Raw genomic sequence first — 55,910 nt, forward strand, 5'->3', positions numbered from 1 at the left:
CCTCCGGGCGCCCGTCGGGGGGCGACGGGTGTACGACTACCGGGAGACGGTACCCCGGAACTTCAGGCGCGAGCGGGTGGTCGGCGCCGACACCGTCTCGACGCTCGCGAGCGGCGGCGAGTGGACGATCGACGGCGTCGTCCGACGGGACGGCAGTCAGTACCTCCGAGCGGTCGCCGACGGGGTCGCCGACCCGTCCGTCTTCCGGGACAGCCCGCTGAGTCGGTACTACCTGAAGCCGTTCGAGGTGACACAGGTGCTCGGCGACTGCCTGATCGCCGAGTCCGGGATCGTCCGCCGAATGTCCGCGAGCGTCACCGCCGAGGAGGACGACAGCGACGAGACGGAGACGGAGGAGTTCGGCGTCGAGACCACGGGCGTCGGCGAGACGAGCGTCGCCCGGCCGGGCTGGCTGTCGACGGCGAAGGCGAACGCTCCGGTCCTCACGAGCGCGTTCACCGACGGGAGTCGGGCGGTGGCGATCACGCTGGAGGACGGCGTCGACCTCGTGGGCGACGTGGACATCGGCGCCTACGACGACTCCGGCTACTACGATGGCGAGTTCGACGGGACGTTCGCCGTCGGCGACACGCTGTACCTCTGGAAACGGACGGGCGGCGAGGCGAGAGTAGCCCGCGATCCCCCCTCGGCCGGCGACATCGCCGACGGCTGGGGGCCGGGGACGGCGTTCAACCTCCGCATCGAGCGAATCTCTCTCGCCTCCGGGCAGGAGGTGGGAAGCTCGCGGACGAGGGCCCGCAGTTGGCTCGCCCGGCTGTTAGGGTAGTCGGCCGCTGCCGATTGCCGCCAGCCCCCCGGCGCCGGCTAGGATGAGTCCGCCGGCGACCGCACCGGTGACGGCGTCGGTGATCCCGACAGCGAGCGGAGCAGCCGCCAGGACGGCCGCGACCGGGTGACGCCGGAGTTGGCTCCCGAACGCCCGCAGCTCCCAGACGCCGTCGCGGAGTCGCTCGCCGGCGCCGCCACCACCCGTCGGCGCTGTCGCCGGCTCGAACCCCGCCAGCGACGCGACCGCGACGACCTCCCCGGTGTGGACCCGTCGGCCGTCCGCGTCGCCGACTCGGAGGAGCGTGACGCTCCCGTCGCCGTGGCCGACGACTCGGTAGACACCGGGGGTGTGGGTCGTGTCGGAGGCGTCGTTCCCGCTCGTCTTCTCCGTGACCGCGAAGTGATCGCCGACGGCCGGCGGTCGGTCGTCGGTAGTCGGATCGGTCCCTGACACGCCCGGGCTTGCGGGTCCGCGAGTGTAGTCGTTGTGGCGGTCGGGGGAAGACTTTGATCCGTCCTGGTCGTAGCCACGACCGTGCGACAGGCAGTACGTGCGCTCGCGGCGGTAGCACTGACGTACGGTGGGGTCGGCGGGGGGTTGGTGGTCGGCGCAGTCCTCCTCGTCGCCTCGAACGTGGCGGTGATCGTCACCGGTGGTCTCGGGCTGGCGGCGTTGGTCGTCGGCGTCGCCGGCGGCGTCGACGCCCCGGGCGCCGGGGCACCGGAGACAGAGGTGTCGGCGATGGGATCGCTCCACGGCGACGACGGACCGGTTCCGACCCCGGGGGAGGTCGGTCGGTCGACGGCGCTGGCGGCCGTCGGCGGCGGCACACTCGTCTGGAGTGTCGTCGTGACGCTGCTCGTGGTGTAGCCGAAGCCGTCAAGCCGCTGGGAGCCCTGACTCTGACGATGTCAGACGGGGACTACCCGGTGGAGGGACTGCCGACACCCGCAGCGTCGATGGAGCCGGCGACGGTCGTCGACACACAGTTGTCTGCGCTCTCGACCAACGACGAGCCGTTCGAAGACGCCGGCGTGTTGACGGCGTACAACTTCGCCTCGCCGTCGAACCGCCGTGCGACCGGGCCCCGCGACCGGTTCGTCCGGATGGTTCACGGCCCGCAGTACTCGCCGATGATCGACCACGAGGAGGCCGTCACCGGCCCGGTGGAACGCGAGGAGGGCGTCGCTCGCCAGCGTGTCACCCTCACCGGCCCGACGGGTCGGACGGTCACCTACCGCTTCCGGCTCGTGCGACAGTCGACCGGACAGTTCCGCAACTGCTGGACGACCGCGGGTGTGCTCGTCGACTGACCGGGGCCACGCCGTCCGTCGTGGCGTCGTCCGCGTCGCCGATCACACCACCGAGTCGTTGTCGGGCTGGCTCTCGCCGCCGCCGTCACTGTCGCCGATCGCGTCCCCCTCCAGCGGGAGGTCACTCGCTCCCTCGGGGACGACCCGGCGGACAGTGTAGCCAGCGGCGTCGATCTCCGCGAGCAGCCCCTCTAACGCGGCGTTCCCGGGGGTCGTCACCCGGAACACGAGGTGCGCCTTCCCGACGGGGAGGCCGGCCTCCGAGCGGTCGTGACGGACGCTCCGGATGTTCGTGTCGTAGTCGCCGACGATCTCCGCGATCTCCCCGAGCACACCCGGGCGGTCGTCGATCCGGACGTGTACCGTGACGAACTGGTTGCGGTCGACCAGCGCCCGGGTCAACACGTCCTGGAGCGTCGCGGTGTCGACGTTCCCCCCACACAGCAACGGGACGATCGTCTCCGACGGCGCCGTCTCCAGGGCGCCCGACTGGAGCGCGGCGACGCTGGTCGCGGCCGCCCCCTCGACGAGCTGTTTGGCGCGCTCCAACAGCCACAGCGTCGCCGACGCGATCTCCGCGTCCGAGACGGTCACCACCTCGTCGACGTGTTCGGCGATGACCTCGTACGTCAGCTCCGCGACGCCGCCGGTGGCGATCCCGTCGGCGATGGTGTCGGGGTCGTCCACGTCCACCGGGTGGCCGGCAGAGAGGCTCTGCGGGAGCGTCGCGGCACCCTCGGCCTGGACGCCGACGATCCGGGCGTCGGAGCCACGACCCCGCAGTGCCGTGGCGACGCCGGCGATCAGCCCGCCGCCGCCGACGGGGACGACCACCGTGTCTAGCTCCGGCACCTGCTCCAACAGCTCCAACCCGAGCGTCCCCTGGCCGGCGACGACCGCCGGGTCGTCGTAGGCGTGGACGAACGCCGTCTCCGGGTCGGTCGCCAGCTCGCGAGCGGCCGTCGTCGCGGCCGCGAACGTCTCGCCGATCAGCTCCACCGTCGCGCCGTAGCCCCGAGTGGCGTCTACCTTCGTCTGTGGTGCCGTCTCCGGCATCACGACGGTGGCGTCCAGGCCCAACTCCGTCGCCGCGAACGCGACCCCCTGGGCGTGGTTGCCGGCGCTCGCGGCGACCACCCGCTCCACCTCGCGGTCGCTCGCCACCAGCTCCGCGACGGTGTTGTACGCCCCTCGGGGCTTGAACGACCCCGTCTTCTGGAGGTGTTCGAACTTCAGCCGCACGTCTGCGCCGACTGCCTCGCCGAGGCTGGCGCTCTCGACGACCGGCGTCTCCGACACCTGCGGCACGCCCGCGAGTCGCTCGCGGGCCGCCTCCACGTCGGTCAGTGTGACTGTCACGAGTTGCCCGACTTTGTCCGAACCGTGGTATAAGAGCCGTGGTACGTCGCTCGCGGCGGGTGTGGTCAGTCGTCCCCGACGGGTGTGGTCGGTACCCACCCACGGCGGGACGGCGTCGTGGCCTCCACGACCCCGCCGAGCGTCCGGGAGACACTTCTACCGTCGTCACGTACTGCGGGTGTGAACCTGGAACTCGTCTCCACCGAGGCCGACGAACTGTTCGTCGACCGTACGGCCGGCGACCGCGGGTCGAAGGGAGCGTTCTTCCACGCCTACGACGACCCCGACGGGGAGTCTCGCTGGGGCTTCCTCTGTGCCAACTGCGAGGCGGCCGACAACGCCGTCGACACGATGGGCCGCATCGAGTGCAACGAGTGTGGCAACGTCCGTAAGCCCGACGGCTGGGACGACGCTCACGAGTGACGGACAGAAAGTTTACGTCGTAGTCGGTCGAAGCTTACGGCGTGGCGCGCACGACGGTCGTCGCCGACACAGCCCGCCGGTTGTTGGCCCCCCGTCGGTCGGTGTTGCTCGCCTTCGGCCTGCTCGTCGGGCTGTCGACCGTCTACTACCTCCAACTGCTGGTCGGTGAGCCGTTGCCGGGCGTCGACGCCACGCTCCGGGTCGTCAACCGCCCGGTGGAACTGCTCGCGCGGACGGTCGGCTACGGCGCCGTTCCGGACCCGCTCGGACTGGTCGTGTTCTTGGGGTACTACTACCTCCTGGCCGTCGGGCTCGCGTGGGTCGGACGCCGACTGTCCGGGCTGGTCTGATCGGGAACACAGTGGCCGTGGTGGGGGGCGCGCGGCGCTCGCCTCGCCCGACCGTCCGGAGACCGACAGCCTCGTTCCCCCGGAGTGGGTCTGTCCGGTACCGAATGGTCACGCTGTTGCACCACTCCGACATCGAGAACGTCTACGACGACCACGAACGCGCCGCCCGTCTCGCCGGACTGTTGGCGAGCCACGAGGGGCTGGTCGTCGGCACCGGCGACGACACCGCGCCGGGTGTCCTCCCACTCGTGACCCAGGGGCGACAGTCGATCCCGTTCTTCGAGGGCGCCGGGACGGCCGTCGAGACGTTCGGCAACCACGACTTCGACTTCGGCGTCGCCGCGACCCGCGATCTCGTCGCCGACGCGCCGCCGACGTGGGTGACCGTCAACGTCCGCGACGAGGACGGTCGGCCGTTCGACCACCACGACGGGGTCGAGCCGTGGGTCGTCAGGACGGTCGACGACGCCCGCGTCGGTCTGTTCGGCGTGACCGACCCCGCGACGGACTCGCTGAACCCCGCCGCCGCCGACCTCTCGTTCGACGACCCACTGCCGGCCGCCCGCGAGGCGGTCGACACACTCCGCGACCGGGTCGACTACGTCGTCGCCCTCTCGCACCTCGGCCAGGGTGACGACGATCTCGCTCGCGTCGACGGCGTGGACGCCGTCTTGGGTGGCCACGTCCACAGCCGCCGGGTGGAGACCGTCGGCGACGACGACACGCTCGTCACCCGTCCGGGGGTCAACGGGGAGGCGATCGTCGTCGTCGACCTCTCGCCCGACGGCGCGGCGGGAGAGTTGGTCGAGATCGGTGACGGCGACGCCGCTCGCGACGACAGTGTCACCCCCCGCGACGACGGCGTCGCCGCCGCGCTGGCCGACCGGACGAGCGAGGCCGGGCTGGACGAGGTGGTGGCCGAGGTGGCCGGCCGGCTGGAGCGCACGGAGGCGACGATCCACGGCGGAGAGTCTCGAATCGGCAACCTCGTCGCCGACGCCTACCGGTGGGCCGCCGGCACCGACGTTGGCCTCCAGAACGCCGGCGGCATCCGTCTGGGCGACGCCCTCTCGGGTCCGGTGACGCTCGCGGACTGTATCGGCGTCGTCCCGTTCGAGGAGCCGGTCGTCGTCTGCGAGGTGACCGGGGCCGAACTCCGGGCGCTCGCCCGGGAGATGTCCGCGTCCGTCGTCGACTTCGGTGACCCCGACTGGTGGCACGGCCACGTCTCCGGGCTGGAACTCGTGTTCGACACCGAAAACGAGACCGTCCGGCGGCTCCGGGTCGGGGGTGAGCCCGTCGCCGACGACCGCACCTACACGCTCGCCACCGCCGAGTACCTCCTCCACTCCGACCACGAGTTCCCCACGCTGTCGGAGCGACACCGAGCCGGCGAACACGGGATCCAACACGAGGTGTTGGCCGAGTTCCTCCGAGAACACGGGGCGTCGGAGGTCGAGGGACGGATCTCGCTCGTTTGAGTGGTCCGTGGTGTGTCAGCTCTCTAGGGGAGGTCCAGTGATCCCTGCCGCCGTGTTCGACTCGTGAGTGCGGACGGTCTGAACCCCTACGGGGGAGCGAAGGCCTCCCGGACGGTGGCTCCGCCGCCGTCGACGCCTCCTCCGTTCCCGCCCCGTAGAGAGTCACGACGAGCGTTCGCCGGGGAGACTGTCGACCGACGCTCGTGGGACAGTCGGGGCTCAGTACAGCCCGTTCGCGGCTCACTCCGGTCGGGCGGCTGCACTGCCCGACCCGGCGGGAGCTCCGGCCCCGACTCGCTCGGCTTCGCAACCCCCCCAGCGATCACGGAAGTTCCCCTCCCGCACAGCGGTCACGGAGGCCCGCGGCACGCCTCCCGTGGGCGGTCATCAACCGTATGTCGGTTTAACGAACCGTCTCTGGGCGGGCAGCGCTCGCAGTCTCACGAGTGTAACCACGCGAGAGTCTCGTGAGCGGAGCGAACGAGACTTCGCCGACGGTCGCTCCGACGTGAGACGAGCGGCCCGGCGACCGGGAGGAGCGAGCAACGCAGTCGGCTGGGTGTGGGTGTGCCGGGACGGAGAGGCGACGTGACGTGGACTCTCGGGCCGTTCGGGGCCTCACGCTCGCCAGAGCAGAGGCCCACCACGGGCGGGGACCCGAACTACAGTCGGATCGAAACCCACAACGTCACCCGTCGCCCACGCCGTCGCATGCGCGACCACTTCGAGGTGCGCTCGTGGGACGCGGCCGCCCGGTTGGGCGACCTAGAGGTCCCACGAGCGGGCGTCACCGTGCGGACCCCGGCGTTGATGCCGGTCGTCAACCCGAACCTGGAGACGATCGCTCCCGAGCGACTGGGCGAGGAGTTCGGCGCGGAGATTCTCATCACGAACAGCTACATCGTCCGCACGACGGACGGGTTGCGCGAACGGGCACGCGAGCAGGGGCTCCACGACCTCCTGGGGTTCGACGGGGCTATCGTCACCGACTCCGGCTCCTTCCAGCTCGCGGAGTACGGCGAGATCAGCGTGACGACGGAGGAGATCGTGGAGTTCCAACGGGAGATCGGCTCCGACGTGGCGACCCCGGTGGACGTGCCGACGCCGCCGGACGCGAGCCGCGAACAGGCGACGGCGGATTTAGAGACCACGCGACAGGCGTTAGACGACGCCGCCGCGGTCGACACCGGGGAGATGCTCGTCAACGCACCGGTCCAGGGGTCGACGCACCTGGATCTCCGGGAGCAGTCCGGGCGGGCGGCAGCGGCCACGGACCACGACGTGTTCCCGGTGGGTGCGGCCGTCCCGTTGCTGAACGACTACCGTTACGCGGATCTGGTCGAGGTGATCCTGGCCGCGAAACGGGGGCTGGGCACGGACTGTCCCGTCCACCTGTTCGGCGCCGGCCACCCGATGATGCTGGCGTTGGCGACCGCCGCCGGCTGTGACCTGTTCGACTCGGCGGCGTACGCGCTGTACGCCCGCGACGACCGGTACCTCACGGTCGCCGGCACCCGCGAACTGGACGGAATCGAGGCGTTCCCGTGTTCGTGTGCCGTCTGTACGGACCACACCCCGGCGGATCTCCGCGACCGAGACGGCGAGACCCGCGAGCGGTTGTTGGCCGAGCACAACCTCCACGTCACGTTCGCGGAGATGCGCCGGATCAGGGACGCGATCCGGCGCGGGCGGCTGTTGGAGTTGGTGGAGCGCCGGGCACGGGGCCACCCGGGGCTGTTGGACGGCTACCGGACGCTGTTGGATCACGTCGAGCAGGTCGAGCAGACGGAGCCAGCCTCCGGCGACAGCTTCTTTCACGTCTCGGCGGAGTCGGCGCGGCGGCCGGCGGTGGTGCGTCACCACGAGCGACTGAGTGAGCTGTCTGCCCCCGACCGGCTGCTGTGTTCGGAGTACGACGAGCCGAAGGAGCACGACTACGACGCCGTCTGGCGGGTCGTCCCGCCGTTCGGGCCGTTCCCGCGGGCGCTGTCGTCGACGTACCCGGTGACGGCGACCGTGCCGGAGCGGACGGACCGGGCGGCAGCGCGCGCGGCCGCCGAGGGGGTGGCGGCGCTGGCGTCCGCCAACCCCGAGACGCGGCTCACGCTGGCACACGACGACTGGGCCGAGACGGCGCTCGCGGCGTTGCCCGACGGCGTCGAGACGGAGAACCTCGCCGGCATCGGCGAGGAGTGAGCCGAGGCGTCACAGGAGGTACGCCGGGAGCCCGGCGACGACGAGTCCGGCCGCGAGCCCGGCCAGTCCGGCGATACGCGCGACGGCCAGCGGACGCTCGGTGACGACGCCGTCGCCGGACTGGGTGGACGGGCTCCCCCAGTCGTCCAGCGTCGCCGTCGCCAGGCGGACGAGTCGTCTGGGGGCGAACGCGGCCGGCAGGCCGACGACGGCGACGGTCAGCCCGACGCTCAGTGACTGGGGGGTGGGCGTGCCGAGCAACGGGCCGACGGCGTACACCGTCGGGGCGAGGACGGCCGCCAGCGGCCCCCACCACGCCCCCTCGGTCCGGGCGCCGACGGCGTACAGCGCAGCGCCGGCACCGGCGAGGCCGACGAGTCCGACGGCAGTCGCGGTCGGGTCGTCGGCGAGGGTCGCCGTCCGGCGGGCGGCGACCGCGAGCGCGTCGATCTCGGCGGGCCACGACCGCACTGCGGCGGCCTCGGAGACGGTGACGAGTCGGAACGCCGCCGGCAGCGCGAGCGGGGGGAGCGCCCACGCCGTCCGGCTGCCGACGACACGGACGGAGCCGGCGGCCGCGAAGGCGCCAGTGAACAACAGCCACGCGCCGCCGACGGCCAGGAGCGTTCCGGGCAGCAGTTGCCGGACGGCCGTGGCGGCGTGGCCGGCCCGGTCGACCGTCACCGTCGCCGGCGCAGAACAGGGGTCGAACGCGCCGGGCGTGCCCGAACGGCTCTCACAGACATCTGCGGGCGGCCGGCTCGGGTTGTCGATGGTCGTAGTGCCCGTGACGGCGTCACCGACGGCGTCGGCGGCGACGAGCGTCCCGCCGCCGCAGACGGCCGCCGTCAGGAGGGCGACCGCGAGTGCCGCCCGCGGTCCCGGGCGGGTGGACGCGAGCGAGGCGAACAGCCGGCGGAGTCGGCTCCCGAGTGACACATGCGTCGGTGGCCGGGCGACCGAAAAGTGTCTTGCTCTCTCGGCGTGCAGTCGGGAGACGGCGCGACCGGCCCTCCGCTCGGCGCGCACTCGGAAGGCAGTTCAACTGGGGCCACGGACGGGTGGGCGTGACCGAACACTTCGAGATTCACGAGCGGGACGGCGCCGCTCGACTGGGGGAGCTCAGGCTGACGGAGCCGGTGACGACACCGGGGCTCGTCGCCGGCGCCGACACGGAGCCGCCACACCCGGACACGGCGGCGGTGATCCGCGACGCCGGCAGCCTCTGGACGGACGAGCGCACGGTGCCCGAGGGCGACGACGATGTCGTGACGGTGCTGCCACACCGGGCGTTCCCGTCCGGGACCCGCGACGAGGTGGTCGACTCCTTCGCGCCGGAGTTTCCCGCGGTCGACGGCCCCTCGGCGGCGGTCGTCACGAGCGACGCGCCCGAGGCCGGCGGCGCCGCGGACGCCCCCGTCGACGCGTACGTCCTCTCGGACGCACAGGGGGTCGTCGGCCACGCGAGCGCGTTCGTCGACGCCGTCGTCCGGACCCGGGCGGCGGTGGCGCCGGACACGGCGTTGTACCTCGCGGGCGTCGCCACCCCCCGAAACGTCGCCGGTCTCGTGTACGCGGGTGTCGATCTGGTGGACGCGACGGCCGCCCGGGTCGCCGGGTCGCGGGGCCGTTACCTGACGACGGACGGGGAGCGCTTCCTGGAGGATCTCTCGGAACTGCCGTGTGGCTGTCCGGCCTGTCGAGGGGGTCGCGAGTCGTTCGACCGCCGAGCGTGTGAACGACACAACGTGAACGCGCTGGCGGCGGAGCTCCGGCGGGTCCGCCAGCGGATCCGAGAGGGGCGACTCCGGGACTATCTGGAGGGGCAGGCCAGACACGAGCAGTGGGTGACGGCGACGCTGCGGGAGCTCGACCAGGAGTACACCCACCTGGAGCGTCGGACCCCGGTCGTCCGGGAGGCGGAGATCACGGCCGCGACGGACGACACCCTCCGCCGGCCGGAGATCCAACGGTTCGCCCAACGGGTGACGAACCGCTACCGTTGTCGGTTCGACCGCCCGCTCGTGCTCGTCCCGTGTTCCGCTCGGAAGCCGTACTCCGAGTCGCAGTCACACGCCCAGTTCCACGACGCGATCCAGTACCGGGCACACCTCGCGTCGATGACCTCTCCCATCGGCGTGGTGCCACAGGAACTGGAGCTGACGTACCCGGCACAGCACTACGACACGGTCGTCACCGGCCGGTGGACGGAGACGGAGAAGACGTTCGTCGCGGACGTGCTCCGGGCGTACCTCGACCGGACGGACTACCCCCGAGTGATCGCGCACGTCCCGCCGGAGGGGTACCGCGACATCTGCGAACGGGTGGCCGCGGACGTGGACGTGCCCTTCGAGTTCACGGTGGAGGACCACCCGACGACGACGGCCTCGATCTCCAATCTCATGCAGACGATCGAGGGGGAGTCGAAGTACCGGAAACGGGAACGCGAGCACAACACCGTCCGGGCCATCGCCGACTACCAGTTCGGCGAGGGTGCCGGCGACGCGTTGTTCCCGGAGCTGTCGACGACGAGTCGGCTGCCGAAGCTCCAGGTGCGCGACGACGACGGCACGCAGTTGGCGACGATGGTGCCCAACTACGGCGTGTTGTCGTTCACGCTCGCCGGCGCTCGCGGCTGGGTCGACAGCGACGCGCCGACGAAACGGGTGGAGATCGACAGCTTCGTTCCGCGGGGGAGCGTGCTCGCGCCGGGCGTGGTCGACGCCGACGACGACATCCGGGTGGGCGACGAGGTGGTCGTCGAAGGACCGTCGGCGTTCGCGGTCGGGCGCGCCCAGATGTTCGGCCGCGAGATGCGAGCCTCGACCCGTGGAGTCGCGGTGAAGATTCGACACGTCGAAGAACGGTGACGGCGCGAGGGTGCGTTACGACTCCGAGTCGCCGTCCGTCTCGCGGTCCGTCTCCGTCGCGGCTCTCGGCGCTCGGTCGGAGTGTCGACCCCGCGTGTCGGCGTTCGGCGTGAGTGTCGCGTCCGCGCCGAAGACGAGCCGGCCGTGGCGGTGCCAGACGGCCGCGAGGAGGTACGTCGCCGCGACCCCTCCCAGTTCCAACCCGGTCGACACCGGGCTCCCGGGCGGGGGGGTGACGCCGACCAGGAACGCGCCGGCCGGGACGGTGACGGCGACACACAGCCCGGCGACGGTCAGTCGGAACACGACGGCACCCAACGCCGTCACCGACCGACCGACGTACCAGTAGCCGGCCGCGACAGGGGTGGTGGCGGCGACGGTCGCCGCCCACGACGGCACGACCGGGAACAACAGTCCTCGCAGTTCGACCACCGGAACGACCAACAGAATCGTCCAGCCGACGAACGACAGGACGAACCCCTGGGGGGTGCGGGGGTGAGGGGGCACGACACCTCGTACCGACTCACCCGACGAATAAGTTTCGGTACTCACAAAGAAATGAAATCGATCTACGACGAGTTTTGATCCGAGTCGCCAGCGGAGCGGGCGACGATCGGCCGCCGTCGGAGGCGGTCACCGATCTCGGTCGTCACCGATCTCGGTCGTCGCTGGTTTCACCCGCCGCCGGCCTCAGTCGTCGCCGGTCGGGTCGACGATCTCCACCTCACCGTCGACGACCTCCACGTTGATGAGTGTCTTCACGTCGTAGTCCGTCCCGTCGAGCGCGTTCTCGCCCGCCTTCTTGATCACGGCCACCACGTCGAGCACCTCCGCGCCGATGTCGTCCAAGGCGGTGAGAATCCCCTTCATCGTGCCGCCGGTGGACAGCACGTCGTCCAACACCAACACGTGGTCGCCCTCGTACACGTCGTTGATGTACATCTCTCCCTCGGAGTAGCCCGTCACCTGGGTGAGCGACACCTCGCCGTCGAGCCCGTACGCCCGTTTGCGGATCACGACCAACGGGATGTCAGTCATCAGCGACACCGCCGTCGAGATGTGGATCCCCATCGCCGCCGGCGTGACGATCTTGTCGACGTCTTCGATCTGTGCCTTCCGGATGATCTTGATGACGATCTCTCGGAGGAGCTCCGGCTGGAGCATCGGGACACCGTCGCTGATCGGGTGGACGAAGTAGTTGTAGCCGTCCTTCTCGATGATCGGGGCTTCGAGTAGGGACTGCTGTAACCGATCCATGTCGTGACGTATTGGAGGGTGGGGAAAAGCGTGGTGGATCGAGTGACGCCGCGTCGCACCCTCTCGCGGGCCGTCCGTGGCGTTCGCGGGCGACCACGTGTCGCACGCACTCACGGGTGGTCCCGCGGCGTTCGCTCGCAAGCCACCCTCCGGCGTTCGTCCGACACCCGTCCGCGTCGGTAGCGACGCTAGATCCAGCCTTCCGTCGCCAGCAACTCCCCGTTGAGCAGCGACGCCCCGGCGGCACCCCGGATCGTGTTGTGTGCCAGACAGTTGTACTTCACACCCGTCTCCGTCGCGGTCACGCCGCCGGCCGACACCGTCATCCCGCCGCCACGGTTCCGGTCCATCCGCGGCTGTGGCCGCTCGGGGGCGTCCTCGCCGAACACGTGGACCAGCGTCTCCGGAGACGAGGGGAGGTCGCCGCTCGGGACGTTCGCCATCGCCTCACGCACCTCGGCTGCCGTCGGGTCGTCCGCGAGCGAGACGAACACGTTCTCCAGGTGGCCGTCCAGCGTCGGAATTCGGTTACAGGAGGCCGCCACGTCCGCGTCTAGTCGCGTCAGTTCGCCCCCGTCGAACGACCCCAGCAGCTTCCGGCTCTCCGTCTCCATCTTGTCCTCCTCGCCGCCGATGTGAGGCACCGCGTTGTCGATGATCTCCATCGACGTGACGCCGGAGTAGCCCGCGCCGGAGACGGCCTGGAGGGTGGACACCTGGACGCTCTCGACGCCGAACTGCGTCAGCGCCGAGAGCGTCGGCACCATCGTGATCGTCGAACAGTTGGGGTTCTTCACGAGCGCGCCGTCCCACCCTCGCTCCTCGCGCTGGACCTCGATCAGCCCCAGGTGTTCCGGGTTGATCTCCGGGATGGTCAGCGGTACGTCCGGCGCCAGCCTGTCGTTCGAGGAGTTCGACGAGACCACGTAGCCCGCCTCACACAGCGCCGACTCCACGTTCGCCGCCACCGACGACGGCAGCGACGAGAACAACAGATCCAGGTCGTCCGGCAACGCCTCCGGTGCCGTCTCCCGAACGGTCAGCTCGCCGACCGCCTCGGGAATCTCCGTGTCCAGCCGCCACTTGGCCGCCTCGTGGTAACGCTTCCCCACGCTGTCCGGACTCGCCGTCACCGCACCGATCTCGAAGGCCGGCGTCCGCTCGATCAACTGGACGAACCGCTGGCCGACCGCCCCCGTGGCGCCGAGTACACCCACTGTGTGTGTCATTGCCGGGGGTTGGGCGCTACTGGGGTAAACTGGTTCCGTTTCGGTTCTGTGCGTCGCCCCGGTTCGGGTTCGTGCGTGGCCGGCTCTCCGACCCCGCGAGCGCCCTGCGACGGGTGGTCGATTCGGGAGGCTGTCCACACACACCGCTCGAACGGGGAAACAGACGGATCCCGGGACATCGACCCAGTGAGAACACACGGGACAGGCCGACGAGAGCGCGCGAGTCGAACGGGGGCGAACACGAGCGGAGAACAGCCGAGACAGACGGAGGCGGGCGGAGAGTCGGCAGAACACCGACACACGGACGGCCGAGACGGGCGGAGACGCGCCGAGAGACACCTCTCGCGGGCTCTCCGCCGCCGAGACCGATCCGTGAAGGGGAACCCTTAGGTGGCTCCGGTCGGAAATCCAGTGTACTATGTCGAACGGTAAGTACGCCGCGCGGAAGCTGAAGAAGGACCGCCAGAAGCGGCGGTGGTCCGACTCGGAGTACGCGCGCCGAGAGCGGGGGCTCGACGAGGCCTCCGACCCGTTGGAGGGGGCCCCGCAGGGGCGTGGTATCGTACTGGAGAAGGTCGGGATCGAGGCCAAACAACCCAACTCTGCGATCCGGAAGTGCGTTCGGGTCCAGCTCATCAAGAACGGCAAACAGGTCACGGCGTTCTGTCCGGGCGACGGCGCGATCTCCTTCATCGACGAACACGACGAGGTCACGATCGCCGGTATCGGCGGCGCCAAGGGCCGCGCGATGGGGGACCTCGGCGGTGTGAACTACAAGGTGGAGAAGGTCAACGGTGTGTCGCTGATCGAACTGGTCCGCGGGAACGCAGAGAAGCCGGTGCGCTGATATGTCCGACGCAGAACAACCCGACCCCGACGCCCCCGCCGGCGGCGAGCAGGCCACGGAGAACGCCCTGTTGTTCGGCGAGTGGGACGTGAGCGAGATCGAGTACGACGACCCGAGCACGCGCGACTACATCACCGTCACGCCCATCGCCCACACGATGGGTCGCCACGCCGACAAGCAGTTCCAGAAGTCGGAGCTGTCCGTCGTCGAGCGGCTCATCAACCGGCTGATGCAGACGGACGAGAACACGGGCAAGAAGCAACAGGCGACCCGGATCGTCAAGGACGCGTTCGACGAGATCCACAGTCGGGAAGACGAGAACCCGATCCAGACGCTCGTGACGGCCGTCGAGAACGCGGCGCCGCGCGAGGAGACCGTCCGCCTGAAGTACGGCGGGATCTCGGTGCCGAAGGCGGTCGACGTGGCCCCACAGCGCCGTGTCGACCAGGCACTGAAGTTCATCGCCGACGGCGTCCAGTCCGGCTCCTACAAGACGACGACCGACGTGTCGACCGTGCTCGCCGAGCAGTTGATCGGCGCCGCCAGCAACGACGTCAACACCTACGCGATCAACCAGAAAGAGGAGAACGAGCGCGTCGCCGCCGCCGCGCGGTAACGTCTCTCTGTCTCTGTTCTCGGGGAATCGTCCCCGTATCTCTCACCCGGTGTCGTGTGACGATTGTGTCGAGGATTTACACTTGTGGCGGGAGACAGGTCGCTCGTGAGCGAACGGAACGGGATCGACCTGATCCGGGAGGCAGACGGCTTGTAGTCTGCCGTCGATCAGACGACGGGCGTCGCCAGTCGGGGAGCGACACGAGCGGCCGCGTCGTCGAATCTGGACGAAGCGGTCGCCGTCACACAGGAAGTGCGTGAGGGCGCGACGAGCGAGCAGCGCGATCAGCTAACTCCGGCAGTCCTGTGTGCAGACTACGCGGACAGCGTCACCACACTCCGAGAGTCACTCCTGCCGACGACCCGGACGGACGCGCTCGCGGCGCAGTGCGAGGCGATCCAGACGGCGCTGCAGAGTGAGGGCGCGGCCTCGCCCGCGGCGGTGGCGACCCTGACCAGGGTCGTCGCCGAGGCCGTCGCGGATCTGGCGTCGGCGACGGTGGTGCGAGCAGACGGCGACGTGCCCGCAGAGCGGGCGACGACCGCCGCCGCACCCCGGGAGGCGTACGTCGTCACCGTCGCCGAGCGCGAGGCGTGTCTCGCGGCGCTGTCGGAGTTGCTGTTCACGGCCGTCGAGACGCCCACCGGCGACGCCGACGCGACGGTCGAGGCACGCGCGGACTGAACGCGGTCGCGGTGCAGTGCGGCGACGCCGTTCTTTCGGGTGAGGTCGTCCGGTGTCGACGCCCGTAACTGCTTTTGCTACACAACTTCGACACAGGGGCATGGCAGAGACAGAGAAGACACCAGACAAGAAGACCGTCAACATTCGGATGACCGAGACGTTCCTCGCGGACATCGATGCGACCTGGAAGGAACTCGGCTACAACAGCCGCAGCGAGTTCGTCCGCGACACGCTGCGCGACGCGGTCAAACACCCGGAGTTCGACCGCGCCGACCTGAAGGCGATGCTCGCCGGCGAGGTCGAGATCCAGCAGGGGCGGACCCACACGGCCGAAGAAATCCGCGAAGACCTCGTACCGGAGGAGTAGATGCCCGGAGAGGAGTGGCGGTGGCAGTTCACCGACGGGTGCCGACGTGATCTCGAAGGACTCGACGAGTACGCTCGTGAGCGAATCGTCTCGAAACCGGACGAAATCGTCACGGATCAGTGGCGCGATCCGGGCGACTATCTCGAACCACTCGCCGGGGCAGCACACCGGAAGCTCCGCGTCGGGGCGTTTCGGCTGGGCTGTCGTGTCGATCAGTCACAGCGAATCGTGTACGTCATGCGGATTAGACGGCGCGGCGGCGACGCCTATCGCAGTGACGACGACTGAACCAGACACGGGGGAGATACAGTCTTTTACTCCCGAATCGCCCGAGACTGCCGTATCGGTCGTAGCCAGCGGCGTCGTGATCGGAGCCGGACCCCATCGACGCTGGCACGAAGTCCTCGAACGCGCCGTACTCTTCTCCAGCCCGACGGGAACGAGTCTGTCGTCGTCCACGCGCCATTCGATAACGTTGCCAGGCTCGACGTCGACCCGACGGCGAAGAACGCTGGCGACGGGGACGGCGCTCGTCCAGTCGTCGTCGATTCGAGTCTCCCCCGCCGCCACGGCAAATGATATCGCGCCATGAGGTTTACATCACGAGGGCGGCGGGTCGACACCCCGACACCGCTCGATCGACAGCTGTCGACGCCCGTCGCCGAGTGAGTCGCGCCGCCGACAGTTCGAGCGACGAGACCGACGGGACACGACTCCGAGCAGCCACCCGTTCGACAGGGTCGTACTACGAAACTCCAACTCCGTCATAAGACGGGACTTATCTCCGGGGCGTCGTCACGGTCGGTGTGGTCGTCTCGCAGGAGTCACCGGATCTTCCGCCGGCGAGTGTTCTGAAGTACTACCTGTACAAGTCGACGGAGGCGGTCGAGTTCTACCGCCCGATCATGTACCTCTTCTTCCTGGCACAGGGGCTCAGCTTCACGCAGATCGCGGCGCTGGAGGCCATCTACAATCTGACGACGCTGGTCGGCGAGATCCCCACGGGCTACGTCGGCGACCGTGTCGGACGGCGCAACAGCCTGTTGTTCGGGACGGTGCTCATCTCGGTCACGCTGTTGGGGATCGGGCTGTCCGGATCGTTCTGGGCGTTCGCGGCGCTGTACGCCTGTTGGTCGATGGGGTACAACTTCCGGTCGGGCAGCGAAGACGCCTGGCTGTACGACACACTCACCGACGACCTCTCGGAAGACCAGTTCGCACACGTCCGAGGGCGCGGGGAGTCCGTCGCCTTGGCGGTCGGCGCCAGCGCAGCCGTCGTCGGGGGGTACCTGGGGAGTGTCGACCTGTCGTACCCGTGGTTCGTCGCCGCGGGGGTGACGGCGGTCGGGGTAGCCGTGCTCCTGACCGTCGAGGAGTCCGAGACGTACGAACGGGCCGACACCGCGACGCCGGGGTTCCGTCGCACGCTCTCGATCGTCCGCGAGGCGATCACACGGCACAACGTCCGGGCGTTCGTGTTGTACTACTACGTGCTCTACGCGGCGGCGACGTACCTGGTGTTCGTGTTTCTCCAGCCCATCTTCGAGACGGTCGTCACCGACTTCGGCGTCTCGGAGTCACGGGTACGGTCGCTGCTCGGGTGGTTCTACGCGGCGTACAGTCTCTTCGGAGCCGGGCTGAGCTACTACACCGGCGCGATCCGCGACCGACTGGGACTCCGGCGGTGGTTCCTGTGGCTCCCGTTCGTCGTGGGCGGTGCGTTGGTGGGCGCGTACCTCGTCCCCGTGTTGGCCCTGCCGGCGTTCCTGGTGATCCGTGGACTCTCCGACGTGACACGGTCGTTCGCCGGGCAGTACGTCAACGACCGCGTCGAGACGACGGGCCGTGCGACCGTGCTCAGCGCGATGGCGATGGTCAGCGGACTCGCCGTCGTCCCGTTCCAACTCGGGAGCGGCGTCGTCTCCGACGCCGTCTCGCCGTTGTTCGCGCTCGCGCTCGCGGGAGCCGTGTTGATCGTCGGGTCGGCCGGAGTCCTCCTCTGGGAGGCACCCGTCGCGGAGTAGTAGCACCCACCGTCGGCTCACGGGAGCTACGGGTCGGATCGAAGAAGCGTGAACGTCGGGAGCTCGGCGAGTCGGTGCGGCAGTCGTAGAGGGGGGAGAGTGACCGGACGTGGTCTACATCGCACCGCCCATGCCACCCATGCCGCCCATACCGCCCATGCCGCCACCGGGACCGCCGGGACCTTCGTCGTCGTCACCCTCGGTGGAGAGGTCGTCCGCGGCGATGATGTCGTCGATTTTCAGCACGAGGTTCGCGGCCTCGGCGGCAGACGACAGCGCCTGTTCCTTCGAGTGGGCCGGCTCGACGACGCCGGCCTCCAGCGTGTCTTCGACCTCCGAGCTGAACACGTTCAGCCCGGCGCGTCCGCGGCCGTCGTCGTGAGCGGCCCGCAGGTCGACCAGCGTGTCGATGGAGTCCAGGCCGGCGTTTCCGGCGAGCACCCGCGGGACGAGCTCCAACGAGTCGGCGAACGCCTCGACGGCCAGCTGTTCGCGGCCCTCGACGGAGTCGGCGAAGTCACGCAGCCGGCGGGCGACCTCCACCTCGACGGCACCGCCGCCGGGGAGGACACGCCCGTCGGAGACGGTCGTGGAGACGACGTCGAGCGCGTCCTGGAGCCCGCGCTCAAGTTCGTCGACGACGTGGTCCGTGGAGCCACGCAGGAGGAGGGTGACGCCGTGAGCGGCCTCCGCCTCGGACTCGACGTAGAACATCTCGTCGTCGTCGTCGCGCGTGACGGCGCCGGTGGCGACGTCGCCCTGGGTCACGGAGCCGAGATCGGAGACGATCCCGGTGTCGAGGATGTTGGCCAGGAACTCCAGGTCGGACTTCTTGGCACGCCGGACGGCCAGGATGCCCTCCTTGGCGAGGTAGTGCTGGGCGAGGTCGTCGATCCCCTTCTGACAGAACACGACGTTCGCGCCCGTGTCGACGATCTGTTGGACCTTCTCCTGGAGCTGTTGTTCCTCCTGGTCGAGGAACTGCTCCAGCTGGTCGGGCGACTCGATGTTGACCTGCGTGTCGACGTCGGCCTCCTCGACCTCGATCGGGTCGTTGAGCAGGAGGACCTGGGCGTCCTCGACGCTGCCGGTCATGTCGTCGTGGACCGGGTCCTTGTCGACGACGGCGCCCTCGAGCAGTTCGGACTCGCCGGCGCCGCGGCCGGTCTGGGTCTCGATCTTCACGTTGGCGAGGTCGACGACGTGGGAGCCGTCGTCGGCCTCGACGGTGACGCCCTGGACGGCACGGTAGACGAGGTCCGCGAGCACGTCCTTCTCCAGTTCGGCGCCCTTACCGGTCATCGAAGTCTCGGCGACCTTCCGGATCGTCTCCTCGTCGTCCGGCTCGACCGGCTCCGCGACGGCGTCGACCTCCTCGCGAGCCTGCTCGGACGCGAGCGAGAAGCCTTTGATGACCGCGGACGGGTGGATGTCCTGCTCCAACAGGTCCTCCGCGTTCTTCAGGAGCTCCCCGGCGATGGCGACGGCCGTCGTCGTTCCGTCACCGGCCTCGTCCTCCTGCGTCTCGGCGACCTCGACGATCATCTCGGCCGTCGGGTTGTCGATGTCCATCTCCGTGAGGATGGTGACGCCGTCGTTCGTGATGGTCACGTCACCCATCGAGTCGACGAGCATCTTGTCCATCCCCTTCGGGCCGAGGGTGGAACGTACGGACTCCGCCACCGCACGCGCGGCGGAGATGTTGTACTCCTGAGCGTCCTTGTCCTTGACCCGCTGGGAGTCTTCACCCATGATGATCATGGGCTGACCCTGCATTCGCTGGCTCATACTCAGTCGAAATGTGGTCGTAGTTCTATATAAACCTTTGCTTTCGTCCGCTCGCGGGCCACGCGGCCGTCCCCCCGCAGAGCGAGGAAATCGCCTGCTCGCGGGCGATCGAGCGTGTGTGGCGGGTTCACACGGGGCGACCGTTCCGACCCGTTCACCGGCTCGGAACGTGCGTTTAAGTAGTGTGGTGTGAGGGGAGATCCGCCAGAAGCTTCATATGTGTGTGAGACGTTCACACGGATGCAGATGTCAGACACGAAGCGCGGCCGCGAACGTCAGGGGCGCAAGAAGCGTGAACAGCTCGAGACGCAGCTTGCCCAGCGAGAGGTAGAGGCGCTGGACGAGGAGGGTAATCTCCCCGAGTACCCCCCGGAGAACGTCGACTCCGAGTTCGTCGACCCCGAGGCCGCCGGCACGGACTACAACTGACGCGACCCGGTCACTCTTCTGTCGTCTCGCGCAGCTCGGAGAGCGCCGACTCCAGCCGCGACAGCGCCGCGTCGGCGTCCATGTACCCCTGTTCGTACTCGCCGTACACCGTGTCTGCCTCCGCGAGGAACGTCTCGACCGCCTCGTCAGTCTGTGTCATCGGTCACTCCTTGGCCGCGCCGCTACCTCCGTGTTGTGGTCTGGGTGTCGCGTAGTGCCGGACTGCAGCTCCACCGTACACCGTGGTGTCGGGTCGTCTGCCGTCGCCGTCTCGCGCTCCTCGCGGGTGATCGAGAACCGGTACTGATCCGTCACTGATCCGTCTGGGCGGGTGGAGTGGTGGCGGAGCGAGCCCTCCCGTCGCTCTCCGTAGTCGTCGACGTACCCCCGGATCGGCCGTCGGGGGCGGCTGTCGTCCGCGTGACAGGTGGCGTGGTAGGCGTCCGGGTCGTACCGTTCGAACCACGGCACGTGCCTCGTCGCTCGTTCGCGCCGACCCGGGCTGTCGAACGACCCCCACGGCTCCCAGAGGTCTGTCTCGCCCAGCCGCACCACCACCAGTCGTTCCGTCTCGATTCGCCGCGGAGACAGTCCGGTCACCGGTTCGACCGGGGTCACACGAGTCTGCCGGCCGTCACAGTCTGCGTGAGGAGCCGAGAGAACTTTACCAGACGGCGGCGTCACCTCGGGCGTGCCCTCCAGACGTGACACCGTCGGCACCGTCGCGGCGGGCGTAGTGGTCGCACTCGCCGGCTGTAGCCAACTCCAGACGAGCACAGACGCGACGACGGCCGACGACACGAGCACAGACGCGACGACAGCCGACGAGACGAACCGGACGGCGGAACGGTCGTCGTTCACGCTCGAACTCGTCGGTCCCGAGGAACGACAGACGTTGTTCACCGAGGCCGACACCGCCGACGTCGGCGAGGTGCGCCAGCAGGGAGAGATCTGGATGGTCCCCGTCCGGCTGACGCCGTCGGCGACGACCGCCCTCTCCGAGACGTTCGAGACCGCCGGCGTCGCCGACGACCCCGAGGCGTTCGAGGCCGTCGTCCGGGTCGACGGCGAGACGATCAACCGTTTCGGCTTCGCGCCGTCGCTCGCGTCCGCGGTCGCCTCGGGCGACTACGACGGCTCGTTCGTCGTGACCTTCCCCGAGGAGGACGCTGCCGACCGGGCCAGACGCGCCCTGGCGAGCGACTGACCGCGCCCGTGTGAGGACTCGGAGAACGGCGGCGCCGGCTACTCGGCGGCGGCGTGGGCGTACACGAACGCCCGTAGGAGCTTCCCAGCCAGCGCGGCCGCCTGACCGTCGTCGCGGTCGTTCACCTCCACCGTGTCGAACCCGACACAGTGGGGCGCGACCGCCCGGACGATTCGGTGGACCTCGCGGGGCGTGAGCCCGAACGGCTCCATCGTCCCCGTGCCGGGGGCGAACCCGGGGTCCAAGCCGTCGATGTCGACGGAGAGGTACGCCGGCCCCTCGACGGACGGCTCCCAGTCGGCCGCCTCCGCCGGCGGGACGACGGTCACGTCCATCGCCGCTGCCCGCTCCCACTCCGCCGGCGACCCCGTCCGGGCGCCGATCACGACCACCTCGTCGACGGTCGGGTAGTCGCCGTCCGCGAGCCCGTCCAACGCACGACGGGTGACGCAGGCGTGGCTGAGCGGGTTGCCGTCGTAGTCGTCCCGGAGGTCGAGGTGGGCGTCGACGACGACCAGCGTCGTCGGCTCTGTGGCGCGAACGCCGGCCCACGACACCGTGTGCTCGCCGCCGACGAGCACCGGAACGGCGTCGTCGACGACGGCCGCCCGTAGCTCCGCCGTCAGGTGGTCGAGGTACGCCGCCGTGTCGTCCCAGGCGGACACGTCCCCGGCGTCGTGGACCGCGAGCTCGGAGAAACGAGTGTCGGTGTGGTGGTCGTAGTCGTCGAACGTCTCGGCGAACCGCCGGACGCGGTCGGGGCCGAACCGGGCGCCGGGTTGGAACGTGGTCGTCGCGTCCAAGGGCCCGCCGGTGAGGACGTACGCCGCGTCCGACCGCTCTGCGGTCGCGCCGGGAAACGACATCACCCGACGACCTTACGCTGGCCTTCGTACTCCAGGAACTCGATATTCTGGTCGGCCTCGAACTCCCCGTCGTCCGGGGCGAGCATGGTGAACGTGTCGTACGTCTCCAGGTCCATCACCTGCACCTCGTCGTCGGCGACGGAGACGACCTGCCCCTTCTTCCGTTCGATGATCGGCACCCAGACCTTCGCGTCCACCGGCTGGGACAGCGTCCGTTTCTTCCCGTCGAACACGCCCTTCCCCTCGATGCGAGCCTTGGCGCTGCCGTGTTTGCCCGGCTTGGCCGTGCTGTAGCCGTCGATCTCGCACGGCGAGTCCTCCATCATGAGGTAGCTCCCCTCTTGGAGTTCGCGGACCTCCTTCTGTTCTCGTGGCATTCTATCCCGAGTTTCCGGCGGCGGCAGTATAAACGGTTTGATACCGCCGAAGGCGACCGGACCGCTTTTCTGCCGGCCTCGCCAACGCGAGAGCGTGTTGGCCGCCGAGCTGCACTGTCACTCCGCGCTGTCACACGACGGCCGCGACCCCGTCGAACTCCTGGTAGAACAGGCCGCGGCCGTCGGACTGGACGTGCTCGCCGTCACCGACCACGACGAGATCGACGCCAGCCGCGAAGCCGCCGCACTCGCCGAGGAGTACGGCCTCGTCGGTGTCGTCGGCACCGAGGTCTCCAGTGCGGCCGGGCACGTCCTCGGGCTCGGCGTCCGAGAGGCGATCCCCGCGGGACTCTCCTTCGACGAGACGCTCGACCGTATCCACGACGCCGGCGGCATCGCCGTCGTCCCACACGCCTACCAGAAGTCGCGCCACGGGGTCGCACCCCACATCACGGACGAACAACTCGCCCACGCCGACGCCATCGAGGTGTTCAACTCCAGGCTCCTCACCGGTCGCGGCAACCGGAAGGCCGAGGCGTTCGCCGTCGAACGCGGGCTGCCGGCCGTCGCCGGCAGCGACGCCCACGTCTCCGAGATGGTCGGACAGGCCGTCACCCAGATCGGCACGGACGAACGCACCCCCGAGGCGGTGTTGGACGCCGTCCACGAGGGGAAGACGAGCGTCGTCGGTCGACGGACCCCCTGGCACGTCTCGTTCCGGCAGGCCGCCGGAGGGGCGAAACGTCGGGTCCAGCGCCGACTCGGCGAACTCCTGTGAGTGACTCACGCCTCGACGGCGCCGCGCCCACGACCGTTCGCGGGGCGCTGGCGAGCGGCGACCCGTTGCCCGGCACCGTCGGCTTCGCCGGCCGGGTGGACGACTGTCTCGTCCGCGACGTGCTCGGTCGCCGGCCCGTCTTCGTCGACGCGACCGACCCCGAACGGTGGGCGTTCGACCCCACGGACCTGACCGACGCAGAGCTACTCCCGGCGGGCTGTCGGCTGCCCGTCGGGGAGCCCGTCGCCGCCGCCGAGAGCGTCTGGTCGCTGCCGGACCCCGACCCTCGCCGGCGGGAGGAGGCAGTCGCGGCCGTCGAGCGTACCGTCCACGAACGGGTGGTGACGGAGTCTGCGCCCGCTGCGGTCGCCTTCTCCGGCGGCGTCGACTCCGCCGTCGTCGCCGCCGGCCGTCCGGACGCGCCGCTGTACGTCGCCGGCTTCGAGGGCTGTCACGACGTGACAGCGGCCCACGAGGCCGCCACTGCCGCCGACCGTGCCGCCGACCTCCAGACGGTCGAACTGGACCACGAGACGCTCCGCGAGGCCGTCCGCGCGGTCGTCGCCGCGACCGGCCGGTCGAACCCGATGGACGTGAGCATCGCCGTCCCGTTGTTCTGTGTCGCCCGGCGGGCCGCCGCCGACGGCCACGACCGCCTGGCCGTCGGCCAGGGCGCAGACGAACTGTTCGGCGGCTACGCCAAGGTCCGGACGCCCGAGGAAGACGACCGCGTGGACGCGACGACCGTCCGCGGTGCTCGTCGGGAGACGGTGCTGTCGCTGCCGGACCAGCTCGCTCGTGACGTGGTGACGCTACGGGCCGCCGGCGTGGAGCCGGTCGCGCCGTTCCTCCACGACGACGTGATCGCGGCCGCGCTCCGACTCCCCGGCGACGCGCTCGTCGCCGACGGCGTCGGGAAGGTCGCGCTGCGCGAGACTGCCGACGGGGTCGTCCCGGAACCCGCCCGCGTCGCCGACAAGAAGGCCGTCCAGTACGGAACCTACGTCTCGCGGGAGTTGGACCGACTGGCGCGGCGTGCGGGGTTCAAGCGGCGTATGAACGACCACGTCGGGCGGTACGTCGCCGCGCTGACCGCGGGCGATCTCGATCGGGGGTGACTGGGTCGCTGGACGGTGGCGGTTGGACGCACGTCGGGGACGGTGAACACACCGAAAGACTACGCCCGTAGCGCAGTCACGGACGGGCGTGACCCCGGAACGACGAGACCGCCGTCGGTCACGCCGTCGACTCCTCGCTGCGCTCGGCGCATCCCTGTCGACTGGACTCGCCGGCTGCAACACAGGGACGGAGCGGTCGCGCACGGACACGTCGACGAACACGTGGACACGGCCGCCGACGGAGCCACCGACAGAAACGCCAACTCCGCTGGCGACGGACGACCCCACCGAGACGAGGGCGTCGCCGACGGCGCTGCCGGCAGTGTCGGGTGATACCGAACTCCTGTGGGAGGTCGCCGTCGGGAGCGGCGCGGAGGCGTACTCGCTCACGACCGACGACGGTCGGATCTTCCTCGCGGCGAACGACGGAGGACTGGTCAGACTCGGCGCGGACGGGCAAGTCGTCTGGGAAGCGCTCGACCGCTCGGAGTCGGTTCGGGCGTCACCGCTCGTCGACGGCGACACGGTGTACACGGCGGGCCGAACGGTGTTCGCCGTCTCGGCGGGGACGGGCGCGACACGGTGGACGGCCGGCGAGACGTACGGGTCAGTGGAACTGTTCTTGCGTGACGACACGCTGTACGCCGTCGGCGGCGGCGTGTTCGCCGTCGATCTCGACACGCACCGAGTCGAGAAACGGAGCGATGTTCCGACATCGCCGCAGTCGCTGGGGACGGTCGGTGCCACCGTCTTCGACGGGGTCGCCTACGTGGCCACAGATGGCGGACTGCTGATGAACCGCCGGCTGGCCGACGGCGAGCCGATCTGGCGGGAACGAACGTTCGGATACAGTAGCGTCACTCCGCCCGTCGCCGGCGACGAGACCCTGTTCGTCGGGACGGACGACGGAGTCCGAGCGGTCGACCCGGCGACCGGCGCGGATCGTTGGGTCGCGGCCGGCACCACGAGCGGCGACGCCCTCTCACAGCGCGTCACCGACGGAACACTGTACGGCTTCGGCGCCGGGACGCTCCACGCGGTGACGACCGACGGGACTGTCCAGTGGTCGACGCCCGTCAAGGCGAAGTACGGGGTCGACCTCGCCGTCGGCGACGACCGCGTGTTCCTGGCGACCGCCGACCGCGTCACCGCGTTCGACCGGGCGACCGGGCGACAGCAGTGGCGCGTGACGTTCGGCGGCGGGGAGTTCGGCAGTGTCGAGTCGGTCGCGTTCCTGCCGGACCCGCCGGTCGTCGTCGTCGTCAGCCGGGCCGACGCCGTCGGACTCCGGGCGTGAGTTTCACCCCTCGACGGCCCGAATCGCCTCCAGCCCGATCTCGACGGTGTCGCGGTCGAGGTCGGCGTCGCGCAGTTCTGGCGCGGTGTACCACGTCCAGGCCGTCGCCGGCTCTTCGCCGTCTGCGGGGTCGATCTCCCGACTGTCGGCCTGGGCGAAGAAGACGTGATCGACGTGTTGGTGGCTCACGAAGCCGTCGTCGTGGACGTTCACGTCGTACAACATCGTGTGTCTGGGCGTCGGGAGCGTCTCGCCGTTGGGCGCCGGGACGGCGTCCGTGTCGTCGACGAGCGTCGGCTCCAAGCCAGTCTCCTCGCGCACTTCGCGGAGCCCACACTCGTGGGGGAGTTCGTCGCGCTCTACGTGGCCGCCGGGCGGAATCTCGATCCCGAGGCCAGGGTGTTCGTGTAAGGCGACCGCGCCGTCGGAGACGACGTAGACGGTCGCGGTGTGGTGGCGTGTCGTCTCCACGACCGGACGTAGACGGCGGCAGTAATGCGTCTTGGGGAGACGGTACCACCCCCACCCAGTGTCAGGGCATCTGGACCTTCTCTTCGGCCTCCAACAGCTCGTGGTAGCGGTTGCGGATCGTCACCTCGGAGATGTTCGCCACCTCGCTCACCTCGCTCTGGGTCACCTTCTCGTTGGTGAGCAGGGAGGCGGCGTAGACGGCCGCAGCGGCGAGTCCGACCGGGGACTTCCCGGAGTGGACCCCCTGTTCTTTCGCCGTCGATAGGAGCTGACGGGCGCGTCGCTCGGACTCCTCGGACAGTTCCAGATCGGAGGCGAATCGCGGGACGTAGCTCTCCGGGTCCGCCGGCTGGATCTCCAGGTTGAGCTCCCGGACGATGTAACGGTACGTCCGGGCGATCTCGTCTTTCTCCACCCGCGAGACGTTGGCGATCTCGTCGAGAGACCGGGGCGTGCCGGCCTGCCGGGCGGCGGCGTACAGCGAGGAGGTGGACACCCCCTCGATGGAGCGGCCGGGCAGCAGGTCCTCGTCTAAGGCGCGCCGGTAGATGACGGAGGCCGTCTCCCGGACGTTCTCCGGGAGCCCCAGGGCCGACGCCATCCGGTCGATCTCCCCCAGCGCCTGCTTCAGGTTCCGTTCCTTCGAGTCACGGGTGCGGAACCGCTCGTTCCAGGTACGGAGCCGTTGCATCTTCTCGCGCTGTCGGCTGGACAGCTGCTTGCCGTAGGCGTCCTTGTCCTGCCAGCCGATGTTCGTCGACAGCCCCTTGTCGTGCATCATGTTGGTCGTCGGGGCACCGACACGGGACTTCTCGTCTTTCTCCTTGGCGTCGAACGCGCGCCACTCCGGCCCGCGGTCGATCTCGTCTTCCTCCACGACGAGCCCACAGTCCCGACACAGGGTCTCGCCGCGCTCGGAGTCGTTCACTAGGTTCCCGCTACACTCCGGACACTCCAACGTCTCCTCTTCCTCGTCCGACTCCTCTCGCTCGGTGTCGCGTTGGCTCCCTCGGGTGCGGGTTCGCTCGCTCGTGTAGTTGCGGACGTTCTCACTCATGATTGACTGGGTGGGGTGGTGCCGTCGGGAGAGAAACTGCTCCCTCCTTGTCTCACCGTAGACAGTTACTGGGGCGACAGCCTTATGAATCTGACGTATGATTCCATCTAACACCCCAGTTGTAATTGCCAGACGGCGTCGGGGCGATTCTGGCGGCTACAAGAGGATTTCGGACCCTCTCGAGAGTCACGGGGTTTCCCGCCGCCCTCCGGCGGTTCTCGCCACACTGAGGCGAGATCTGACCCCGCGCAAACTATCGAAAGCGATAATGGTGTGAGGCCACACTGGCGGCAGGGTCGTCGCCCGTCGACGGCGGTGGTCGGGTCGTCGCCCGTCGGCGGCATCGAAACGCTTACTCGCCGGACGGGCGACGCTGTGGGTATGAGCGAGACGCCGGCAGACGGCGACGGGGTCGTCACCGCCGACGACGTGCGCCATGTCGCCGACCTGGCACGGGTGGACTTAGCCGACGAGGAGGTCGCCGAGTTCACCGAGCAGTTCGGCGAGATTCTCGACTACTTCGCGGCCCTAGACGAGGTCCCGGAGACGGACGCCGAGCCGGACCTGGTCAACGTGATGCGGGCCGACGAGGTCCGGGAGGGGCTGGATCGAGAGGCGGCGCTGTCGAACGCACCGGAGTCGGAGGCGGGCTACTTCCGTGGCCCGCGGGTGTCGTAGATGTCGGCAGACGAGTTCGACGCCTTCCTGGCGCAGACGACGGTCGAGGGCGCGGACGACGGCCCGCTCGCCGGCCGGACGGTCGCAGTCAAGGACAACATCTCGACGGCCGGCGTGGCGACGACGTGTGGCTCTGCGATGCTCTCGGAGTACGAGCCGCCGTTCGACGCGACCGTCGTAGAACGCCTGAAGGAGGCCGGGGCCACCCTCGTCGGCAAGACCAACATGGACGAGTTCGGGATGGGCGGGACGACGGAGACGTCCGCGTTCGGCCCGACGAAGAACCCGGTGGACCCCGACCGGGTCCCCGGGGGTTCGTCGGGCGGCTCCGCGGCCGCCGTCGCCGCCGGCGAGGCCGACCTCGCGCTCGGCACGGACACCGGCGGCTCCGTCCGCAACCCCGCAGCGTTCTGTGGAGTCGTCGGGCTCAAGCCCACCTACGGGCTCGTCTCCCGGTACGGGCTGATCGCGTACGCCAACTCCCTCGAACAGGTCGGCCCCATCGCCGACAGCGTCGCCGACACCGCCGCACTCCTGGACGTGATCGCCGGCCCGGACGAGCGTGACGCCACCACTCGCTACGACGCCGCCGACGGCGGCCCCGACGACCACCCCGCGGAGACGACGACGTACGCCGACGCCGTCGCCCCCGACGCCGCCGACTTCACTGTCGGGCTGCCGACGGAACTCGTTGAGGGCGCAAGCGACCCCGTCCGGGAGACGTTCACCGACGCCGTCGACGCCCTCCGCGACCGCGGCGTCGACACGGTCGAGGTGTCGCTCCCGTCCGTCGAGCACGCCGTCCAGGCGTACTACGTGATCGCCACGAGCGAGGCCTCCTCGAACCTCGCCCGCTTCGACGGCGTCCGCTACGGTCCCGACACGGACGCGGACGGGGACTGGAACGAGCAGTTCGCCGCCGTCCGCGAGGACGGGTTCGGGCCGGAGGTGAAGCGTCGGGTCCTGCTGGGGACGTTCGCGCTGTCTGCGGGCTACCACGACCAGTACTACGAGAAGGCCCAGGACGCACGCGCCTGGGTGAAGCAGGACTTCGACGAGGCGCTGTCGGAGGCGGACGTGTTGGCGACGCCGACGATGCCGGTCGTCCCGCCCGAGCGCGGCGAGAGCCTGGACGACCCGCTCCAGCTGTACCTGATGGACGCCAACACGGTCCCGGTGAACCTGGCGAACCTCCCGGCGATCTCCGTGCCCGCCGGCACCGCCGACGGGCTGCCGGTCGGCTGTCAGTTCGTCGGGCCCGCGTTCGGCGAGCCGGCGATCATCCGGGCCGCCAGCGCGCTGGAGGACGCCGTCGCCTGACGCGACACACACCCCAACGTACAATACGTCTCGAACGACACACGACGAGCGTGTCAAACACGCTCTGGCGGCTGTTCGACCCTGCCGTGTTCGCCACCGGCACGTTCGGCGTCGCGCTGACGCTGTTCGTCGTCGGCGCCGGTCGCCCCGCTCTGATCGCGCTCGTCGTCGGCTGGTTCCTCCTCACTCCGTTGTCGGGCGTCCTCAAAGAGGAGGTGTTCGACGAGGAGTTGGACGAGGCCGCCAACTCCGTGTCGAACGCCGCCGAGGTCGAGACGGACGCGGACGACCCCCTCGAACGACTCCGCGAGCGCTACGCGGCCGGCGAGATCGACGAGGCCGAGTTCGAGCGCCGGCTGGACGCCCTGATCGAGACGGAGGACGCCGACCCCGAGACCGCCCGCGACCGACTCGACCGGACGCCCGCGGACGGCGGCCTCGACGACCTAGACATGTCCGACCTGGACGAGGCGACGGACGACGACCTAGACATGTCCGACCTGGACGAGGCGACGGACGACGACCTAGACATGTCCGACCTGGACGAGGCGACGGACGACGACCTAGACATGTCCGACCTGGACGAGGCGACGGACGACGACCTAGACATGTCCGACCTGGACGAGGCGACGGACGACGGGCGAGACCGGGAACTGGAGCGGGAGTGAACGGAGGAGAGACAGTCAGCGGAACAGCGACCGAAGCCGACCGGCCACACTCTTGATTCGGCCGTTCACCGGGTCCTTCAGGTCCGTCCCGTACGTCTCACGGCGTTCCTCGTCCGTTCGGTCGGCCGTGTAGATGGCGAACCCGCTCTGGTCGGACGCCTCCCTCTCTTTCGCGTCGTTACGGCTCATACCACGACATCGTTCTCCTTTCGTCATAAGAGTATCCCAACTTTCTCGCTGTACTCGGTCGCCAGGTTGCAGACTCGTGTGTTCTTGATCTCGATCTCGCTCGTCGCTCGCTCCTCTGGGATGTCGAGCACGTCTGTCACCTCGGACTCGGAGTCGATCACGAAGACTGCTGCCGGGTTCGCCTCCGCAGGGTCGTCGTTCGGTCGGTACACCGGGGTGCCGATTATCACCTGGAGGTGGTCTGTCGCGTTGTCCTGTCTCGGCGTCGTCTCGAAGCCGTCCGGCCACTCCCCTCGCCGCTCTCTGACTGCGATCTGCTGTTTCCCCTGTCGGTAGACTGCGCCGGCACAGCCCTGCCCGGGCTTGAACTCGAGTTCGAGTTCGTCTGGACGGTACTCTCCCCGGTCTGCAGTGAAGCTGATCTCCAGTCTGTCGTCCCCGACCACCCCTCCGGCAGTTGGTCGCATGACGTTGCACCTGACCTCGACGTCGTCACCAGCGACGCTCTCGATTTCTTCGCCCGCCTTCCCGAGGTAGTCGTCGAAGAAGGTACTCAGCTGTTGGTCTCGCTTCTGTACCGGGGGGCGGTATGTGAGGTAGTACTGTGTACCGAGGACGACTCCCAGGGAGACGGTTGCCAGCCCGGCAGCCACCCACCCAATCCCGACGAACCCCAGGACTCCGATCAGGACACCTGTGAAGTTCACGACGACGTTCGCCAAGAACTTCTTCGTCGACTGGCGGACGCTCTCCGGTAACATCTCTTCTTCCCTCGCCGGTTGCTTTCGATTTGATTTCAGTTTTTGCATACGAACTGTGGCCAAGTGACAGGATCTGTCACACCCAGAAGGCCAACGCATACGTCGGTGGCGCGAGACCGGCCGGTGTGCAACGAGACACGCGTGTCGGCGTCGACGTGGGCGGGACGTTCACGGACCTGGTGACGGTCGGGGACGACCGCGTCCGGGTCGACAAGGTGCCGTCGACGCCGGACGCGCCCGAGACGGGGGTGTTGGACGGGCTGGCGGGGCTGTCGGTCGACACGGAGCGGATCGGCTTCCTGGGCCACGGGACGACCGTCGCAACGAACGCGGTGTTGGAGGGCACCTGGGCCGACACGGCGCTCGTGACGACCGCGGGGTTCCGGGACGCCGTCGAGATCGGCAGACAGACCCGCCCGGACATCTACGACTTCCGGGCCTCGAAGCCCGAGCCGGTCGTCCCACGGGACCGTCGCCACGAGGTGCCCGAACGGATCGACGAGCGGGGGTCGGTGTTGGAGGCGTTAGACGAGTCGGCCGTCCGGGCGCTGGCGCAGGACCTCGCGGCCGCCGAGACGGACGCCGTCGCCGTCGCGTTCCTGTTCGCGTTCGAGAACCCCAGCCACGAGCGCCGGGTGCGGGAACTGCTGCGCGAGGAGGGAGTGACGGCCGCAGTGTCGCTGTCGTCGGACGTGTTGCCGGAGATCCGCGAGTACGAGCGCTCCGTGACGACCGCGCTCAACGCCGGGCTCGTCCCGGTGGTCGACGACTACGTCGCCGCAGTCGCCGACGGGATCGACCGACTGGGAGTCGCGGCGCCGCTCCGGCTGATGGGCTCGGACGGCGGGCTCGTGACCGCGGCGACCGCCCGCGAGCGACCCGTCGAGACGTTACTCTCCGGGCCGGCGGCGGGCGTCCGCGGGGCCGCACACGTCGCCGGCGAGGCCGGGTCGCCTCCGGGGGGGACGGCGACGGCCGAGTCGACCCGCGGCTACGACGACCTCTTGACGATGGACGTCGGCGGCACGTCGTGTGACGTGTCACTCGTCCGCGACGGCGAGCCGTTGGTGTCGACAGAGACGAGCGTCGGCGACTACCCGGTCGCGGTGCCGTCCGTCGACGTCCACACCGTCGGCGCCGGCGGCGGCTCCGTCGCCCGGGTGGACGACGGCGGCGCGCTCCGGGTGGGGCCCGACTCCGCCGGTGCCGACCCCGGGCCAGTGTGCTACGGCCGCGGCGGGACGGAGCCGACCGTCACGGACGCCCACTTCCTGCTGGGGCGGATCGACCCCGGGGCGTTCCTCGGCGACGACGTAGCCGCCGACCGCGAGGCCGTCCGGGCGGCGTTCGAGCCGTTGGCCGAGGAGCTAGGCCGGTCCGTCCGAGGCGTCGCCGAGGGGGTGCTGGCGGTCGCGGACGCCGAGACGGAGCGGGCGCTACGTGTCGTCTCCGTCGAGCGGGGTCACGACCCTCGGGAGCTGGCGTTGGTCGCGTACGGCGGCGCCGGGCCGTTGCACGCGACTGCCGTCGCCGACCGACTAGACGTGCCGACGGTGATCGTCCCCCGCGCTGCCGGCGTCCTGTCCGCGCTGGGGCTGCTCGTCGCCGACGTGACGACGGACCGCTCGGCGTCGATGGTCCGGCCGTTGACGGCGGTCGACGCCGACCGGCTCCGAGAGACGTTCGCCAGACTGGAGTCGGAGGGGCGGGACCGACTCGCCGGCGCGGAGCGGGCGACCGAGGACGTGCGGATCGAGCGCTCGCTCGACCTCCGGTACGAGGGTCAGTCGTTCGAGCTCCAGGTGCCGGCGCCGGACCCCGCCGAGACGGCGCCGGCGGCGTTCCGGGAGACCGTCCGCGAACGGTTCCACGAACGGCACCGGCAGCGCTACGGCCACGCGGAGTCGGGCGAGCCGGTGGAACTGGTCACCGTCAGGCTGCGGGCACGCGGCGTGGTCGAGCCGCCGACGCTGTCGCCGGGCGACCGGGCCGCGACCGTCGGCGACGCCGTCCGTGGGTCACGGTCCGTCGTCTTCGACGGCACGGACCGCGAGACGACGGTGTACGACCGCGAACGGCTCCCCGTCGGCGGGGAGTTCGACGGGCCGGCCGTCGTCGCCGGCGGCGAGAGCACGCTCGTCGTCCACCCCGGCCAGACGGCTCGGGTGGACGACCGCGGCAACCTCGTCGTCGCGGTGGACGGGGGTGTGTCGGCGTGAGCGACCGGAGCGACGCAGGTGGCGACGAGGACGCCACCGGAGTCGACTCGGTGACGCTGTCCGTGATCCGCAACGGGCTGGAGGCGGTCGCCGAGGAGATGAACGCCGATCTCGTTCGGACGGCCTACTCCCCGAACGTGACGGAGCGACGGGACTGCTCGACGGCGTTGTTCGACGCCGACGGCGAGATGGTCGCACAGGCGGAGACGATCCCGGTCCACCTCGGCGCGATGCCGTTCTCCGTCGCGGCCGCGGTGGAGGCGTTCCCGCGGTCGGAACTCCGGCCGGGCGACTCGATCCTCCTGAACGACCCGTTCCGCGGCGGCGCCCACCTCCCGGATCTCACGCTCGTGACGCCGATCTTCGACCGGCCGGGCGACGAGATCGTCGCCTTTGCCGCCAACCGTGCACACCACGCCGACGTGGGAGGCACGACCGGGGGCAGCGTCGGAGCGACGACGACGGAGATCTACCAAGAGGGACTGCGGGTCCCGCCGGTGAAGTACGAGGTCGGCGAGGGGCGCACCACCGGGCCGGAGGGACAGCCCCGCGCCGACTCTGTCGTCGCCGAGGACGTACAGGCGTTGCTGCTGGCGAACGTCCGGACGCCGGACGAGCGCCGTGGGGACCTCCGGGCCCAGACGGCCGCGAACGCGACCGGTCGACGCCGCTACCACGACCTCTTGGCGGAGCACGGCGACACCCTGTCGCGGGCGACGAGCGCGATCCAGGACTACTCCGAGCGACGGATGCGGGCGGCGCTGGCGGAGCTGCCGGACGGTCGCTTCGAGTTCGAGACACACCTGGAAGACGACGGCCGCGGCAACGGCCCGCTCCCGATCCGGGTCGCGGTCGTGATCGACGACACGGACGTGACCGTCGACTTCGCCGGCACGGCCGACCAGACGGACGGACCGGTCAACGCCGTCCGGGCAGTGACGGCGTCGGCGACGTACTACGCGCTCCGGTGCGTGACGGACCCGGAGATCCCGCCAAACGCGGGCTGTTACCGACCGATTCGGATCGAGACGCCGACCGGGAGTCTCGTCGACGCCGAGCCGCCCGCGGCGGTCGTCGGCGGCAACTTAGAGACCTCACAACGGGTCGTCGACTGCGTGTTCGGCGCGCTCGCCGAGGCCGACCCGACGGCCGTGCCGGCGGCCGGCCAGGGGACGATGAACAACGTCACCTTCGGCGGGACCGACCCCCGACCCGACCGTGACGGGGAGTACGCCTTCTACGAGACGGAGGCCGGCGGCGCCGGTGCCCACGCCGGCGGCGACGGCGACGACGCCGTCCACGTCCACATGTCGAACACGCTCAACACGCCGGCGGAGGTGGTCGAGACCGCCTACCCCCTCCGCGTCGAGCGGTACGCGCTCCGCCCCGACACCGGCGGCGCCGGCCGCCACCGCGGGGGGCTGGGGCTCCGCCGGGACGTGCGCGTCCGCGACCACGCCGCACGGTGTAGTCTGTTGGCCGAGCGCCGGACGAGCCGCCCGTACGGTCTCGGCGGCGGCGAGCCCGGCGCGACCGGGGGGGCCGCCCTCGTCGACGACGACGGCCGAGACCTGGAGTCGCTGCCGGCCAAGACCACGCTGGAGCTCGACCCCGGGAGCGTCGTCAGCGTCCGGACGCCCGGTGGCGGCGGCTTCGGCGACCCCGAAGACCGCGACCCGGCGGCCGTCGTCCGCGACCTCCGTCTGGGGAAGCTGTCCGTCGACCGAGCGCGAGAGGTGTACGGGATCGACGCCGACGATGTCGTCGCCGCCGAGACGGGGTCGGGAACGGGCGGCGGTACGGTGGGCAGCGACGAGGGAGACGACGGCGAAGAGTGAGTCGTGGGTGAGCGGGGTTCGGCGTCGGGGTGTAGCTCGTCGCGTGTGTCACCGAGCGTGACTGCCGGGAGTACGTGACTGTCGTTCTCTCGTTAGTAATTAGCCGTGATTGGACAATCTTATATCGAAGTGTTCTAGAAACCTCGGCCATGCCTCGGAAGATCCCGACGGGAACGACGCTCCAGCTCGGTCAGAAGCTCCGGTCCACCTCGCGCCGCTCCGTGTTGCGCGGGCTCGCCGCCGCCGCGACCACCTCCGGCGCGGCGCTGTCGACGGCCGTCGAGCGGGCCTACGGGAAGAAGCCCGACGGCCGCGTGATCGTCCACACGGACGACGTTCACGGCCAGCCGGACGAGGTGCGCGTGATCCCGAAGGAACGCTACCGCCGGCTGAAGGTGTACGAACGACTTCCGATCCAGAAGTTCACGGCCCGTGACGGGATTCAGGCCGTCACGATCACCCAGCAGTCCGACGATCCGACGGACCTCGCGCTGAAGTTCCTCGTGGAGACGAACGACCGCGCGACCCGTCGGAACGTGCCGAACAACTACAGTCAGGTGCCGACTGTGGTGGAGGAACAGCCCGTGGAGACGACGCCGGAGGCGATCGAGGGGGGCAGTTCCGTCGATAATCCCAACAAGGGTGGAGAAGCCAACGGTACAGTTTGTATCGTCGGGTACGATGCAGATATGGATGGAGAGCTGATCCTCACTGCCGATCACGTCATGGAGGGCGACGATATGTACTTCGCCGGCGACAAAATCGCAGAACTCCACGAACGGGACCAGTCACTCGACGTGACATCGTACGAACTGACGAGCAGTATCGATACCGATCCACTGGACACCTACAGTAGTAAGGTAGAACCAGTGTCTGGTGCGTGGCAGTTCGCAGGGCTCGCCGACAAGGTCGGACAGACGGACGACGGCGACACCGTGTCCGACGGTGAGACAGTCGATGTTGACATGTACGGCAGCACGAGCCAGCACGTGAGTGACAAGTGTAACAACACCAAGCGGTCAGATCAGATCGAGTATCAGGCAGACATGGAGCACTGGCGGACGGATAGTGGAGACTCTGGAGGTCCTTGGGTCGATCAGAACGGCAAATTACTCGGAGTCCACCATGGGTCGGACAGTTATTTCCTGACCGGAGAGAAGTGGAGCACAGCCACCGTTGGTCGACCCGCGTTAGATGCAGTAGAGGTGTCGCTGTCGAGCTAGCAGCCGACTCAGATGGAAACAGTACCGGAGAGCTGCACCTCGTCTCTGTGTGAGTAGTGTTCGACGTGGACTCGTTCGATTTCGTGTTCCCCGCCAGTCAGAACAGTGACGAGGTACTGAACGGTGGAGGCGTTTTCCTCACAGCCACCAGGACCGAGATCGATCCCGTTCCGAATGGTCACACGTAGCGTGTCGTCGCGGAGTTCGATCCGGGAGACACGGGTCTCCCGGCAGTCTGGGTCACCGATTCCGGTCGTCGCACCTCTGATTAGAATTCGATCTTCCCTCCGCTCGGCTCCGGAGGTTCCATCAAGACGACCCGAAACGTCGCTCGGCACCTCCGATGGATACTCTATTCCATCGATAGACCTGCAGGGCCGTCCGATCACCTCCCCACAGTAGACGATTTCCACTCTCCGCCGTGGGATCCCGACGATCGTCGCCGGGCGACGCTCGGTCAGACACCCCGCGAGCCCGCCGACCGCGACCGCCGACAGCAACGCACGTCGCTTCACACTCGTTATTTCATCGACTTACATATAAGTCTATCCTTATCCACGTTGACTCTCTGGCGGATAGATGATGTCCGACATCATCTCTTCACCCTCCGTAGAGTAGTGGACGATCCAGACTCGCTCGACGCGCTCGGTGTCTTCTGGACCGATAGCGACGCGGTAATTGATTTCCTTGGAGTACTCGATACACCCAGGCGGGAGCGGGCTCTCACTGTTCCGAACCAACACCCACAGCACTCCATCGGTCAGTTCGATCGTCCAAACACACTTCGCGCGACAGTTCTGGTCTCCACTGCCGGGAATGTACCCTCTAACGACGAGACGACCGTCTTCCAAGTACGCCGTTGCGCCGCCGGCGGACTGAATCTGTACCTGAAGCTCCCGGTCAACGGGCCGTTCCATCGAGTTGACCTGAGCGCACGGTCGTCTGATCACCTCGCCGCACGTCTGCACGTCGACCGGCTGATTTAATCCCACGACGGTGGGCGGCTTCCGGACGGACAGACACCCCGCGAGCCCGCCGGCCGCGACCGCCGACAGCAACGCACGTCGCTTCATGCCCGTCATTCCGCAAACGCATGAATAAGTCTAGGGAACTGCCGGCGTTAGGCTGCCGACCGGTAGACGATGTCTGACATTATTTTCTCACCGTTCGTGGAGTAGAGGACGACCCAGACTTTCTCGACGCGTTCGGTGTCTTCTGGCCCGAGAGAAACGCGATAATTAATCGTCCCGATGTCCTCTGTACAGCCGGTCGAAAGCGGATTCTCTCTGTTCTGGACCGATACCCACAGCACTCCGTCGATCAGTTCGATAGTCCAGTCGCAGTTCGTTCGGCAGTTCGGATCCCCGTTACCGAGGATGTACCCTCTGACGACGAGACGGCCGTCCGCTGTGTACGCCGTCGCCCCACCGACGAACTGAATACGGACCTGAAGCTCCTCCTCGGTGAGCCGTTCCATCGAGTCGACCCGAGCGCACGGTCGGCCAATCTCTTTGCTACACGTCTCCACGTCGACCGTCTGATCCAGCCCGACGACGGTCGGTGGCGTCCGGACGGACACACACCCCGCGAGCCCGCCGACCGCGACCGCCGACAGCAACGCACGTCGCTTCATACCAGATCAACTCGAATCGGGGCCGATAGGTCTAGGGAAGATTCACAGTCCTACGCCGCCGCGATGTCGATCGTACCGGATAAGATTACACCCCGTTTGTCTGAACGGTGTTCGACGTGGACAGCCTCGACACAATCACTCTCTCCCGTGTCGAGTCCAATCCGGTACTGTACCGCTCCAGCGCTCTCCTCGCACAGAACTGGAAAGACGCTCGCGCCGTCCCGAACGACGACGGCCAGCGTCTGTCCTCGTAGCTCGATCCGTGAGACGTGCGCTGCACGGCACTCCACGTCTTCGACCCCAGTCACGAATCCTCTGACGACGAGTGAGTCGTCCGTGCGGTAGACGGCGACCCCGCCACCGACCGCCTCGCGTATCTGAATGGGCCGGTCGATGAAGCGGTCGATTCCGCGGACGGAGTCACAGGGCCGATCGATCGGCTTCCCACAGCGGGACATTTCGACCGTCTGATCCAGCCCGACGACGGTCGGTGGCGTCCGAACGGACACACACCCCGCGAGCCCGCCGACCGCGACCGCCGACAGCAACGCTCGTCGCTTCACACCCATATCAGTTCAACCGAGAGTAAATGAATCTAGGCAACAACGGCCAGCCTCACGCCGGAGACACGTCGACGGTGCCAGAGAGAATCTCGTCGCCGTCGTCGGCGTAGTGCGTCACCCGGACGCGCCGGATTGCCGCGTCCTCGTCGGCGACGGCGACGCGGTAGTGGACCGAGCCGGCGTCCTCCTCACAGCCCCCCGAGAGGTCAGTCTCGTCGTGGACCGACACGGAGAGCGTTCCGTCGCTCAGTTCGACCGTCGAGACGCCCCCCTCCCGACAGCTTGGGTCGCCGATACCGACGATCCGCCCTCTGACGACGAGTCGATCCGTGGCTCGGTACACCGTGACGACGCCGCCGAGTTGCTCTCGGATGTCGATCTCGCGGTCGATGGAGTTACGCATCCCCACGGCGAGGCCGCACGGCCGGCCGATCAGCGTCCCGCAGTGGGTGGTGTCGACCCGTCGGTCGTCGATTCCGCTGACCCGCGGCGACGGCTGGCCGGTCAGACACCCCGCGAGCCCGCCGGCCGCGACCGCCGACAGCAACGCTCGTCGCTTCACACCCCACCAGTCCGCACGGCCACAGATGAATCTACGCCAGATTCACGTCGACCGGTCGGGGCCGACAGAACAGTGAAACCGCTCGGGAACCAGAGACACACCCGTGTCACGACTCGACGGACTCGTTCGGGCCGCGCCGCCGCCGGCAGTCGTCGACTGGCTGATCGGCGGCTGTGTCGCGTTCGAGGTCGGCTCCGGGCTCGTCTCCTTCACCGTGGGGACGCCCGACGGCGCGTGGCTCGTCTGGCTCCACGCGCTCGTCGGGGTGACGCTCGTCGGACTCCTCGCGTTCAAGCTCGCACGAGTGCGCCACCGCGTGCTGGGACGGGTGTCGTGGGACCGCCAGACCCCCCTCTCGATCCTGATGGCCGTCGTCGCCCTGGCCTCGCTCGCCACGGGGGTCTTCTGGACCGTCGGCGGCAACGTCCCGATCTGGGGGTGGACGACGCTCAACCTCCACGTCGGGCTGGGGCTGTTGCTCGCTCCGTTGCTCCTCGTCCACCTCCGGGCCCGGTTCCGGCTCCCGCGGCGGACGGATCTGGACCGGCGGGCCGCGATGCGGACGGGGGCGACGCTGGCGGCCGGTGCGGTCGCCTGGCGCGTGACGGAGACGACGGACAGACTGCTCGACGGCGCGAGCCGACGCTTCACCGGGTCGAAGCCGACGGCGGACCTGTACGACACGGAGACGGAGGGCGGGCGATTCCCGGTCACCTCTTGGGTGGCGGACGATCCGGACCCGGTCGACCGCGACGCGTGGCGGCTCCGCGTCGACGGTCACGTCGCCGACCCGGTGTCGCTGTCGGCCGACGACCTGGCGCCGGATCGGTCGTTGACCGCGACACTCGACTGCACGAGCGGCTGGTACACGGTCCAGGAGTGGCGCGGTGTCCGGGTCGGGGACCTCCTCGCGTCCGTCGAACCCACCGACGAGGCGCGGTACGTCCGGTTCGTCTCCGTCACGGGCTACCGGTGGTCGCTGCCGTTGGAGGAGGCGCGCGACGCCCTCCTGGCGACGCACGTCGGCGACGACCGGCTGTCACACGGCCACGGCGCGCCGGCGCGGCTCGTCGCTCCCGGTCGCCGCGGGTTCCAGTGGGTGAAGTGGATCGAACGGGTGGAGGTACGCCGCGAGCCCGACCCGGCACAGTGGGTGGTGACGCTCGTCAGTGGGTTCGACTGACCGCCGGCGAGGCGTTGAAGTCGCTCCCGACCGGACTCGACTCCGATGGACGACGGCACACGACTGACGACGGCCGCGGACGTGGACGACAGCTACCTGTTCACCGTCAGCGGTCCGAGCGGGCTCGAAGAGGAGGTGTTTCTCGCACGGACGGACGCCGGTCGAGACGAGTCGACGGACGGGCCGGTCGTTCGGGCCTGGAAGAACTTCTGTATGCACGAACCGGACCAGCCGTTCCACCGGGGCGACGGCGTCGGCGTCGCGTTCCGGGACGGGCAGGCAATCTGCCCTCGCCACGGCTCGATGTTCGACCTCGACACCGGGGACTGTGACAACGGTCCCGCGGCCGGCCAGAGTATGGTCGAGGTGGACGTGACCGTCGACGACGGGGTCGTCTACCTCACGGACGACAATCTCACGTTCGAACACGAGGGTGGACTGGACGACGACGACGGAATGCCGAGCTCCACCTCGCACCTGGGGCTGTGAGCCCTCCGTGACGGCGACGTGGTGACGTGATAGCGTGACGGCGTGGTGCCCGGGCTCACTCCAGTGTCGACGCGAGGTGGTCACAGACGACCGGCCAGTGGTCGGCGGCGCGGGCGTTCGCCGCCGGCGTGCCGCCGAGCGCCAGCCCGCCGGCGACGGTCGCCGTCGTCGGCGGCGCGTGTGGGAGTCCGATTCCGTGGCCAGCGTCCGAGTACTGGCGCGTCTCCACGGTCGTGCCCGCGTCGGCGAGCGCCTCGGCGTCGGTCGCGCTGGGCCACATCTGGTCGTCGCCGCCGGCGACGAGCAACGCCGGGGCGTCGACGGCTGCCGCGTCGATCCGAGCGTCGGCCAGCCGGTCGGGAGAGACCCGCTCGCGGGAGTCGGCGTACGTGTCCCGGAAGACGGTGGCGCCGTCGTCGGTTTCGCCGGGGGCAGCGCGGAACGGGACGAACGGGAGCGGGTCACCGTCGTCGGTCCACGAGCTGCGGGGTGTCTCGCCGCCGTCCAACGCCTGCCACCGGTACTGTGTGGGGGCGACCGCGACGACGGTCGCCGGCCACGACCGACGGGCGACGGTCACGAGCGCGAGCTCTGCGCCCTTCGACCGGCCGAACAGGGCGACCGACTCCCCGACTGCCGGCCGTTCGCGGAGGTGTCGGGCGGCGTCGTCGACCGTCTCGACCGGGACTCCCGCGAGCGCGTCCGGCAGCGGCGCCGGATCGCCGAAGTACTGGACGGCGAGCGTGGCGTAGCCGCGCGACGCGAGCGCCGCAGCGACGCCACGCAGCGGTCGGCCGGCGGAGCCGTGGAGGGCGACGACGCCGGGGTGTGGCCCGTCGCCCGCCGGCTCGAACAGGTCGCCGACGACACGCGCCGTCTCGACACGCTCGTGGGTGACGCCGCCGGCGGCCCGTCGCCGGATCGTCTCCGTCTCTGCGACGACGTCGCCGCCGACCCGAACGGTCACTGTGACCGTCGGATCGCTCGCGTCGCCGGTCGGTCGACCGCCGCCCGGGCCGTCCGTCTCGCTCGGCGCCCACAGCCAGCCCGTCGGGGCGAGCCCGTCGTAGTCGCCGTCGACCGGCGCTCGCTCGGCCGTGTCGACGACGCCGTCGCCGTCCGCCCGGAACTGGAGGTCGGCGGTCCCGGTGCCGTCGAACCACGCGGTCGCACGCGACTCGACGGTCACCACCGTGTCCGGCGGGAGACCGGTTACGCGGAGGGCTGTCGGCTCGTCCCGACGAGTCTCGTCGGGGAGGTGGACGGTCGCCACGGATCGTTGCGTGGCGAGGGTCGTACTAGTAGCTACGCCAATCGTGAGAACAGTTCCCGAAGCAGGTCAGGCCGTTTGGATCTCCATCACGCGGGTGCCACAGTCCTCGCAGTCGTAGGTGAACACCTCGGCGACACTACAACAGGACTCGACGGTGTCTTCTCCCAGCGCCATCGGGCCGCCACAGTCCGGACACGACTCCGCGAACACGCGGAGCCCGGCGAGCAGTTGGCCGGCGTCGGCGCGGTCCATCGCCTCCACGTCGACCCCGTGGTCCGCGAGCGCGTCGATGGCGCCGAGGTCGGCCGCGAGCGCGGCCTCGGACGGCCACTGTGCCACCCGCGTGTCGCCGTCGTAGACGGTGCACCCCCCGCCGGTCTCGCCGGCCGACTCGATCTCGCCGCCGGGGTCGACACGCGGCTCGTCCAACTCGAGTAGGTCGCCGACGGCGTCCGCGAGGTTCGCGTCCGCCTCGTCGATGGCGGCGTCCCAGACCGGCCAGAACCCTTCGACCAACTCGACGTCCTCACCGTCCGGCGTCTCGGTGATGATCCCGTGTTCGAGGAGGTACGTCTCCGGGTCCACGTCCCCTTCGTACGCCGGGGCGTCCGTCGCGCCGGCTGGTTCTTTCCCGAACAGCTCCAACAGCCACGGCGGGAAGTACCGTTTCGTCAGCTCCGGTGTCCCGGGGACGAGGTACCCCCGGACCGCGACAGAGGCGACGCCGAGGACGGCGAAGGCCACTGCGACGGCTGGCTGAATCACTGCCAGCCCCGCAGCCACGACCGCGGTGATGAGGAGATTCGTCACCGTACACGGGGTACACCTGTTCTCACCGGTGTACTCCGGCTGCCGAACCTCGTCGTAGAGTCGGTTCACGACTGACATACGAGAAGCTACTGTGTCTCGTAAACATAGTTCTTTCGCGAGAAATTCGACACAGAGGCGTGGAAGAAGGACGACCGACGCGCTTGAGTGGTCCGGTCCCGGACGGTCTCGTGTGGCTTGGGACCAGACGGAGACGGTGGACACGGTGACGGAGTGGGAACGGACGGACGGTACCGCGACCGTCCGGATCCGCGAACGGCCGGACGGCCGGTTCGTCGTCCGGGTGGACAGACTCCAACAGGCCCCGGAGGGGCCGGCCTACGAGCGAGCGACCGCCGACGACCGCGACGACGCGGAGACGCTCGCCGAGACGTTTCGGGAGCAGTTCGACGTTCAGTAGTCGCCCAACACCCCCCGCCGGCGGGCGCGTCCGAGACAGACCCGGAACACCGCGTACCCCGCGGCGAGATAGCCGCCGGCGGCCGCGAGCGCGACGGCGTGATCGGTGAGCGAGAAGGCCGACAGCCCGACCCCCTCCCGCATCGCCCGCCCGAGCATGACGTTGGCCTGGACGACCGGTAGCGCCCGTAGCCAGGGGAACTCTCCGACCGGCGCAGCGATCAGCGCGACCAGCGCGAACGTGAACAGCGTGGTCGCGCTCTCCAACCGCTTGACCAGAAGCGCCACGCCGCCGACGGCGAAGCCGACACCGAGAAACGGCGCCGCCGCGAGGACGACCAATGGGACGACGGTGAACGGGTCGATCACCAGGGTTTCCCCGGTGATGAGGAGCGCCAACACGAGGTGCGCGAGGATCTGGAACGACGACCAGAGGAACTCAGCGGCGACGGTCGCCCCGAGGACGGAGCCGAAGCCGAGCGGCGAGAGGTAGAGCCGTTCCAGCGTCCCCCACTGTGCCTCCTGTGTGACGATCGACGAAGCGGCGCCGAACGCGGTCTGTGCGACGAAGAAGACGAAGTAGCCGACGACGACTCCGCCGAGCTGTTCGCCGAACGAGGGGCCGGCGATGCGGCGACCGCCGGCGACGATCCCGACGAGCACGAACAGGAATCCGACCTGACCGAGCAGAAAGTTCGTCGCGTACCGGAGCGTCGTCGTCACCTCCTTGCGAAACACACTCGTGAACAGCCGCCAAGCCGACACGAGCCGTCGAGGGTCGTCCGGCCGAGCGGGGTCGTCCGGCCGAGCGGTGCCCAGGAACCCCGTCTCGGAGCCGTCCCCGCGGCCGTCGTCACTCACCCTCTTCACCCCCGGTGAGCCGCAGGAACACCTCTTCGAAGTCCGGTTCGACCGACTCTACCCGGGCGAGTCGGCCGTCCGCGGCCGCGAGATACGAGACCGTCTCCGCGAACGCGTCCTCGTCGCCGACGGTGACGGTCGCGGTGACTCGGTCGTCCGTCTCGTCGTACACCGTCACCGTACACCGGCGTTCGAGCCCGTCGCGGAGTCCGTTGCCCGGCGTCTCGAGTGTGAACTCGTACGTCTGGGTGCGAAACAGGTCCAAGAGTGCGTCCACGCTGTCGTCGGCGACGACCTCGCCGTCCGACAGCACAACCACACGGTCACACAGATCCTGAATCACGTCCATGTCGTGACTCGACAACACCACCGCCAGGTCCTCCTCGGCGACGAGCGAGGCGAGTTCCCGTCGAAGTTCGAGGGAACTCTCTACGTCCAGCCCCAGCGTCGGCTCGTCTAAGAACACTACGTCTACGTCGCGCGCAAGTGTCGTCGCCAGCGACACCTTCTGTTTCATTCCGCGCGAGAGTTCTCGCACCGGATCGTCGGCCCTGTCGGCGAGTCCGAACCGCTTCAGCAGTTCGTCGTGGCGGTCACGGAGCCGGTCCGTGTCCCGCCCCGCGACGCCAGCGAAGAACTCCAGGTTCTCCCGGGGCGTGAGTCGCCAGTAGACGTTTCGCGCCCCCTCCAGCATCGCCGCGGTGTGTCTGTGGACGACCCGCGGGTTCGCCTGCGCGTTGACGCCCGCGACGGCCACGTCCCCGCCCGTCGGCTCTACGAGCCCGAGCAGACAGCTCAGACACGTCGTCTTGCCCGCGCCGTTCGGCCCGAGCAGTCCGACGACCTCGCCGGGGCGGATCTCGAAGGAGACGCCGTCTAACGCACGGAATTCGTCGTACTCTTTCCGGAGATCGCGGACGGCGACAATAGGCACATCCGATTTCTTACTGGTTTCCAAATCGTACTGATCTTTTGCTGACATCATGGGGCCTCTTCGTCCTTCTGTGAGAACTTAGTTGTATACTAATGAGTGTTATGAAACTGAAAATATGAAAAATAACTCTCAGATACTAGTTACTACTTATTTCTCTGAATTGAACGTCTTTTTTCTGTTATTTTATTCTTACACTGTTGATATTCATTTATAATGCTTCGTGGGAGATTCATGTGTGCACTATGTCAGAGAGCACTCGACTCGGTACGCTCCTTCGACTGACGCTAGTAGTTTCGCTCATCCTCTCGTTCACAGGGGCTGGTGTTGCAGCGCCGGCAACGGACACTGGTGAACTGGACGCACAGCCGACTCTGTCTGAGTCGCTCACTCAGGTGACTCCGAGTGCGGCCACCGAACAGGTCGCCAACCCGGAGGCAATCTGTATCAAGATAAGCAAGGGGAAGATAGTGATCGTCACATGCTGACCTGAGTGGTCAAGCACAGCCTCGTTACTACAACTCCGGCGGCTCGTCGTCCTGGAACCGTTTCGTCGTCTCGACGAGCGGGTGGCGGGCGTAGTCGACCACTTCCACGTCGCCGATGCCGGTGAGGCCCTCCTTGCGCGCGGTGCGTTCCATCCCCAGTTCCACGCCGTCGGCGGCGTCGATGACGATCACGTACGCGTCCATCTGGTCGACGCCGACGCGGTCGCCGGCGAGCACGCGGTGGTGGCCGTCCGCGAGCACGAGTGTGCCGGCGTTGTCGATCACGACCAACGGCTCCGCGAGCCCACGCTCCAGTTCGTACGTCCGACCGGCCAGTTCGTCGGCGTACACCCGGGCCTGCGTGGGGACGAGCGTCGACAGCGACACCTCCCGGCGCTCCTGGCTCACGGTCACGTCGTGGATCTCCTCCAACGTCCGCATGAGCTTGCCCACCTTCTCCGGGGTGGCGCGTTCGATCTGGCTGCGGATCACGTCCGTGTTGGAGATGATACCGACGAGGTGGCCGGCGTCGTCGACGACCGGGAGCTTCTGGATGCCGGACCGGAGGATCACCCGCGCGGCGTCCGTCACGTTCATCTCCGGGTGCGCGACGATGATGTCGTCGGACATCGCCGTGAACAGGGGCGCCGAGCGGTCCGCCAACAGGAGGTCGCGGGCGGAGACGAAGCCGACGACCTGGCGGCCGTCCGTCACCGGGAACCCGTTGTGGCCCTCGCTCTCGGCGATTCGCTCGGCCACCTCGCGGACGGTGTCGTCCGGCGACACCGTCGCTACGTCGCGGGTCATGTACTCCGCGACCTGCGCCTTCGACGTGTCGCTCCGGGAGTCGCTCATCGTCTCTGATTCGGTTGGCCGCCCGAAAGAGTTTGTGACCCTGCCGTCCGCCGTCACACGTCGTCGACACCGGTCGTCGGCGGATCGCCCGCCGTCACGACCTCGAACCGGACGCCACAGTCCGCCATCGGGCCGTCGTCGGTGTCACCGAGCCGGATCGTCCAGCCGTGCGCGTCCACCACCTCCGCGACGATGGAGAGCCCGAACCCGGTGCCGTCGCTGTCGGTGGTGTACCCACGGCGGAACACCGCCTCGCCGGCGTCCGCCGGGAGTCCCGGCCCGTCGTCGGCGACGTAGAAGCCCGGCTCGTCCGGGAGGTCGCCGACGGCGACGCACACTCCCTCGCCGCCGTGGTCGACGGCGTTGCGGAACAGGTTCTCGAACAGCGTTCGGAGTCGTTCGCGGTCGGCCGACACGACGAGCTCCGTGTCCACGGTCAGCGTCGCGTCGTCCGTCGGCGAGGTGCTCCAGGCCGCCGACACCACCTCGCTGACCGGGACCGGAGCGGTCGCCTCCACCGGCGTGCCGCTGCGGGCCAGCGTGAGCAGCCGGTCGATCATCTGTTCCATCCGTTCGAGCGCCCCCTCGGCGGCCGCCAAGTCCTCTGGGTCGTCCCGTTGTGTCGCCAACTGGACTCGCCCCTGGGCCGTGTTGAGCGGGCTCCGGAGGTCGTGACCGAGGATACCGGCAAACTCGTCGAGCCGGTCGTTCTGGCGGGCCAACTCCGCCGTCCGGCGGCGCAGTCGCTCGTCGCGCTCGGCGCGGTCCAACGCCGCCGCGACGTTGGCCGCGAACACCGCCAGCAGCTCCTCGTCGCCCGCCGTCACCGTCTCGCCGGACCGCGAGCCCACGGTCAACACCCCGCGCCCGTCCAACGGGGCGACGAGCAGACTCCCGGCACCGGCGCGTTCGACGTCGTCGTCGACCTCCGACACGTCCGAGAACACGAGCAGTTCGTCCTCGTCCAGCGCACGCCACTGGACCGACTCACCACGGTCGTACGGCTCGCGTTCCCCCAACAGCTCCTCGACCGCCGGCGACACCGCCGCCGGCTCCAGTGTCTCCGTCTCCTCGTCGTACAGCCGGACGGTGTTGAGCTCGAACCCCAGCACGGACTCGGCCTGCTCGGCGGCCACCTCGCAGACGCCACACTGGTTGCCGGCGCGCAACAGCTCCCGCGTCGCCGCGTGGAGCGCGTGGAGTCGGTCGTCCGTCTCCGGGTCGTCTGCTCCCGACGCCTCCGGATCCGGGTCGTCTACCCCCGACGCCTCCGGATCCGAGTCGTCTGTCACGGCCGCTCACCTCCGTCGCCGTCCGGGTTGCTTCCGTCACCGTCCGAGTCGTCTCTGTCGCCGGTCGGCCGGTCGATGGCGTGTTCGACGGACCGGTCTGCCGCCGACGGCTCCGGCTGGTCGACGGTCGTCGGCACGAGTCGCAGGCTCACACACGTCCCGCCGGCGGCCAGCAGCGTCGACAGCCTCTCGTCGTCGCCCGCGGCGTCAGGCAGCCTCGCTGGGTCGTCGCCCGTCGTCACTCGCACTTCCCCGCGGGCGTACCGGACGAGCGTGGCGACGAGATACAGCCCGAGCCCCTGGTCGCCGGTCGTCCCCGGAGACAACAACGCCTCCGTCGGGCCGTCTACGCCCGGGCCGTCGTCGGCGACGTGGAGCCAGACATCGTCGTCCGTCTCCGTCACTCGGACGTGGACCCGTGGCTCGTCGCCGTCGTTGTGGACGATTCCGTTGTCGACGAGCTCCCAGACGACCGCGTCCGCCCCGCCGGCACACCACACCTCCGTCGGGCCGTCGGCCGCGACTGTCACCGTCGCCCCCGAGTGTTGCTCCGTGGCCCGTTCTCGAACCCGGTGTACCACCGCCGTCAGGTCCGTCGGCGTCAGCTCCGGGTCGCCGGCGAACACGTCCGCGACCGAACGGACGTTGTCGACGACCGTCGTCATCGTCGCCACACGGTCCCGGATCACCTGCGCGGCACGCTCCTCGTCCGTCTCGTCGGTCGCCAGCCTGGCGGCGTAGCCGTCCACCACGTTCAGCCCGTTGAGGACGTGGTGGCGCAACAGGTTGTTGAGGAAGTAGAAGGCACGCTTCTGTTCTGCCACCCGACCGCCCGCCTCCCCGCTCCGCCCGGGCGCAGTCTCGTGGTCCGTCCGTTCGTTTGCCGTCGTCTCCTCGCTCGGATTGGGTCGTTCGCCCGCCATCGTCTCCTCGCTCGGATTGGGTCGTTCGCCCGCCATCGTCTCCTCGCTCGGATTGGGTCGTTCGCCCGCCATCGTCTCCTCGCTCGGTGAGGGTGTGTCGACGGCGTCCGTCAGCCGCACGCCGTAGTAGCCCGCGCCGGCGCCGGCGATCACGGCCACGCCGGTCCCGACAGTCGCCGTCGCTAGCAGCGCCGACGACAGCGGCGTCGCCGCGAACCGTCCGGGCTCACCCAACACGACCCCCCAGCCGGCGGCCGCCAGCGCACCGACGGTCGTCAGCGCCGCCGCAGCGGCCCGACTGTGGCGCGGCCGGTCGTGCCGGTACCAGTACAGCGCCGTCGCCACCGCGCCGGCACCGACCACGGCCGCGACGGTTACGTCGGCGTCCGCGAGCGTCGCTACTCCCGCTCCCGCGAGCCCCGCGAGGACCGCGTACCCGTGTCTCGAACGTCTCACGCTTCCTGCCTCCGTGTGTCGCAGTCGCGTCGTTCCCCGATGTGCGGCCACCAATAAGTATCGTTCGCCATTCGTCGACACGATCGGCGCCGGGCGGCCACCCGGCGAGTGAACGCCCACATTCGCCACAACCGCGCGGTATTTCAGGCTCCGACGCCACGGTCGGGACGTGATAGACCTGCGCTCGGACACGGTCACGCGACCGTCCGACCGGATGCGCCAGTCCGCCGCGGACGCCCCGGTCGGTGACGACGTCTACCGGGACGACCCGACGGTGAACGAACTGGAGGCCCGCGCCGCCGACCTCGTCGGAACGGAGGCCGCGATGTTCGTGCCGACGGGAACCATGGGCAATCAGGTCGCCATCCGGACGCACACGGACCGAGGGCAGGAGCTGCTGTGTGACGAACAGGCACACGTCTACAAGTGGGAGCTGGGCGGGATCGCACAGCTGTCGAGCGTCCAGCCACGGATCGTCGACGCCGGCGACCGCGCGGTGCCGACCCCGGCACAGATCCGCGAGGGGTTCGTCGCCGAGGACCTCCACCGCCCCGGGACGGGGTTGGTGACGCTGGAGAACACTCACAACTCCCGCGGCGGGGTCGCCGTCCCGAAGGAACACCTCGACGCCGCCGCCGACGAGGCCCACGACCTCGGCGTGTCGGTCCACCTGGACGGCGCCAGACTACCCAACGCCTGCGTGGCGACGGGCACGGACCCCGCCGAGATGACAGACCGGGTCGACACCGTCATGTTCTGTCTCTCGAAGGGGCTCGGTGCACCGATCGGCTCGATCCTCGCCGGTCCCGAGGAGTTCGTCGCCGACGCCCGACGCATCCGGAAGCTGTTCGGCGGCGGGATGCGACAGGCCGGGATGGTCGCCGCTCCCGGGCTGGACGCCCTGGAGAACCTCGGCCGGCTGGCCGACGACCACGCCAACGCCGAGCGGCTCGCCGCCGGCTTGGACGAGATCGACGGCCTCGCCGCGCCGACGCCGGACACCAACATCGTCATGCTCCACACCGACGGGCTGGGCGTCACCGGCGAGACGTTCGCCGACGCGTGTGGCGACCGCGACGTCGCCTTCTCCGCGTTCGGCGACTACACCTGTCGGCTGTGTACCCACCTCGACGTGGACGCCGACGACGTGGACGAGGCGGTCGACCGAATCGCCGCCGTCGTCGCCGACCTGCGGTAGGGCGGCGACCCGGAGACCGGCGAGGTCTCGGCGGTGCTCGACTGAGCCTTGGCGGCGCTTGACTGAGCCTTCTCGCTGGCTGTCACCCTGGGGTACGACCTGGTGCTAGTGGAGGAGAGCCTGCAGGGCAGGCAGTGGCGTCTCCTGCCAGACACACCCGACGGCGCAGGCGTCGTCCGGCCGGCGCTCCTCGACGGATACTGTGTCGTCCGGTCCGACGGGGTCCGTCGGGAGCTCGACGGCTACCGTGACCGCTACGAACTGCTCTCGCTGGCACGCTCGACGGGCAGCTTCGAGACGTGGCTGGAGTCGGACGGAGCCGTGACGGACGAGCGAGTGGCGGGGGCTGCCGAGACGATACGGGAGGAGGCTCGGGCACACTGCTCCGGGTAGCCGGCGGCGAAACGACCCCAGAGCCGTGGGAGCGTTCCAGTCGGGCCGCTCACGGCCCGTACAGTCCGGCGTGGACGGGCGCGACCGACTCGGACGCGGACCGGGTCCGTCCGGGTCGCTCCGGCGGGTCGGCGCCGTCGTCGCCGTCGAACAGGCTCGACAACGGCGACGCGAGCGTCGACTGGTCTGCGAGGAAGGCGTCGTGACCGTACTCCGACTCGACGGTGTGGTGGGTGACGGAGACGTCGGCCGCGCGAGCGGCGTCGGCGACGGCCTCGGAGGCGGCGACGGGGAAGTGGCGGTCACCGGTGTAGGAGACGAGCAGGAGGTCCCCGTCGAACGCCGCGAGCGCCGCCGTCGACGATTCGGCGCCGTCGGCGAGGTCCCACTCCTCCATCGCCCGGAGCAGCGAGAGGTAGCTGACGGCGTCGAACCGCTCGGCGAACCGCTCGGCGTTGTAGTCGAGGTACGACGCCACGGCGCGGTACGTGCCGTCGTCGGCGGTCGGGTCGTCCGTCGGCTCGGCGCGGCCGGCGGGCTCTCGGCCGAACTGGTCGTCGAGTGACGCCTTCGACCGGTACGAGAGGTGGCCCAGCCGGCGGGCCTGTGCCAGCCCGTGTGTCGGCCGGCGGCCCGTCCCGTGGTAGTCGCCGCCCTGCCAGTCCGGGTCGCCCGTGATCGCTCGGCGGGCGACGGCGTTCGTCGCGGTCATCTCCGCGTCCAGCCGCGGGCCGGCGGCGACTGCGGCGACGTGGTCGACACGCTCCGGGTAGCGACGCGCCCACTCTAGGGCGTTCATGCCGCCGACGCTGCCGCCGACGACCGCCGACAGTCGCCGGACACCCAAGTGGTCCAGCAGTCGGGCCTGGGCACGCGCCCAGTCGCCGACGGTTACCGTCGGGAACGCCGACCCCCAGACGCCGTCACCGTCGAGCCGCGCGGTCGTCGGCCCCGTCGAGCCGTGACACGACCCCGGGACGTTCACACAGATCACGTACTGTTCGGTCGTGTCGATCGGACCGCCGGGGGCGACCACCTCGTCCCACCAGCCGAACGCCGACGGCGGCCCGTCGGGCTCCTCGTCGGTCGGCGACCGGACGTGGTGGCTGCCGGTGAGGGCGTGACACACCAACACCGCGTTCGAGCCGTCGTACCGACCGTACGTCTCGTACGCGAGTTCCAGGTCCGGGACCCGCTCGCCGTTCTCGAACCGGAACGGGCCGAGGGAGGCGCGTCGTGTCACGACTGCCCCCCGTCTGTCGCCCCTGTCCGTTCGGGGGCGTCCGTCTCGCTCGTCGCCCGTTCGATCGCCTGGTCCACATCCGCCAGGAGGTCCGCCGGGTCCTCCAGCCCGACGGAGAAGCGCAGGAGATCCGGCGTCACGCCGGCGGCGCGTTGTTCCGCTTCGTCGAGTTGGGCGTGGGTCGTGCTCGCCGGGTGGACGACGAGCGAACGGGTGTCGCCGATGTTCGCCAGGAACGACACGTCCTCGACGGCCTCGCAGAACCGGACGCCGGCGTCGTAGCCGCCGGTCAGCCCGAACACGACGACGCTGCCGAAGTCGTCGAGGTAGTCCGCGGCGGCGTCGTGGGTCGGGTGGTCGTCGAACCCGGGGTAACGCACCCAGGCTACGTCCGGGTGGTCTCGGAGGTGTTCGGCGACGATTCGAGTGTTCTCGCAGTGGCGCTCCATCCGCAGCGGGAGGGTGGCGACACCCTGGAGCGTCTGCCAGGCGTCGAACGGTGACTGGCCGTTCCCCAGCGGTCGGACGCCGCGGTGACGTGCGACCTCCGCGAACGCCGTGTCGCCGAACCGCTCCACGAAGTCGAAGCCGAACGCGGGGTTGTCGCCGTTCAGTTCCTCGTAGTCGGCGTCCGAGTGGTCCCAGGGGAAGGTGCCGCCGTCGACGACGACACCGCCGACGGTGGTGCCGGCGCCGTGGAGCCACTTGGTCGTGGAGCTCCACACCACGTCTGCGCCGTGGTCGACCGGGCGACACAGCGCCGGGGTGGCGAACGTGTTGTCGACGACCAACGGGACGGCCTCGTCGTGGGCGACGGCCGCGACGGCCTCCAGATCCGGCGTCGACAGCGACGGGTTGGCGAGCGTCTCGACGTGGACGTACGCCGTCCGGTCGTCGACGGCGTCGGCGTACGCCGCCGGGTCCGTGGTGTCGACCGTCCGGAGCTCCACCCCCCGGCGGGAGGCCGTCCGGGCGAGGTAGCTGCTCGTACCGCCGTACATCTCCGCGGACGCGACGACGTTGTCGCCGGCCCGGGCGAGGACGGTGGTGATCGTGTCGATCGCGGCCATCCCGGAGTTGGTCGCCACCGCGTCCGTCCCGCCGGCCAGCGCGGCCAGTCGGCGCTCCAACGCCCGCGTCGTCGGGTTGGAGATCCGAGTGTACACGTCTCGATCCTCTCGGAGGGCGTACGCCTCCGCGGCCGCCTCCGCGCTCGGGAACTCGAAGGAAGCCGTCTGGTGGATCGGCGGCGACCGCGAGCCCGCCGCCGACCCGGCGTCGTGGCCCGCGTGGATCGCCCTCGTCTGCCGTCCGACCGACTCCTGACTGTCCCCGCTCATGTTTCTCGTGTATACTGTGACTCAGAGATATGCATAAGAGTAACGAATCGGTGTCGGCGAACGGTGGGTGCGCGGTGGGGGTAATCTATATACCCACACAGAGACGACATACGAACGCTATTGTCCGCGAACGCCCTTCTCGAAGCTATGCGACGCAGCCAACGGCCCGAACTGTCAGTCGAGACCGTCCACGTCGACCCCGAGGAGTGGTCGGAGATCTACCTCGTGGGCGACGTTCACGGCTGTCCCGGGGCGCTGGAGGAGCTGCTGGAGTCGGAGCTGGCCGTCGACGACGACGATCTCGTCGTGTTCGTCGGCGACCTCGTCCGGAAGGGGCCCGACAGCGCGGCCGTCGTGGACCGAGTGCGGGAGGCGGACAACCTCCTCACGGTTCGCGGGAACAACGAACAGAAGCTGTTGGACGGGGACGACAGCCTGCCCGAGCTGTCGGAGTCGGATCTGGCGTGGATGGCCGATCTCCCGTTGGCGGTTACGCTCCCGGGGACACTCGTCGTCCACGGCGGCGTGGACGCGGACGTCCCGCTCGCGGACCACACCCCCCGGGAGCTGATGACGATGCGTGCGACGCCCCACGGCAGCGGCGACCGACCGTACTGGTTCGAGACCCGGACGACCCGCCCGACGGTCGTCTTCGGTCACACCGTCCTAGAGGAGCCCCACCACACGGGCGGGGCCGTCGGCCTGGACACCGGCTGTGTCCACGGTCGCGCGCTGACGTACTACGACTGGCGGGCCGACGAGGTCGGCCAGCTCCCCGTCGACACCGTCTACGAGGAACGCCCGCCGTCGAAGCTGTTGGACGCGGAGACGCCGACCGCCGCCCGCGCCGACGACTGACCGCCTGCGGTGGCCGTAAACGTTTCTCGTTCGCGCCGAGACGACTCACGGGACGACGCGCCCACACGACATGACAGACAGAGAGAACGAACTGCGACGAGCCGACGACGACCGCTGGCCGACGGGGCTGGACGTCGACGCCCCCGCACACGAGCCCGAGACGGACGTGGACCTGCGGGATCCGGAGCTGTACGTCAACCGCGAGCTGTCGGAGCTGGCCTTCCAACGGCGCGTGCTGGAGGAGGCGCTGGACGACTCGAACCCGTTGTTGGAGCGGGTCCGGTTCCTCGCCATCGTCACGAAGAACCTCGACGAGTTCGTGATGAAGCGGGTCGGCGGGCTGAAACAACAGGTCGAGGCCGGCGTCGAGACGGTCACCGCCGACGGCCGCACGCCCCGCGAGCAGTGGGCGGAGGTCCACGAGACGCTCCGGCCGTTGCTCGCCCGCCAGGATCGGTGTTACCACGAGGCGGTGCAGCCGGCGCTGGCGGACGCCGGCGTCCGGATCGAGTCGTACGACGCGTTAGACGACGGCGAACGGGCGGCGCTGCGGACGTACTTCGAGGAGTCCGTCCTGCCGACGCTGACGCCGTTGTCGTTCGACCCAGCTCACCCGTTCCCGTTCATCTCCAACCGGTCGTTGTCGCTGGCAGTGTTGACGCGACGCGACGACGACGACCTCACCTTCACCCGGGTGAAGGTGCCGCCGAACCGTCCCCGGCTCGTCCCGTTGTCTCCCGACGGGACGGTGGGTGAGCTCGGCGACCCCGCACGGTACGTCCGGATCGAGGAGGTGATCCGGGAGAACGTCGACTTACTGCTCCCGAACGCGGAGATCGTCGACGCCGCCCCGTTCCGGCTCACCCGCAACGCCGAGGTGCGCCGCGACGAGGAGGTGGCCGAGGATCTCACGGAGATGATCGAGGAGGTGATCGAGGAACGCCGGTTCGCCTCCGTCGTCCGCCTGGAGGTCGACGCGGACATGCACCCCCACAGCCGCGAACTCCTCGCCACCCAACTGTCGCTGTCCGACCGCGAGGTGTACGAGCGCGAGGGGCCGCTCGACTACCGGGACTTCGACGTGCTCACGGAACTGGAGCGGCCGGAGCTGAAGCTAGAGTCGTGGACGCCACAGCCCCACCCTCGACTCCACCACCACACGCCGGACGGGCTGGACGACGACGGCGACCCCGGGGAGATCTTCGCCGACATCCGCGAGGACGACGTGTTGCTCCACCACCCGTACCACGACTTCGGCGAGACCGTCCAACGGTTCCTGGACGCCGCCGCCAGCGACCCACAGGTGCTGGCGGTGAAGGCCGCGATCTACCGCACCGCCAGCGACTCACAGGTGATCGAGTCGCTGATCCGCGCGGCCGAGAACGGCAAACAGGTCGCCGTGATGGTAGAGCTGAAGGCCCGCTTCGACGAACAGAACAACTTAGAGTGGGTTCGGAAGCTGGAGGAACACGGCATCCACGTCGCCTACGGCACCATCGGACTGAAGACTCACACCAAGACGGCGTTGGTCGTCCGCGAGGACGACGACGGCGTCCGTCAGTACGCCCACATCGGTACCGGCAACTACCACTCCGAGACCGCGAAGGGGTACGTCGACCTGGGGCTACTCACCGCCGACTCCGACGTCGGCCGCGATCTGGTGAAGGTGTTCAACTTCTTCACCGGGCCGGCCCTGGACGACGACTTCCGGAAGCTCCTGATCGCTCCGGTGACGATGCGGGAGGCGTTCACCGAGAAGATCCGCCGGGAGGCACAGCACGCCCGCGCCGGCCGGGACGCTCGGATCGTGGTCAAGGTGAACGGGCTGGAGGACCCCGGAATCGTGGAAGAGCTGTACCGCGCGTCCGCGGCCGGCGTCGAGATCGACCTGATCGTCCGAGACATCTGCCGGCTCCGACCCGGACTCGACGACATCTCCGAGACGGTGAACGTGTACAGCGTCGTCGGGCGCTTCCTCGAACACTCCCGGATCTACTACTTCGAGAACGACGGCGAGCCGGAGTACTTCATCGGCAGCGCCGACTGGATGCA

Annotated in this window: 62 protein-coding genes (2 of these 62 only partly in view); 33 read left to right on the forward strand and 29 right to left on the reverse strand. The window is 69.2% G+C overall.

Features of this window, described 5'->3' with window-relative positions; genetic code table 11:
* Nucleotides 1-787 carry the 3' portion of a hypothetical protein gene (locus RYH79_RS10495; RefSeq protein WP_370898854.1) on the forward strand. The gene continues 425 nt to the left of window position 1, outside the view, so only the last 787 of its 1,212 coding nucleotides appear in the window; the start codon falls outside the window, past its left edge; it ends in the stop codon at nt 785-787.
* Here the strand turns inward: RYH79_RS10495 and RYH79_RS10500 are convergent.
* Nucleotides 779-1,243 (reverse strand): hypothetical protein, encoded by a 465-nt coding sequence (locus RYH79_RS10500; RefSeq protein WP_370898856.1) that lies wholly within the window; start codon nt 1,241-1,243, stop codon nt 779-781. The genes RYH79_RS10495 and RYH79_RS10500 overlap by 9 nt on opposite strands.
* Before the next feature lie 81 nt (nt 1,244-1,324).
* On the opposite strand from RYH79_RS10500, the gene RYH79_RS10505 reads away from it, so the two are divergent.
* Nucleotides 1,325-1,660 carry a hypothetical protein gene (locus RYH79_RS10505; RefSeq protein ID WP_370898858.1) on the forward strand — a complete coding sequence of 112 codons (336 nt, stop codon included), beginning with the start codon at nt 1,325-1,327 and terminating at the stop codon, nt 1,658-1,660.
* Nucleotides 1,661-1,698: 38 nt separating this feature from the next.
* On the forward strand, nt 1,699-2,103 hold the full coding sequence (locus tag RYH79_RS10510) for a DUF4864 domain-containing protein (RefSeq protein WP_370898860.1): 405 nt from the start codon (nt 1,699-1,701) through the stop codon (nt 2,101-2,103).
* A gap of 42 nt (nt 2,104-2,145) precedes the next feature.
* On the opposite strand, the gene ilvA is transcribed toward RYH79_RS10510, so the two are convergent.
* Nucleotides 2,146-3,462, reverse strand: coding sequence for a threonine ammonia-lyase (ilvA, locus tag RYH79_RS10515; RefSeq protein WP_370898862.1), 1,317 nt, complete (start codon nt 3,460-3,462; stop codon nt 2,146-2,148).
* Between the two features lie 180 nt (nt 3,463-3,642).
* Here ilvA and RYH79_RS10520 point away from each other — a divergent pair, with 180 nt between their 5' ends.
* The 4 genes from RYH79_RS10520 (at nt 3,643) to tgtA (ending at nt 7,912) form a co-directional block, all read left to right on the forward strand.
* Entirely contained in the window at nt 3,643-3,885 is a 243-nt protein-coding gene (locus RYH79_RS10520; protein ID WP_370898864.1) for a DUF5816 domain-containing protein, read from the forward strand.
* A gap of 41 nt (nt 3,886-3,926) precedes the next feature.
* Complete coding sequence (locus RYH79_RS10525) at nt 3,927-4,235, forward strand: hypothetical protein (protein WP_370898866.1); 309 nt, start codon at nt 3,927-3,929, stop codon at nt 4,233-4,235.
* A gap of 104 nt (nt 4,236-4,339) precedes the next feature.
* Nucleotides 4,340-5,716: a bifunctional metallophosphatase/5'-nucleotidase gene (locus RYH79_RS10530; protein ID WP_370898868.1), complete on the forward strand. Its 1,377-nt coding sequence runs from the start codon at nt 4,340-4,342 to the stop codon at nt 5,714-5,716.
* 711 nt (nt 5,717-6,427) lie between these two features.
* Nucleotides 6,428-7,912, forward strand: a complete 1,485-nt coding sequence (gene tgtA / locus RYH79_RS10535) for a tRNA guanosine(15) transglycosylase TgtA (RefSeq protein WP_370898870.1) — start codon at nt 6,428-6,430, stop codon at nt 7,910-7,912.
* 9 nt (nt 7,913-7,921) lie between these two features.
* Here tgtA and RYH79_RS10540 read toward each other — a convergent pair whose 3' ends face one another.
* Entirely contained in the window at nt 7,922-8,851 is a 930-nt protein-coding gene (locus tag RYH79_RS10540) for a hypothetical protein (RefSeq protein WP_370898872.1), read from the reverse strand.
* A gap of 128 nt (nt 8,852-8,979) precedes the next feature.
* Here RYH79_RS10540 and arcS point away from each other — a divergent pair, with 128 nt between their 5' ends.
* Nucleotides 8,980-10,782, forward strand: a complete 1,803-nt coding sequence (gene arcS / locus RYH79_RS10545; RefSeq protein WP_370898874.1) for an archaeosine synthase subunit alpha — start codon at nt 8,980-8,982, stop codon at nt 10,780-10,782.
* Between the two features lie 15 nt (nt 10,783-10,797).
* On the opposite strand, the gene RYH79_RS10550 is transcribed toward arcS, so the two are convergent.
* The 3 genes from RYH79_RS10550 to asd all read right to left on the reverse strand — a co-directional run bounded on the left by RYH79_RS10550 (nt 10,798) and on the right by asd (nt 13,268).
* Nucleotides 10,798-11,289, reverse strand: coding sequence for a hypothetical protein (locus RYH79_RS10550; RefSeq protein WP_370898876.1), 492 nt, complete (start codon nt 11,287-11,289; stop codon nt 10,798-10,800).
* Between the two features lie 183 nt (nt 11,290-11,472).
* Entirely contained in the window at nt 11,473-12,039 is a 567-nt protein-coding gene (gene hpt / locus RYH79_RS10555; RefSeq protein WP_370898878.1) for a hypoxanthine/guanine phosphoribosyltransferase, read from the reverse strand.
* Nucleotides 12,040-12,227: 188 nt separating this feature from the next.
* Nucleotides 12,228-13,268, reverse strand: coding sequence for an aspartate-semialdehyde dehydrogenase (gene asd, locus RYH79_RS10560; protein WP_370898880.1), 1,041 nt, complete (start codon nt 13,266-13,268; stop codon nt 12,228-12,230).
* Nucleotides 13,269-13,686: 418 nt separating this feature from the next.
* On the opposite strand from asd, the gene RYH79_RS10565 reads away from it, so the two are divergent.
* From RYH79_RS10565 to RYH79_RS10590, 6 genes are all read left to right on the forward strand, one after another.
* Nucleotides 13,687-14,115, forward strand: coding sequence for a 30S ribosomal protein S12 (locus RYH79_RS10565; protein ID WP_370898882.1), 429 nt, complete (start codon nt 13,687-13,689; stop codon nt 14,113-14,115).
* A gap of 1 nt (nt 14,116) precedes the next feature.
* On the forward strand, nt 14,117-14,731 hold the full coding sequence (locus RYH79_RS10570; protein WP_370898884.1) for a 30S ribosomal protein S7: 615 nt from the start codon (nt 14,117-14,119) through the stop codon (nt 14,729-14,731).
* A 252-nt stretch (nt 14,732-14,983) separates the two neighbouring features.
* Nucleotides 14,984-15,415 carry a hypothetical protein gene (locus RYH79_RS10575; protein WP_370898886.1) on the forward strand — a complete coding sequence of 144 codons (432 nt, stop codon included), beginning with the start codon at nt 14,984-14,986 and terminating at the stop codon, nt 15,413-15,415.
* A gap of 100 nt (nt 15,416-15,515) precedes the next feature.
* Entirely contained in the window at nt 15,516-15,782 is a 267-nt protein-coding gene (locus RYH79_RS10580; protein WP_370898888.1) for a ribbon-helix-helix domain-containing protein, read from the forward strand.
* Nucleotides 15,783-16,070 (forward strand): type II toxin-antitoxin system RelE family toxin, encoded by a 288-nt coding sequence (locus RYH79_RS10585; RefSeq protein WP_370898890.1) that lies wholly within the window; start codon nt 15,783-15,785, stop codon nt 16,068-16,070.
* A 617-nt stretch (nt 16,071-16,687) separates the two neighbouring features.
* Entirely contained in the window at nt 16,688-17,806 is a 1,119-nt protein-coding gene (locus tag RYH79_RS10590; RefSeq protein WP_370900862.1) for an MFS transporter, read from the forward strand.
* Between the two features lie 114 nt (nt 17,807-17,920).
* On the opposite strand, the gene thsB is transcribed toward RYH79_RS10590, so the two are convergent.
* A complete protein-coding gene (gene thsB, locus RYH79_RS10595; protein WP_370898892.1) occupies nt 17,921-19,594 on the reverse strand; it encodes a thermosome subunit beta in 1,674 nt (557 codons plus the stop codon).
* 246 nt (nt 19,595-19,840) lie between these two features.
* Between thsB and RYH79_RS10600 the strand changes: the two genes are divergently transcribed.
* Nucleotides 19,841-20,023, forward strand: a complete 183-nt coding sequence (locus tag RYH79_RS10600) for a hypothetical protein (RefSeq protein ID WP_370898894.1) — start codon at nt 19,841-19,843, stop codon at nt 20,021-20,023.
* A 10-nt stretch (nt 20,024-20,033) separates the two neighbouring features.
* On the opposite strand, the gene RYH79_RS10605 is transcribed toward RYH79_RS10600, so the two are convergent.
* Nucleotides 20,034-20,183 carry a hypothetical protein gene (locus RYH79_RS10605; protein WP_370898896.1) on the reverse strand — a complete coding sequence of 50 codons (150 nt, stop codon included), beginning with the start codon at nt 20,181-20,183 and terminating at the stop codon, nt 20,034-20,036.
* Entirely contained in the window at nt 20,180-20,641 is a 462-nt protein-coding gene (locus tag RYH79_RS10610) for a hypothetical protein (RefSeq protein ID WP_370898898.1), read from the reverse strand. Before RYH79_RS10610 ends, RYH79_RS10605 begins: the two co-directional genes overlap by 4 nt.
* Before the next feature lie 73 nt (nt 20,642-20,714).
* Here RYH79_RS10610 and RYH79_RS10615 point away from each other — a divergent pair, with 73 nt between their 5' ends.
* Nucleotides 20,715-21,230, forward strand: a complete 516-nt coding sequence (locus RYH79_RS10615) for a preprotein translocase subunit SecD family protein (RefSeq protein WP_370898900.1) — start codon at nt 20,715-20,717, stop codon at nt 21,228-21,230.
* A 38-nt stretch (nt 21,231-21,268) separates the two neighbouring features.
* Here RYH79_RS10615 and speB read toward each other — a convergent pair whose 3' ends face one another.
* The gene (gene speB, locus RYH79_RS10620; protein ID WP_370898902.1) at nt 21,269-22,096 is read right to left on the reverse strand and encodes an agmatinase; all 828 of its coding nucleotides are present in this window, start codon (nt 22,094-22,096) and stop codon (nt 21,269-21,271) included.
* Complete coding sequence (locus RYH79_RS10625; RefSeq protein ID WP_370898904.1) at nt 22,096-22,473, reverse strand: translation initiation factor IF-5A; 378 nt, start codon at nt 22,471-22,473, stop codon at nt 22,096-22,098. Before RYH79_RS10625 ends, speB begins: the two co-directional genes overlap by 1 nt.
* Nucleotides 22,474-22,567: 94 nt before the next feature.
* Between RYH79_RS10625 and RYH79_RS10630 the strand changes: the two genes are divergently transcribed.
* The 3 genes from RYH79_RS10630 (at nt 22,568) to RYH79_RS10640 (ending at nt 25,666) form a co-directional block, all read left to right on the forward strand.
* Nucleotides 22,568-23,251: a PHP domain-containing protein gene (locus RYH79_RS10630; RefSeq protein ID WP_370898906.1), complete on the forward strand. Its 684-nt coding sequence runs from the start codon at nt 22,568-22,570 to the stop codon at nt 23,249-23,251.
* Nucleotides 23,248-24,369, forward strand: a complete 1,122-nt coding sequence (locus RYH79_RS10635; RefSeq protein WP_370898908.1) for an asparagine synthase C-terminal domain-containing protein — start codon at nt 23,248-23,250, stop codon at nt 24,367-24,369. Before RYH79_RS10630 ends, RYH79_RS10635 begins: the two co-directional genes overlap by 4 nt.
* Before the next feature lie 322 nt (nt 24,370-24,691).
* The gene (locus RYH79_RS10640; RefSeq protein ID WP_370898910.1) at nt 24,692-25,666 is read left to right on the forward strand and encodes an outer membrane protein assembly factor BamB family protein; all 975 of its coding nucleotides are present in this window, start codon (nt 24,692-24,694) and stop codon (nt 25,664-25,666) included.
* A 3-nt stretch (nt 25,667-25,669) separates the two neighbouring features.
* Here the strand turns inward: RYH79_RS10640 and RYH79_RS10645 are convergent, their stop codons facing one another.
* On the reverse strand, nt 25,670-26,137 hold the full coding sequence (locus tag RYH79_RS10645) for an NUDIX domain-containing protein (RefSeq protein ID WP_370898912.1): 468 nt from the start codon (nt 26,135-26,137) through the stop codon (nt 25,670-25,672).
* Nucleotides 26,138-26,198: 61 nt separating this feature from the next.
* Nucleotides 26,199-27,194, reverse strand: coding sequence for a transcription initiation factor IIB (locus tag RYH79_RS10650; protein WP_370898914.1), 996 nt, complete (start codon nt 27,192-27,194; stop codon nt 26,199-26,201).
* A gap of 381 nt (nt 27,195-27,575) precedes the next feature.
* Here RYH79_RS10650 and gatC point away from each other — a divergent pair, with 381 nt between their 5' ends.
* The 3 genes from gatC to RYH79_RS10665 are packed head-to-tail and all read left to right on the forward strand — an operon-like array spanning nt 27,576 to nt 29,860.
* Entirely contained in the window at nt 27,576-27,872 is a 297-nt protein-coding gene (gatC, locus tag RYH79_RS10655) for an Asp-tRNA(Asn)/Glu-tRNA(Gln) amidotransferase subunit GatC (RefSeq protein WP_370898916.1), read from the forward strand.
* A complete protein-coding gene (gene gatA / locus RYH79_RS10660) occupies nt 27,873-29,192 on the forward strand; it encodes an Asp-tRNA(Asn)/Glu-tRNA(Gln) amidotransferase subunit GatA (protein ID WP_370898918.1) in 1,320 nt (439 codons plus the stop codon). It begins immediately after the preceding gene.
* A gap of 50 nt (nt 29,193-29,242) precedes the next feature.
* Entirely contained in the window at nt 29,243-29,860 is a 618-nt protein-coding gene (locus RYH79_RS10665; protein WP_370898920.1) for an SHOCT domain-containing protein, read from the forward strand.
* A gap of 15 nt (nt 29,861-29,875) precedes the next feature.
* Here RYH79_RS10665 and RYH79_RS10670 read toward each other — a convergent pair whose 3' ends face one another.
* Nucleotides 29,876-30,049, reverse strand: a complete 174-nt coding sequence (locus tag RYH79_RS10670) for a hypothetical protein (protein WP_370898922.1) — start codon at nt 30,047-30,049, stop codon at nt 29,876-29,878.
* 23 nt (nt 30,050-30,072) lie between these two features.
* Nucleotides 30,073-30,810, reverse strand: coding sequence for a hypothetical protein (locus RYH79_RS10675; RefSeq protein ID WP_370898924.1), 738 nt, complete (start codon nt 30,808-30,810; stop codon nt 30,073-30,075).
* A gap of 125 nt (nt 30,811-30,935) precedes the next feature.
* Here RYH79_RS10675 and RYH79_RS10680 point away from each other — a divergent pair, with 125 nt between their 5' ends.
* The 3 genes from RYH79_RS10680 (at nt 30,936) to RYH79_RS10690 (ending at nt 36,090) form a co-directional block, all read left to right on the forward strand.
* Nucleotides 30,936-33,029 carry a hydantoinase/oxoprolinase family protein gene (locus tag RYH79_RS10680; protein ID WP_370898926.1) on the forward strand — a complete coding sequence of 698 codons (2,094 nt, stop codon included), beginning with the start codon at nt 30,936-30,938 and terminating at the stop codon, nt 33,027-33,029.
* Nucleotides 33,026-34,867 carry a hydantoinase B/oxoprolinase family protein gene (locus RYH79_RS10685; protein ID WP_370898928.1) on the forward strand — a complete coding sequence of 614 codons (1,842 nt, stop codon included), beginning with the start codon at nt 33,026-33,028 and terminating at the stop codon, nt 34,865-34,867. Before RYH79_RS10680 ends, RYH79_RS10685 begins: the two co-directional genes overlap by 4 nt.
* Before the next feature lie 149 nt (nt 34,868-35,016).
* Complete coding sequence (locus RYH79_RS10690) at nt 35,017-36,090, forward strand: trypsin-like serine protease (RefSeq protein WP_370898930.1); 1,074 nt, start codon at nt 35,017-35,019, stop codon at nt 36,088-36,090.
* 8 nt (nt 36,091-36,098) lie between these two features.
* Here the strand turns inward: RYH79_RS10690 and RYH79_RS10695 are convergent, their stop codons facing one another.
* The 5 genes from RYH79_RS10695 to RYH79_RS10715 form a co-directional block, all read right to left on the reverse strand.
* Nucleotides 36,099-36,605 carry a hypothetical protein gene (locus tag RYH79_RS10695; protein WP_370898932.1) on the reverse strand — a complete coding sequence of 169 codons (507 nt, stop codon included), beginning with the start codon at nt 36,603-36,605 and terminating at the stop codon, nt 36,099-36,101.
* A gap of 36 nt (nt 36,606-36,641) precedes the next feature.
* Nucleotides 36,642-37,163: a hypothetical protein gene (locus RYH79_RS10700; RefSeq protein ID WP_370898934.1), complete on the reverse strand. Its 522-nt coding sequence runs from the start codon at nt 37,161-37,163 to the stop codon at nt 36,642-36,644.
* Between the two features lie 47 nt (nt 37,164-37,210).
* The gene (locus RYH79_RS10705) at nt 37,211-37,567 is read right to left on the reverse strand and encodes a hypothetical protein (RefSeq protein ID WP_370898936.1); all 357 of its coding nucleotides are present in this window, start codon (nt 37,565-37,567) and stop codon (nt 37,211-37,213) included.
* A gap of 206 nt (nt 37,568-37,773) precedes the next feature.
* The gene (locus RYH79_RS10710) at nt 37,774-38,286 is read right to left on the reverse strand and encodes a hypothetical protein (RefSeq protein WP_370898938.1); all 513 of its coding nucleotides are present in this window, start codon (nt 38,284-38,286) and stop codon (nt 37,774-37,776) included.
* A gap of 52 nt (nt 38,287-38,338) precedes the next feature.
* Entirely contained in the window at nt 38,339-38,848 is a 510-nt protein-coding gene (locus RYH79_RS10715) for a hypothetical protein (protein WP_370898940.1), read from the reverse strand.
* Between the two features lie 103 nt (nt 38,849-38,951).
* On the opposite strand from RYH79_RS10715, the gene RYH79_RS10720 reads away from it, so the two are divergent.
* On the forward strand, nt 38,952-40,031 hold the full coding sequence (locus RYH79_RS10720; protein ID WP_370898942.1) for a molybdopterin-dependent oxidoreductase: 1,080 nt from the start codon (nt 38,952-38,954) through the stop codon (nt 40,029-40,031).
* Between the two features lie 45 nt (nt 40,032-40,076).
* Nucleotides 40,077-40,520, forward strand: coding sequence for a Rieske (2Fe-2S) protein (locus RYH79_RS10725; protein ID WP_370898944.1), 444 nt, complete (start codon nt 40,077-40,079; stop codon nt 40,518-40,520).
* Nucleotides 40,521-40,575: 55 nt separating this feature from the next.
* Here RYH79_RS10725 and RYH79_RS10730 read toward each other — a convergent pair whose 3' ends face one another.
* Together RYH79_RS10730 and RYH79_RS10735 are read right to left on the reverse strand one after the other, a co-directional pair.
* Nucleotides 40,576-41,793 (reverse strand): acyl-CoA thioesterase/bile acid-CoA:amino acid N-acyltransferase family protein, encoded by a 1,218-nt coding sequence (locus RYH79_RS10730; protein WP_370898946.1) that lies wholly within the window; start codon nt 41,791-41,793, stop codon nt 40,576-40,578.
* 66 nt (nt 41,794-41,859) lie between these two features.
* Complete coding sequence (locus RYH79_RS10735) at nt 41,860-42,681, reverse strand: DUF8054 domain-containing protein (protein ID WP_370898948.1); 822 nt, start codon at nt 42,679-42,681, stop codon at nt 41,860-41,862.
* 112 nt (nt 42,682-42,793) lie between these two features.
* Here RYH79_RS10735 and RYH79_RS10740 point away from each other — a divergent pair, with 112 nt between their 5' ends.
* Complete coding sequence (locus RYH79_RS10740; RefSeq protein WP_370898950.1) at nt 42,794-43,021, forward strand: DUF7543 family protein; 228 nt, start codon at nt 42,794-42,796, stop codon at nt 43,019-43,021.
* Here the strand turns inward: RYH79_RS10740 and RYH79_RS10745 are convergent.
* Together RYH79_RS10745 and RYH79_RS10750 are read right to left on the reverse strand one after the other, a co-directional pair.
* Nucleotides 43,015-43,881: an ABC transporter permease gene (locus RYH79_RS10745; protein ID WP_370898952.1), complete on the reverse strand. Its 867-nt coding sequence runs from the start codon at nt 43,879-43,881 to the stop codon at nt 43,015-43,017. The two genes, RYH79_RS10740 and RYH79_RS10745, sit on opposite strands and share 7 nt — an antisense overlap.
* On the reverse strand, nt 43,874-44,815 hold the full coding sequence (locus tag RYH79_RS10750; protein WP_370898954.1) for an ABC transporter ATP-binding protein: 942 nt from the start codon (nt 44,813-44,815) through the stop codon (nt 43,874-43,876). Before RYH79_RS10750 ends, RYH79_RS10745 begins: the two co-directional genes overlap by 8 nt.
* 242 nt (nt 44,816-45,057) lie before the next feature.
* Between RYH79_RS10750 and RYH79_RS10755 the strand changes: the two genes are divergently transcribed.
* Nucleotides 45,058-45,300, forward strand: coding sequence for a hypothetical protein (locus tag RYH79_RS10755; RefSeq protein WP_370898956.1), 243 nt, complete (start codon nt 45,058-45,060; stop codon nt 45,298-45,300).
* 27 nt (nt 45,301-45,327) lie between these two features.
* On the opposite strand, the gene RYH79_RS10760 is transcribed toward RYH79_RS10755, so the two are convergent.
* From RYH79_RS10760 to RYH79_RS10770, 3 genes are read right to left on the reverse strand one after another with little or no spacing between them, the layout of a single operon-like run.
* Entirely contained in the window at nt 45,328-46,155 is an 828-nt protein-coding gene (locus RYH79_RS10760; protein ID WP_370898958.1) for a CBS pair associated ParBc domain-containing protein, read from the reverse strand.
* 53 nt (nt 46,156-46,208) lie between these two features.
* The gene (locus RYH79_RS10765) at nt 46,209-47,447 is read right to left on the reverse strand and encodes a sensor histidine kinase (protein ID WP_370898960.1); all 1,239 of its coding nucleotides are present in this window, start codon (nt 47,445-47,447) and stop codon (nt 46,209-46,211) included.
* Complete coding sequence (locus RYH79_RS10770; RefSeq protein ID WP_370898962.1) at nt 47,444-48,826, reverse strand: sensor histidine kinase; 1,383 nt, start codon at nt 48,824-48,826, stop codon at nt 47,444-47,446. The genes RYH79_RS10765 and RYH79_RS10770 overlap by 4 nt, the downstream gene beginning before the upstream one ends.
* 214 nt (nt 48,827-49,040) lie before the next feature.
* Between RYH79_RS10770 and RYH79_RS10775 the strand changes: the two genes are divergently transcribed.
* Together RYH79_RS10775 and RYH79_RS10780 are read left to right on the forward strand one after the other, a co-directional pair.
* Nucleotides 49,041-50,024, forward strand: a complete 984-nt coding sequence (locus RYH79_RS10775; RefSeq protein WP_370900864.1) for a threonine aldolase family protein — start codon at nt 49,041-49,043, stop codon at nt 50,022-50,024.
* A gap of 102 nt (nt 50,025-50,126) precedes the next feature.
* Complete coding sequence (locus tag RYH79_RS10780; RefSeq protein ID WP_370898964.1) at nt 50,127-50,417, forward strand: hypothetical protein; 291 nt, start codon at nt 50,127-50,129, stop codon at nt 50,415-50,417.
* Between the two features lie 49 nt (nt 50,418-50,466).
* Here the strand turns inward: RYH79_RS10780 and metX are convergent, their stop codons facing one another.
* Both metX and RYH79_RS10790 read right to left on the reverse strand, forming a co-directional pair.
* Nucleotides 50,467-51,660, reverse strand: coding sequence for a homoserine O-acetyltransferase MetX (gene metX, locus RYH79_RS10785; protein WP_370898966.1), 1,194 nt, complete (start codon nt 51,658-51,660; stop codon nt 50,467-50,469).
* The gene (locus RYH79_RS10790) at nt 51,657-53,000 is read right to left on the reverse strand and encodes an O-acetylhomoserine aminocarboxypropyltransferase/cysteine synthase family protein (protein WP_370898968.1); all 1,344 of its coding nucleotides are present in this window, start codon (nt 52,998-53,000) and stop codon (nt 51,657-51,659) included. The genes metX and RYH79_RS10790 overlap by 4 nt, the downstream gene beginning before the upstream one ends.
* Before the next feature lie 147 nt (nt 53,001-53,147).
* On the opposite strand from RYH79_RS10790, the gene RYH79_RS10795 reads away from it, so the two are divergent.
* Together RYH79_RS10795 and ppk1 are read left to right on the forward strand one after the other, a co-directional pair.
* Nucleotides 53,148-53,858: a metallophosphoesterase gene (locus RYH79_RS10795; RefSeq protein WP_370898970.1), complete on the forward strand. Its 711-nt coding sequence runs from the start codon at nt 53,148-53,150 to the stop codon at nt 53,856-53,858.
* Between the two features lie 70 nt (nt 53,859-53,928).
* Nucleotides 53,929-55,910 carry the 5' portion of a polyphosphate kinase 1 gene (gene ppk1, locus RYH79_RS10800; protein WP_370898972.1) on the forward strand. 502 nt of this gene lie beyond the right edge of the window, so the window shows 1,982 of its 2,484 coding nt (coding positions 1-1,982); it begins with the start codon at nt 53,929-53,931; the stop codon falls past the right edge of the window.

Source organism: Halobaculum sp. MBLA0143 (assembly GCF_041361465.1).
Classification (GTDB): Archaea; Halobacteriota; Halobacteria; order Halobacteriales; family Haloferacaceae; genus JAHENP01.

Excerpts from the sequence above, each read along its gene's own strand:
- RYH79_RS10510 (WP_370898860.1), top strand. The coding sequence starts at position 1,699 with ATGTCAGACGGGGACTACCCGGTGGAGGGACTGCCGACACCCGCAGCG.
- RYH79_RS10530 (WP_370898868.1), top strand. The coding sequence starts at position 4,340 with ATGGTCACGCTGTTGCACCACTCCGACATCGAGAACGTCTACGACGAC.
- tgtA (WP_370898870.1), top strand. The coding sequence starts at position 6,428 with ATGCGCGACCACTTCGAGGTGCGCTCGTGGGACGCGGCCGCCCGGTTG.
- hpt (WP_370898878.1), bottom strand. The coding sequence starts at position 12,039 with ATGGATCGGTTACAGCAGTCCCTACTCGAAGCCCCGATCATCGAGAAG.
- asd (WP_370898880.1), bottom strand. The coding sequence starts at position 13,268 with ATGACACACACAGTGGGTGTACTCGGCGCCACGGGGGCGGTCGGCCAG.
- RYH79_RS10565 (WP_370898882.1), top strand. The coding sequence starts at position 13,687 with ATGTCGAACGGTAAGTACGCCGCGCGGAAGCTGAAGAAGGACCGCCAG.
- RYH79_RS10570 (WP_370898884.1), top strand. The coding sequence starts at position 14,117 with ATGTCCGACGCAGAACAACCCGACCCCGACGCCCCCGCCGGCGGCGAG.
- RYH79_RS10580 (WP_370898888.1), top strand. The coding sequence starts at position 15,516 with ATGGCAGAGACAGAGAAGACACCAGACAAGAAGACCGTCAACATTCGG.
- RYH79_RS10585 (WP_370898890.1), top strand. The coding sequence starts at position 15,783 with ATGCCCGGAGAGGAGTGGCGGTGGCAGTTCACCGACGGGTGCCGACGT.
- RYH79_RS10590 (WP_370900862.1), top strand. The coding sequence starts at position 16,688 with ATGTACCTCTTCTTCCTGGCACAGGGGCTCAGCTTCACGCAGATCGCG.
- thsB (WP_370898892.1), bottom strand. The coding sequence starts at position 19,594 with ATGAGCCAGCGAATGCAGGGTCAGCCCATGATCATCATGGGTGAAGAC.
- RYH79_RS10600 (WP_370898894.1), top strand. The coding sequence starts at position 19,841 with ATGTCAGACACGAAGCGCGGCCGCGAACGTCAGGGGCGCAAGAAGCGT.
- RYH79_RS10605 (WP_370898896.1), bottom strand. The coding sequence starts at position 20,183 with ATGACACAGACTGACGAGGCGGTCGAGACGTTCCTCGCGGAGGCAGAC.
- speB (WP_370898902.1), bottom strand. The coding sequence starts at position 22,096 with ATGTCGTTTCCCGGCGCGACCGCAGAGCGGTCGGACGCGGCGTACGTC.
- RYH79_RS10625 (WP_370898904.1), bottom strand. The coding sequence starts at position 22,473 with ATGCCACGAGAACAGAAGGAGGTCCGCGAACTCCAAGAGGGGAGCTAC.
- RYH79_RS10650 (WP_370898914.1), bottom strand. The coding sequence starts at position 27,194 with ATGAGTGAGAACGTCCGCAACTACACGAGCGAGCGAACCCGCACCCGA.
- gatC (WP_370898916.1), top strand. The coding sequence starts at position 27,576 with ATGAGCGAGACGCCGGCAGACGGCGACGGGGTCGTCACCGCCGACGAC.
- gatA (WP_370898918.1), top strand. The coding sequence starts at position 27,873 with ATGTCGGCAGACGAGTTCGACGCCTTCCTGGCGCAGACGACGGTCGAG.
- RYH79_RS10670 (WP_370898922.1), bottom strand. The coding sequence starts at position 30,049 with ATGAGCCGTAACGACGCGAAAGAGAGGGAGGCGTCCGACCAGAGCGGG.
- RYH79_RS10675 (WP_370898924.1), bottom strand. The coding sequence starts at position 30,810 with ATGTTACCGGAGAGCGTCCGCCAGTCGACGAAGAAGTTCTTGGCGAAC.
- RYH79_RS10690 (WP_370898930.1), top strand. The coding sequence starts at position 35,017 with ATGCCTCGGAAGATCCCGACGGGAACGACGCTCCAGCTCGGTCAGAAG.
- RYH79_RS10700 (WP_370898934.1), bottom strand. The coding sequence starts at position 37,163 with ATGAAGCGACGTGCGTTGCTGTCGGCGGTCGCGGCCGGCGGGCTCGCG.
- RYH79_RS10705 (WP_370898936.1), bottom strand. The coding sequence starts at position 37,567 with ATGGAACGGCTCACCGAGGAGGAGCTTCAGGTCCGTATTCAGTTCGTC.
- RYH79_RS10725 (WP_370898944.1), top strand. The coding sequence starts at position 40,077 with ATGGACGACGGCACACGACTGACGACGGCCGCGGACGTGGACGACAGC.
- RYH79_RS10735 (WP_370898948.1), bottom strand. The coding sequence starts at position 42,681 with ATGTCAGTCGTGAACCGACTCTACGACGAGGTTCGGCAGCCGGAGTAC.
- RYH79_RS10755 (WP_370898956.1), top strand. The coding sequence starts at position 45,058 with ATGTCAGAGAGCACTCGACTCGGTACGCTCCTTCGACTGACGCTAGTA.
- RYH79_RS10760 (WP_370898958.1), bottom strand. The coding sequence starts at position 46,155 with ATGAGCGACTCCCGGAGCGACACGTCGAAGGCGCAGGTCGCGGAGTAC.
- RYH79_RS10775 (WP_370900864.1), top strand. The coding sequence starts at position 49,041 with ATGCGCCAGTCCGCCGCGGACGCCCCGGTCGGTGACGACGTCTACCGG.
- RYH79_RS10790 (WP_370898968.1), bottom strand. The coding sequence starts at position 53,000 with ATGAGCGGGGACAGTCAGGAGTCGGTCGGACGGCAGACGAGGGCGATC.
- RYH79_RS10795 (WP_370898970.1), top strand. The coding sequence starts at position 53,148 with ATGCGACGCAGCCAACGGCCCGAACTGTCAGTCGAGACCGTCCACGTC.